The organism is Actimicrobium sp. CCI2.3 (assembly GCF_035019065.1).
GTDB lineage: Bacteria > Pseudomonadota > Gammaproteobacteria > Burkholderiales > Burkholderiaceae_D > Actimicrobium.
This window is the reverse complement of the sequence record NZ_JASJWR010000037.1, coordinates 1-42,560: the sequence shown is the minus strand read 5'-3', so window position 1 is coordinate 42,560 and position 42,560 is coordinate 1. Positions and strand designations below refer to the sequence as shown.

At 57.8% G+C, this 42,560-nt stretch carries 30 protein-coding genes; 11 read left to right on the top strand and 19 right to left on the bottom strand.

Translation table 11 applies throughout. The features are described 5' to 3' along the window. Window positions 1-450 precede the first annotated feature (450 nt). Together QN370_RS17950 and QN370_RS17945 are read left to right on the top strand one after the other, a co-directional pair. The gene (locus QN370_RS17950) at window positions 451-2,166 is read left to right on the top strand and encodes an L-lactate permease (RefSeq protein WP_322125717.1); all 1,716 of its coding nucleotides are present in this window, start codon (window positions 451-453) and stop codon (window positions 2,164-2,166) included. A 41-nt stretch (window positions 2,167-2,207) separates the two neighbouring features. Continuing rightward, the gene (locus QN370_RS17945) at window positions 2,208-3,221 is read left to right on the top strand and encodes an alpha/beta hydrolase (protein ID WP_322125718.1); all 1,014 of its coding nucleotides are present in this window, start codon (window positions 2,208-2,210) and stop codon (window positions 3,219-3,221) included. Window positions 3,222-3,276: 55 nt separating this feature from the next. Here the strand turns inward: QN370_RS17945 and QN370_RS17940 are convergent, their stop codons facing one another. The 7 genes from QN370_RS17940 to QN370_RS17910 form a co-directional block, all read right to left on the bottom strand. After that, window positions 3,277-4,284 (bottom strand): NAD(P)-dependent alcohol dehydrogenase, encoded by a 1,008-nt coding sequence (locus tag QN370_RS17940; protein WP_322125719.1) that lies wholly within the window; start codon window positions 4,282-4,284, stop codon window positions 3,277-3,279. A gap of 189 nt (window positions 4,285-4,473) precedes the next feature. Then, window positions 4,474-5,520, bottom strand: a complete 1,047-nt coding sequence (locus tag QN370_RS17935; protein WP_322125720.1) for an NAD(P)-dependent alcohol dehydrogenase — start codon at window positions 5,518-5,520, stop codon at window positions 4,474-4,476. Between the two features lie 92 nt (window positions 5,521-5,612). Beyond that, window positions 5,613-6,158, bottom strand: coding sequence for a pyridoxamine 5'-phosphate oxidase family protein (locus QN370_RS17930; protein WP_322125721.1), 546 nt, complete (start codon window positions 6,156-6,158; stop codon window positions 5,613-5,615). A 108-nt stretch (window positions 6,159-6,266) separates the two neighbouring features. Further along, window positions 6,267-8,891, bottom strand: coding sequence for a M1 family metallopeptidase (locus QN370_RS17925; RefSeq protein WP_322125722.1), 2,625 nt, complete (start codon window positions 8,889-8,891; stop codon window positions 6,267-6,269). A gap of 237 nt (window positions 8,892-9,128) precedes the next feature. Next, window positions 9,129-11,300: a carboxy terminal-processing peptidase gene (locus QN370_RS17920; protein ID WP_322125723.1), complete on the bottom strand. Its 2,172-nt coding sequence runs from the start codon at window positions 11,298-11,300 to the stop codon at window positions 9,129-9,131. Between the two features lie 121 nt (window positions 11,301-11,421). Next, window positions 11,422-11,784, bottom strand: coding sequence for a translation initiation factor Sui1 (locus QN370_RS17915; RefSeq protein ID WP_322125724.1), 363 nt, complete (start codon window positions 11,782-11,784; stop codon window positions 11,422-11,424). Next, window positions 11,781-12,578 carry a DNA/RNA non-specific endonuclease gene (locus tag QN370_RS17910; protein WP_416172102.1) on the bottom strand — a complete coding sequence of 266 codons (798 nt, stop codon included), beginning with the start codon at window positions 12,576-12,578 and terminating at the stop codon, window positions 11,781-11,783. The genes QN370_RS17915 and QN370_RS17910 overlap by 4 nt, the downstream gene beginning before the upstream one ends. 249 nt (window positions 12,579-12,827) lie before the next feature. Between QN370_RS17910 and QN370_RS17905 the strand changes: the two genes are divergently transcribed. The 9 genes from QN370_RS17905 (at window position 12,828) to QN370_RS17865 (ending at window position 23,402) form a co-directional block, all read left to right on the top strand. Next, window positions 12,828-13,100: a hypothetical protein gene (locus tag QN370_RS17905; protein WP_322125726.1), complete on the top strand. Its 273-nt coding sequence runs from the start codon at window positions 12,828-12,830 to the stop codon at window positions 13,098-13,100. Between the two features lie 402 nt (window positions 13,101-13,502). Then, window positions 13,503-15,239, top strand: coding sequence for a methyl-accepting chemotaxis protein (locus tag QN370_RS17900; RefSeq protein WP_322125727.1), 1,737 nt, complete (start codon window positions 13,503-13,505; stop codon window positions 15,237-15,239). A 101-nt stretch (window positions 15,240-15,340) separates the two neighbouring features. Then, window positions 15,341-15,952, top strand: coding sequence for a histidine phosphatase family protein (locus QN370_RS17895; RefSeq protein ID WP_322125728.1), 612 nt, complete (start codon window positions 15,341-15,343; stop codon window positions 15,950-15,952). Window positions 15,953-16,074: 122 nt separating this feature from the next. Next, window positions 16,075-16,869 carry an SDR family oxidoreductase gene (locus QN370_RS17890; protein ID WP_322125729.1) on the top strand — a complete coding sequence of 265 codons (795 nt, stop codon included), beginning with the start codon at window positions 16,075-16,077 and terminating at the stop codon, window positions 16,867-16,869. 209 nt (window positions 16,870-17,078) lie between these two features. Continuing rightward, a complete protein-coding gene (locus QN370_RS17885; protein ID WP_322125730.1) occupies window positions 17,079-17,726 on the top strand; it encodes a DUF1345 domain-containing protein in 648 nt (215 codons plus the stop codon). Window positions 17,727-17,802: 76 nt separating this feature from the next. After that, window positions 17,803-18,867 (top strand): AI-2E family transporter, encoded by a 1,065-nt coding sequence (locus QN370_RS17880; RefSeq protein ID WP_322125731.1) that lies wholly within the window; start codon window positions 17,803-17,805, stop codon window positions 18,865-18,867. Window positions 18,868-18,948: 81 nt separating this feature from the next. Beyond that, a complete protein-coding gene (locus tag QN370_RS17875) occupies window positions 18,949-19,185 on the top strand; it encodes a thioredoxin family protein (RefSeq protein WP_416172098.1) in 237 nt (78 codons plus the stop codon). Window positions 19,186-19,376: 191 nt separating this feature from the next. Then, complete coding sequence (locus tag QN370_RS17870; RefSeq protein WP_322125732.1) at window positions 19,377-21,134, top strand: alkaline phosphatase D family protein; 1,758 nt, start codon at window positions 19,377-19,379, stop codon at window positions 21,132-21,134. A gap of 798 nt (window positions 21,135-21,932) precedes the next feature. Beyond that, on the top strand, window positions 21,933-23,402 hold the full coding sequence (locus QN370_RS17865) for a DUF3943 domain-containing protein (RefSeq protein ID WP_322125733.1): 1,470 nt from the start codon (window positions 21,933-21,935) through the stop codon (window positions 23,400-23,402). 30 nt (window positions 23,403-23,432) lie between these two features. On the opposite strand, the gene QN370_RS17860 is transcribed toward QN370_RS17865, so the two are convergent. From QN370_RS17860 to QN370_RS17805, 12 genes are all read right to left on the bottom strand, one after another. Next, a complete protein-coding gene (locus QN370_RS17860) occupies window positions 23,433-25,082 on the bottom strand; it encodes a hypothetical protein (RefSeq protein ID WP_322125734.1) in 1,650 nt (549 codons plus the stop codon). Between the two features lie 85 nt (window positions 25,083-25,167). Next, window positions 25,168-32,187 carry a tail fiber domain-containing protein gene (locus QN370_RS17855; RefSeq protein ID WP_322125735.1) on the bottom strand — a complete coding sequence of 2,340 codons (7,020 nt, stop codon included), beginning with the start codon at window positions 32,185-32,187 and terminating at the stop codon, window positions 25,168-25,170. Beyond that, complete coding sequence (locus tag QN370_RS17850) at window positions 32,184-32,714, bottom strand: hypothetical protein (RefSeq protein WP_322125736.1); 531 nt, start codon at window positions 32,712-32,714, stop codon at window positions 32,184-32,186. Before QN370_RS17850 ends, QN370_RS17855 begins: the two co-directional genes overlap by 4 nt. An 11-nt stretch (window positions 32,715-32,725) precedes the next feature. Next, window positions 32,726-33,157: a hemerythrin domain-containing protein gene (locus tag QN370_RS17845; RefSeq protein ID WP_322125737.1), complete on the bottom strand. Its 432-nt coding sequence runs from the start codon at window positions 33,155-33,157 to the stop codon at window positions 32,726-32,728. 6 nt (window positions 33,158-33,163) lie between these two features. Then, window positions 33,164-33,805, bottom strand: a complete 642-nt coding sequence (locus tag QN370_RS17840; RefSeq protein ID WP_322125738.1) for a hypothetical protein — start codon at window positions 33,803-33,805, stop codon at window positions 33,164-33,166. Between the two features lie 41 nt (window positions 33,806-33,846). Further along, entirely contained in the window at window positions 33,847-34,674 is an 828-nt protein-coding gene (locus QN370_RS17835) for a foldase protein PrsA (protein WP_322125739.1), read from the bottom strand. A 34-nt stretch (window positions 34,675-34,708) separates the two neighbouring features. Next, complete coding sequence (locus QN370_RS17830; RefSeq protein WP_322125740.1) at window positions 34,709-35,278, bottom strand: hypothetical protein; 570 nt, start codon at window positions 35,276-35,278, stop codon at window positions 34,709-34,711. 3 nt (window positions 35,279-35,281) lie between these two features. After that, complete coding sequence (locus tag QN370_RS17825) at window positions 35,282-36,205, bottom strand: hypothetical protein (RefSeq protein ID WP_322125741.1); 924 nt, start codon at window positions 36,203-36,205, stop codon at window positions 35,282-35,284. A 13-nt stretch (window positions 36,206-36,218) separates the two neighbouring features. Further along, window positions 36,219-37,469: a type II secretion system F family protein gene (locus QN370_RS17820; protein WP_322125742.1), complete on the bottom strand. Its 1,251-nt coding sequence runs from the start codon at window positions 37,467-37,469 to the stop codon at window positions 36,219-36,221. 1 nt (window position 37,470) lies between these two features. After that, complete coding sequence (locus tag QN370_RS17815) at window positions 37,471-39,186, bottom strand: GspE/PulE family protein (RefSeq protein ID WP_322125743.1); 1,716 nt, start codon at window positions 39,184-39,186, stop codon at window positions 37,471-37,473. A gap of 16 nt (window positions 39,187-39,202) precedes the next feature. Then, a complete protein-coding gene (locus QN370_RS17810) occupies window positions 39,203-40,015 on the bottom strand; it encodes a hypothetical protein (RefSeq protein WP_322125744.1) in 813 nt (270 codons plus the stop codon). A gap of 920 nt (window positions 40,016-40,935) precedes the next feature. After that, on the bottom strand, window positions 40,936-42,447 hold the full coding sequence (locus tag QN370_RS17805; protein ID WP_322125745.1) for a hypothetical protein: 1,512 nt from the start codon (window positions 42,445-42,447) through the stop codon (window positions 40,936-40,938). Window positions 42,448-42,560: the final 113 nt, after the last annotated feature.

The following is a 42,560-nucleotide window of genomic DNA, read 5'->3' as shown; positions in this document are numbered from 1 at the left end:
CATCCCGAACAGGACCGTGAAACGACGTTGCGCCGATGATAGTGCGTCAACACGTGTGAAAGTAGGTCATCGTCAGGTTAAGTTACAAGCAGCAAACAAGAAGGCCCTTCGAAAGAAGGGCCTTTTTGCGTTTGGGAAACGAAAAAGTCATGGCTCATTGAAAAGCAGAACCGTTACTACGGTTAATCCCCGTTGACTTGACGCAGGGTAGCTCCGCCGCGCACTGTGTTTTTGTTTTTCAGGTAATTTTCTTTTGTAGAAATGAAACCTGAAAACTCACCTTCTGGTGAGTTTTTGCGTTGTGGCGATGGCAAGTGAGACACCGGTTCCCGGAAACTTGCGCGTTACAATTTCCTATCACTGGCTGTCCGCAAATCTGGCTCGACCAGATTGTGATCAACATCCTGAATACGGATCTTGATCAACAAGTAAATAAAAAAGGAATCCAGTTTGACTACAACAGCACTCTCCCTCCTAGCTTTCGTTCCTCTTGTCCTGGCAGCAGTCTTGCTCGTCGGGTTGAATTGGCCGGCCAAACGTGCGATGCCAGTCGTATTTTTAGTCGCGGCCCTCATCGGGGTAACCGCGTGGGGTATGTCCTTCAACCGGGTCGTCGCGTCGAGTCTGCAAGGATTAATCCTGACTGGATCAATTCTATGGATTATTTTCGGTGCTATTTTGTTGTTGAACACCCTGAAACATTCCGGCGCCATCACAGCGATACGCGGTGGCTTTGCCAATATCAGCCCTGACCGGCGTGTGCAAGTAATCATCGTCGCCTGGCTATTCGGTTGTTTTATTGAAGGCGCGTCCGGCTTCGGCACGCCTGCTGCCGTCGTGGCACCGTTGTTGATGGCGCTTGGATTTCCTGCGCTCGGTGCGGTGATGCTCGGTATGCTGGTGCAGTCAACACCCGTGTCGTTTGGCGCGGTCGGTACGCCGATTGTGGTTGGGGTTACCGGCGGGCTGGATAAAGCCGGAATCACGGAAAGATTGATTGCAAACGGTTCTGACTGGGATGTATTTTTCCGTCTGATTACCTCTGAAGTCGCGATCACGCACGCCATCATCGGCGTCCTGATGCCGCTCTTCATGTGCATCATGATGACCCGATTTTTTGGACAAAAAAAATCCTGGATGGAAGGCATGTCAATTGCACCGTTCGCGATTTTTGCAGGGTTGGCATTTGTCCTTCCGTATGCTGCAGCCGGAATTTTCCTCGGCCCTGAATTTCCATCGATGGTGGGTGCGTTGGTCGGATTGCTGATTGTGATTCCCGCAGCGAAATCAGGATTCCTGATCCCCAGGGATACATGGGATTTTGCCGAACCCAAGGAGTGGCCGGTAGCATGGATGGGCAATATCGAAATGAAACTCGAGAGCTTGACCAATACGAAGCCAATGTCGATCGGCATGGCCTGGTTGCCCTATGTATTGCTGGCCGGTTTGCTGGTGTTATCTCGCGTAAATGCTGACGTCAAAGAATTCTTTACGACCTTCCTTGCCTTCGGCTGGAACAATATTCTGGGTGAAACCGGTATTTCCGGGGATATTCAATTGCTATTCCTGCCGGGCGGCATCATGGTGCTGGTGGTGCTGGCGACCTTCCTGCTGCAACGTATGAAGGTGGGTGCGATGACCGCCGCGATCTCGGAATCATCAAAGACGTTGCTGGGTGCGGGCTTCGTGTTGATTTTCACTATTCCGATGGTGCGCATCCTGATTAACTCGGATGTCAATCTGGCAAACTTACCGTCGATGCCAAGGGCAATGGCGGAATTGGTATCGAGCAGCGTTGGCAGCATCTACCCGTTTTTTGCACCGTCAGTCGGTGCATTGGGCGCCTTTATTGCCGGCTCCAACACGGTGTCAAACCTGATGATGGCGCAGTTCCAGTTTGACACCGCCCACTTGATCGGTGTGTCCGGTGCCATGCTGGTGGCATCACAAGCAGTCGGTGCCGCAGCGGGCAACATGATTGCCATTCACAATGTCGTAGCGGCGTCGGCGACAGTTGGCATGCTCGGACGTGAAGGTCAGGTTATTCGGATGACGATCATTCCAACGATTTATTATCTGATCATGACGGGGTTGATTACGGTCATTGCCGTCTATGTCACCGGCATCAGCGATCCGATGATGGGCTTGACCGGCGTTGCGCCTTGATTCGGCTAAAAAGGGTTTACTCACAGATCGGAAGACGCTGCATGTTCCATCACACACGACGTTATTGGCCGCTGCTGATACTTGCGCTGGCGACTGCGCAAGCACAGGCCGCCGACTCGGGGCCTGTCTACGGCCCCGAGCTACAAGGATTTACGTATCCGTTTCCGGTCGGTCATTTTCAGTTCAGCTCACAAGGCCAGGAACTGGACATGGCCTATATGGATGTCGCGCCGACAGGCACGCCAAATGGCAAGACGGCCTTGCTGCTGCATGGCAAAAACTTTTGCGGTGCCACGTGGGAGGCGTCAATCAAGGCATTCAATACGGCCGGTTATCGGGTGATCGCGCCTGACCAGGTGGGGTTCTGCGCTTCCACCAAGCCTGCGCATTATCAGTACACCTTTCAGCAACTGGCCTCCAATACCGAGGCCTTGCTCAAGCAACTTGGCGTCACGCGTGCCGTCGTGGTCGGTCACTCCACGGGTGGCATGCTGGCGACGCGTTTTGCCTTGATGTTTCCACAAACAGTGGAGCATCTGGTGATGGTCAATCCGATTGGGCTGGAAGACTGGAAAGCACTCGGGGTGCCCTATCGAAGCGTCGATCAATGGTATGCGCGCGAGCTCAACATCACGGCGACATCGATTGAAAGCTATGAAAAATCGACCTACTACAACCACCGCTGGAAGCCGGAATACAGCCGCTGGGTGGATATGCTGGCAGGCCTTAACCGCGGTCCGGGACAGCAGCGCGTCGCCTGGAATTCGGCGTTAATCTACGACATGATTTACTCGCAGCCGGTGATTTATGAATTCCCATTGCTGACCATGCCCACGTTATTACTGATCGGCGATGCCGACACGACGGCCATCGGCAGCGATATGGCATCGGCGTCACTCAAAGCGCGGCTAGGCAATTACAAGGTACTCGGAAAAAAAGCGGTGCTGCAACTACGTCAGGGACGCTTGATCGAATTTCCGGGTCTCGGGCATGCGCCGCAAATGGAGGACCCGGAAAAATTTCATCAGGTATTGCTCGATGCGCTGCGCGAGTAGACGCGCAGCGTGACGGCGGCCTTGATGGCCGCCGTCCCCGCACAGCAAGGCGTTCTTAAAACTCCAGGCAGATCTTGCCGAAGTGTGCGCCGCTGGCCTGATAGCGAAATGCATCGGCGATCTCGGTCAGCCCGAAAGAGCGGTCGATGACCGGACGGAACCCGGTCGCCTCAATGGCACGAACCATGTCCATCTGCTCTTGACGGCTGCCGACGATCAAGCCTTGCAGGCGCGCCTGCTTGGCCATCATCGCCGCGGTCGGCACATCGCCGGTGTAGCCGGTCAGTACGCCGATGAGCATGATTTTTCCACCGACACGCACCGCATCAATTGACTGCGGCAGCGTGCCCGGTCCACCGACTTCAATGACATGGTCGACGCCCAGGCCGCCGGTCAGTTCGCGGACTTTGGCACCCCAGTTCGCATGCGTCTTGTAGTTGATGGTCTGGTCCGCGCCGAGTGCACGGGCACGTTCCAGTTTTTCATCCGACGACGACGTGATGATGACGGTGGCACCCATCATCTTCGCGAATTGCAAGGCAAAAATCGACACGCCGCCGGTACCCAACGCAAGCACCGTATCGCCCGCCTTGATGTTTCCTTCAACGACTAGCGCGCGCCAGGCAGTCAGGCCTGCAGTCGTCAGCGTGGCGGCTTCAGCGTGTGTAAATCCCTTCGGTGCCAGCGTGAATGCGTGGGCTGACGTGGTCACCATTTCGCGCGCGAAGCCATCGATGCCATCGCCCGGTACCGTGCTGAAACTGCCAATCGTGGCAGTGCCATTTGCCCAGGTCGGGAAAAAGCACGAGACAACATGATCGCCCACCTTGAACTCGTCGACCCCGGCTCCAACGGCGTCCACCACACCAGCGCCATCGGACATCGGAATACGGCCATCGGCTTCCCAGCCTGCACGGGTAACGACACTGTAGTCGTGGTAGTTGAGCGAGCTGGCGTGGATGCGGACACGGATTTGTCTGGCCGCCGGAGCAGCAGGTGACTCGCCATCAACAACATGAAGATTGGCAAGGCCACCGGGAGAGCGCAAGGTAATGGATTTCATGTGGAGTCCTGAAAAAAGGTGAAAAAAAGCGAACGAATGCGGTAGGGAAGGCGGCGAGATACTGTTTGCCCATGACGGGCAGCCACTGCCCCAAAAAAACGGGCCGCACTGATCGACGTCGCAACGTCGGTCAGTGCGGCCCGGATATGTCGGCCAGCCGGACAACGCATCCGGTTTGGCCAACAGCCGTTATGCTGCCAGCGACGCGATGTCGATGACGAAGCGATAGCGTACATCGCTCTTGATGACGCGATCGTAAGCGTCGTTGATGTCCGCAATCTTGATCAGTTCGATGTCGGCAACGATGTCGTGCTTGCCGCAGAAATCGAGCATTTCCTGTGTCTCTTTGATCGAACCGATCATCGAGCCAGCCAGCGTGCGACGCCCGCCAATCAGTACGTGCGCCATCACCGGAATCGGCTTTTCCGGTACGCCGATCAGGACCATCGTGCCATCGACCTTGAGCAGATTGATATAGGCGTTCCAGTCAATATTGGCACCAACGGTATTGATGATCAGGTCGAACTCGCCCTGCAACTTATCGAACGTGGCAGCGTCGCTAGTCGCATAGTAATGCGCCGCGCCAAAGCGCATGCCATCTTCCTGTTTCGACAAACTCTGGCTCAATACCGTCACATCGGCCCCCATCGCACTGGCCAGCTTCACGCCCATGTGGCCGAGACCGCCCATGCCGATGATGGCGACTTTCTTGCCAGGACCGGCTTTCCAGTGGTGCAGTGGCGAATACAGGGTGATGCCGGCGCACAGCAGCGGCGCAGCAGCGTCGAGTGGCAGGTTCTCTGGGATCGACAAGACATAGCCTTCCTTGACGACCATGTGCTCGGAGTAGCCGCCCATCGTCGGTGTGACACCGTCGGCTTCAAAGCTGTTGTAGGTCTGGACCAAGCCCGGCATGTACTGTTCGAGATCGACATTGCGGGTCGCGCACTGGGTGCAGGAATCGACAAAGCAGCCGACGCCGACATGATCGCCGACCTTGAATTTGGTGACCTTGCTGCCGACCGCGCTGACGACACCGGCGACTTCATGACCAGGCACCATGGGAAATTTGGCACCGCCCCATTCGTCACGGACCTGATGGATATCGGAGTGGCAGACGCCACAGAATTTGATATCGATAGAGACGTCGTCTTCGCGCGGGGCGCGGCGTTCGAACGTCGTTGGTGTCAGTGGAGCGTTGGCTGCAGTCGCTGCATATCCTCGGGTAATTGTCATGTGGAAAATCCGTTTCAGAGAAGAAGGAGCTTTTTAATATACGCGCTTAACGCGGTGTACGTACACTACCGGAAAGCCACTTTTCCGGGTTTCTAGGGGTTAAGCCAGTGCATTGTCGCGTGCTCATCTTCCCAGGAAAACAGCGCGCGCCGCTGTCCGTGCGTATGCAAATACAGCCATTCCAGCCGGACAATGTCGACTGACAGCACGGCAAAAAATGGACGGCCGGCGGCCACTGTTTTGCGAGTCGCCTCGCTGCCGTCATGGTCCGATGGCAGCGCACAAGCCGCCGCCGGCAAGGGTCCTGAAAAGCACCGTAACGCATTCGGTGAGGCATCGCGCCACTGCTGATCGGCCAGGGCATCGCTGGTATGGAGCTGTGCGATGCCATTGCACCGCAGCTGGATCTTGCGATGCGCGTCGTAAAAAGTGACGGCCACGCGGTTGTCGTCGCCGAGCTGTTCGGCTTTGCCGCTGCGCGTGTCCGTATGAAAAATAAGCTGCCGCCGATCCGCATCGACAGCGCGCAAGACCAGCACCCGCGCCTGCGGTCCGTCGGCGCAGACCGTCGCCAGAACCGGCGTACGAAACGCCGCCTTGCGGTCTTTGGTGGCCCGTCCGAGCATTTTCCAGGCCATTTGCAATGACCCCTGAAGGTCATTATAAAAGTTGGGAAAAGGCTCCTGGGGATGCGCAATGATAGGCATAGCGGGGTGGTTCTCCTGGTGGTAAAAGTGAATCAGTGCCTAACGTGGCACCGCCAGCCACGCATCGACCGCAGCCAACTGACCCGAACGAATCCTGATCCGGTCCGCGATGCGTGCGCGAGCGGTATTGACATCGCGCCGTGCATCGCTGTTGAGGTGGGCATCGGCATACGCCTGCAGCTTGTCGCGCATCACCGGGTCGGCAGAGTTACTCGCTAGTCCGGGAAAATACCGGCTGCTCGACGAACTGTCGATCAGTGCACTGGTGCGCTCCAGATGGGCAAGCGCGAAGTCAAATGCCAGGTCCGGATGATCGTCAGCGACACGATGAATCATGCCGGCGCTAGTCGTCAGACCCGGTTCATCGGTGAGCGCCAGATCGAGCGCACGTTGTGCCAGCGAGGCGTCCTGGCTGGTAGCCAGCAAGTCGTACAGCTGCTGTTTTACGAGCGACGATCTGGCGTCACGCGCCGATTGCAGCATCGCATTCCAGCTGGCCGCATCGGCATGATCGGCCTGCACCGACAGCGTCAGCTTGCGCAGCGCAGCCGTTGGCATCGCAGCAGTGGGCATTGCAGCATCAGCGACGCGTCGACGCGCTTCGGCGATGGTAACCGGGTCGCCGAGCGCACTGAGTGCATCGACCAGTTTTTCGCGCACGGGCGCGATCGCTTCGGATTCCCCGGCGCGGGCTTCCCAGCCCAGCTGTGCCATGACTGGCGCGAGGCGGGCGATGGCAAAGTCTGCGAAGCGTTGCTGGCCAGCCGGGTTGCCGTCGTAATAGCGATGGAGTGCGACAAACTGACTGGCGATCGCACTCCAGACACGCGGTTCGGCCGACAGTGGCGTCGCGCTGGCCAATCCCAGGAAGTCCGCGATCGGCTGCAATCCGGCTAGTCCGAGTTGGGCACTGTCAGCCAGCATGCCGAGTTGATCGACAGGATTGAGTGTGGCAAAGCTACCGGCCAGTCTTGAAAACTCCCGAGGCGCATACAGCGTGCGGTAATAGCCTGCCTGGCCGGCATTGACCAGCACCGGTTCGCAACCGGGCACGGTCACGCTGGCCTTGCCGCCACTGACCAGCGTGCGCGTGAGCGCACCCGACGGCCCTGATTGCAGCGTCACCGGTACGCGCCACCGGAGTGATTTCTTGTTGGGTTCGCTGCGGCTGAATTCACCTTGCGTCAGCGTGACGGTCGACTCGCCATCCTTGCAGGCGACCTGCTCGACGCGGATCAGCGGAATTCCCGGTTGCAGCGTGAAATCATGGGCGATCGCGGTGACCGGCTGGCCGGCAGATTGCTCGATCTTGCGCCACAGGTCATCGCTGACCGTATTGCGATACGCATGCTGCTTCATATAGGCACGCACGCCGTCGCGCCAGGCTGTTTCGCCGACATGGTTTTCCAGCATGCGGATGACGGCTTCGCCCTTGCTGTACGTGATTGCATCGAAGGCCTGACTGGCCTGCTCGACGGTGGCAATGTGCTGGACCACCGGATGAGTCGTGTCTAGCGAATCGAGATTCATGGCCCGCTCGCGATCATCAATGACGCCCAGCGCGGTATGCCATTCCGGATGCAGGCGCATGGTCGTGCGGCTTTCCATCCACGACGCAAAACCTTCATTGAGCCAGAGATCATCCCACCAGGCCATCGTGACCAGATCGCCAAACCACTGGTGCGCCATCTCGTGAGCGGCGATGCTGAAGACGCGCTGCTTGTCGTTCTGGGTCGAGATCGTCGGATCGAGCAGCATCACATGTTCAAAGGTGAAGATCGCGCCCCAGTTTTCCATTGCGCCAAAAAACTCGCTGCGTCCCGGCGCAGCAATGTTGTCGAGCTTCGGGAGCGGGTAGGGCGTACCGAAATAATCGTTGTACTCGCGCAAGATCACAGCCGATGCATCGAGCGAAAACTGCGCCTGGGCGAGCGCGCCTTTCTTGGTGACGACGCCCAGTTCGGTGCCATCGACCTGGGTCGTGGCGCGTTCAAAATCACCCAGTCCGAAGAACAGCAGGTAAGTCGACATCTTCGGCGAGCGCGCGAACTGCACCACCCGGCGGCCATCAGGACGCAGCGTCGAGGTCTGCACCGGCATGTTGCTGACGGCCATCTGGTCGGCCGGCACGATGGCTTCCAGCGAGAAGGTCGCCTTGTAAGCCGGCTCATCCCAGGACGCAATCATGCGTCGCGCATCGGAGTTTTCGAACTGCGTATAAAGAGCGCGTCGGGGGCCGGTCGCACCGGCATAGTCGAGCGAAAACAGGCCGCTCGACTGGGTTCCGATCACGCCGGAATAAGCCAATACCAGACGGTATTTTCCCGGCATCACCGCTTGCGGAAAACGGAACGAGGCGGTCTGCTTGCTGCTATCGAGCGTCACGCGGGCAGTCGCGAGCACCTTGTCGCTATCCATCGCAAGCAAACGCACGCTACTGAAATCGAGTTCGGCCGCATTGAGCGTCATGCTCGCAGTCGGCTGCAGCACCGTGATACTGATCGCTACCTGCGCACTGAAGCGGGCTTTGGCTGCATCCGGCGTGATCGACACCTGGTAATGCTCGGGACGCACGGTGCGCGGCAACTGGGTCGTCACCAACGGTGCCGTTGCCATGGCCTGACAGGCACACAGCAGCGCAGCAGCAGCTAGCAGGGTGCGCATCAGCGCAGGTGGTCGGGGCAGTGGGCGAGTTGTAGAACAGGCAGCCATATTCCGGATAGGAAGGTGATTCATGGGAGGCTCCGATAGCGTAGAACAGGCATGGCCCGGATAGGGCAACTGGAACCTGAATAAACGGGCGCTCATTAAGACATGATTAGCGATTGTTTTCCACACTTATTGCTTACCGGTAGCCGAACCCGACTCCCGGCATGAATTGCCATCATGGCGACACAGGGATTATCCCGGTGTCATCGCTTCGGCCACGGGTTTTGTCGGCAGCTGTTTGCCCGCAGCCTTGGCCGTCACCGCCTCGGTATTTGTCTTCAGCAGACCGGCCTGGTCGCTGACGATGTGGGCCGCTTCTTGCAGGTAGACGTCCTTCGCTTCCTTTTGTGCCAGTCCGGCTGCCAGTTCGATTCCGAGGTCACGCTCGTTCGAATCAAGGCCATCGTCGAGCATGGCTCTGGCCGATTCGGTACGGGTCATGCCGGGATTAGGTGAAGTCAGCCGTGCTGTCAGTCGCGTCAGCTGGGCTTCGCGTTCCTTGCGCCGGTTCGCTTCGTTGAGCGAGATGACGTTGGCTTTTTTCTTCAGCATGAAGCGCGTCATGTCCCCTTCGATATTAATGAATTCCGGATTGGCCTTGATACGCGTTTCGCTGCGTTTCATCAGTACCGGAATCACCGGTTTCAACGCTCCCGAAGCAGCGTAGGTGGCGGGCTTGATCTGGCTCCACGGCAGTGCGTTGTCAAAGCCGGACTCGCCGCGATCATCGTCATCAATACTGGAGGGAAAGGCGATATCGGGCTGGACGCCGCGCAATTGGGTGGTGCCGCCGTTGATCCGGAAAAACTGTGCCGTCGTCATTTTCAGTTCGCCGAATTCCGGCTTTTGCTGCTTCACGAGCTGGTCGAGATTGATCGTGCTTTGCACGGTGCCCTTGCCAAAGCTGCGCTCGCCGATAACCGTGCCACGGCCGTAATCCTGGACCGCTGCGGCAAAAATTTCCGAGGCCGACGCCGAACCGCGATTGATCAGGACGCCGACCGGACCATCCCACGCTGCGGCGGTCGCCGTATTGCTATCGACGATGATCTTGCCGCGCGCATCGCGCTGCTGCAGTACCGGACCTTTGCCGGTGAACAGGCCGGTCAGCCCGATGGCTTCGGTGAGCGAACCACCGCCATTGTTGCGCAAGTCGATCAGCACGCCATCGGCCTTCGCGGCCTTCAGTTCGGCGAGCAGGACCGCGACATCGCGGGTGACGCTGCGGAAGTCTTTTTCGCCCCGTTGTTCGGCCTCGAAATCACGGTAGAACGTCGGCAGCGTGATCACGCCGATCTGTCGTGTAGCGGCACCATCCGGTACGCTGATCATGGTCTTCTTGGCAGCGGCATCAGCGAGATCGATTTTCTTGCGGACTATTGTTACCCGTCGTCGGCCGGCATTTGGCAGGGCACCGGCCGGCAAGATATCGAGTAACACCGTCGAGTCAGCCGGGCCGCGGATCAGACCGATGGTTTCATTGAGACGCCATCCCTCCACGTCGACCATCACGCCATCCGCACCCTGGCCGACAGCAACGATGCGGTCACCCACACGCAGTTTGCCGGAACGGATTGCCGGCCCGCCGGCCACCATCTCGCGGATCGTGTTGTAGCCGCCTTTTTGCGACATGGTCGCGCCAATGCCTTCGAGCGACAGGCTCATCGCGATATCGAATTCCTGCGTCGCACGCGGGCCCATGTAATTAGTGTGCGGATCAATGGCCATCGTGTAGGCATTCATGAAGGTCTCGAAAGCTTCTTCCGGCGTCACGCGGGCGACTTCCTGCAGCGAATTGTCATAACGTTTGTCGAGCGTCTCGGCAATGGCCGGCGCAGCCATGCCTGCCAGCTTCAGACGTAGCCAGTCGTTCTTGACCTGCTTGCGCCACAGTGTGTGAAGCTCGTCAACCGAACTCGGCCAGGCTTGCTTTTCGCGGTCCACCTGAAAGCTGTCTTCCTTGCTGAAATCGAAGGTTTCTTTGGTCTGGCTACGCGCATAGGTAAAGCGCTCCGAGACGCGCTGCGCATACAGGTTGAAGATGGCAAACGGGGCGGTGAGATTTTCGCCGACGATCGCGCTGGCCAGCTTGCTGCGCTGCTGCGAAATCAGGTCGATATCGGCCTTAGTAAAAAAGAACTTTTCAGGATCAAGCGATTTCAGATAACGCTCGAAAATCTTGTCGGACATCGCCGCATCAAGCGGCTGTGCCCGGTAATGAAAGCGCGCGACGACTTCAGCAGAGAGATGCGCAGCCTGCGACTGTTCTGTCGTAGGAGCCAGTGCATTCGGTAAGGCAAACGCGACGTTGGCGCAAAAAGACAGCGTTGCCGCGATCAGGAAGTGAAGTAGCTGTTTTTTCATTTGAACCTGCTAACAAGTAAGTGGACAGTGCGCGTCGGGGTGAAGCGATATTGCCTGAAGTGTGCCGGCCGGGTGTTGCCCTTGTGTGTCTGTCTGGACGGCCATGTGTCCGGTTGTCTTGTCAGCCGCCTGAGCGCTTGACGGTGTATCCCTGAAGTTTCAATGCCTGCGCGACGCGTTCGCAATGATCGCCCTGGACCTCGATAATGCCATCTTTTACCGTTCCGCCTGCGCCGCAGGCGTTACGTAGTTGCTTTGCCATTGCTGCCAGGGCGGCGGTATCGAGTGCCAGCCCTTTGACCAGCGTCACGCCTTTGCCGGCACGGCCCTTGGTTTCACGCGAGACGCGCACCACACCATCGGTGACCGCAACGACCTTGTTGCGATTGCAGATACAGTTCGCTACCGGCTGGCTGCAGTCCGGACACATGCGTCCGGTTTCAGTGGAGTAGACCAGCGTGCTGCGGGAAGAAGGGTGGGTCATTGTGTTTGCCGGGTTGACGGGATGGGTAATTTTAGCTGTTGTCGCGCCGGAAGCCACTCCACCCCGGTACGGTGTACTAGTTCTTCATAGCTGATCGGTGTCCCCACCCGCGCTGCATTGGTGTTTTCAAGCCAGTGTGCCCACGCGCGTTGCGTGGAAGGATCGTAGACCAGCTTGAACAAATGTTGCGGTACCCAGACCCGGTTCGATCCGATCGTCGGTGGATCTGCATCGAACACCGGACCGGTAATGACATACACATCGCCCTTCGCCCGCAGTGCATAGCTGCGGGTCGCCTGTTCGATACTGGCCCACGGTTTGCGATTGTTGATTGACGCTTGCGGAACCATGTTGGCCAGCGAAAAACTTTGCGCCATCGAGGCGTCGCTCACCATGTCGGCCGCCGGTGCCATGTGGCCACGATCAAAACCGGAACGCTTGTAGTCGGCCAGTTCGGCGCGCTCGGCGCGGGGCAGACGGGCATCGGCATAGAACCGCGAACCACGTTCGATCTTCAGGGCCAGCTGGTCTCTGTTGAGACGTTCGGCAACGTACATCGGCGTGCGGCTTGTCCCCGAATGCAGGACGGCAAAATTGTCAAAGCACAGTGCCCGGGGTTGCATCGCCGGTGCGGACAGAAGCGGAACTTGTTCGCCGGCAAAGAACTGTCGGCAAGAGGAAAAATCATTACTGGCAGCAAACGAGGATGAGAGCGACGCCAGCGATGCCAACGACAGGCAGGCTGCGGCAAAAAGAGTTTTAAACGGAATCAAAGCGGAACAATCAGAAGTGATCAGCAACAAAGGAGGGCGCGACTGGCTGCATTGAAGTTGCCAGTTTTGATGAAGCGCAAGGATAAAGCTTTGAGGTCGATCTGGATGTTTATTTTGTGATTTTTATCAATGCAGAGGACGTTAGAGTAATGCAGATTTATCCGCTCGCACGCATTCTTGAAGAACGTGTTCTCTGCTATCGTTCGGCTCCTTCTGCGCAAGCGATCGGGTTCGCTGCTCGCAGACCGAAGGAATGATTAAAGGAGTGACATGATTGATGAGGTCGATGGTGTGACGCAGGCCTTGCCCCTGCATTCGGATAGTCCGATCCGGCGTCGTTTCGTCTGTGCCGATCGGACCTATTCACTGATGCTAAGTCGGGATCTGTTGGGTGACTGGGTCGTGATGCAGACATGGGGCAGTCGCATCAGCAAACATGGTGGTGGCAAAAGCCGTGCGTTCGCGTCGTTTGAAGCTGGCCTGGCAGCCTTGTCGGCGCTGGCGCGGGTGCGGCAGGAGCGCGGTTACCAGCTAGCCGAATGATCTCTCAGTGACGACCGGCCGATTCATCGAGTTCGGTCTGGCAAGCTGCTTTGCGATGTCGCTAATTGGTTACTTAATCTGTGCGCCTGAAAAGAATTCAATCGCACAAAATTAAATGTTTACTCATCAGATTGGGTGCTATTTAATGACGTACATTTTACTTGAAAAGTAACATTCAATCCGACCGCCCCGAGCTCTGAAACGATCAGCAGCAACATCTTTTGATAACTCATATAATGCCGTCAAGAAATTATTTCTCTGATAAAGCCTGTCGTTTCTTGTGTTGTCATTTCCGTGTTTTCCTGACGTGCTGCCAGCTGCCGACGCAATTTAGCCAAGCACTCCGTGCCCTGTCGGGCAATGCATTTTAGTTATCGTTGGTTATTTCTCGTTAGGGAATTCATGAACTCCTCCTTCTTTGCCGGCCTGACTGTCAAGGCACGTATTGCGCTCGGCTTCGCCGCTATCCTGTCACTGATCGTGATCCTGTCAGTCGTTGGCGTGATGCGCGTCTATAAAATTTCTGACAGCCTGACCACAATCAATGACGTCAACAGCGTCAAGCAGCGCTACGCAATCAATTTGCGCGGCAGCGTGCACGATCGCGCGATTGCCATCCGCGATGTGATTATTGCCAATGTCGACGAACTGCCTGCCACGCTGGCCAAGATCACCCAATTGCGTGCCGACTACCAGAAATCGGCTGCGCTGCTCGACACCATGTTCAGCACACGCACAGACATCACCGAGGAAGAGCGTCAGATCCTGGCCAGCATCAAGGAAATCGAAAGCAGTACGCTGCTGACCATGATGAAGATCATCGAACTTCAGCAAGCCGGCAATATCGCCGAAGCGACTTCCCTGATGCTCAAGGACGGTCGACCTGCTTTCGTCGAATGGCTGGGCCGGATCAACAAGTTCATCGACTACCAGGAGACGTTGAATCAGGCCGAATCGACCAAGGCACGCGGACTCGCCAGCGGATTCGAATTACTGATGCTGCTCACTTGCGTAGGGTCCCTGTTTATTGGTGGGGTGATTGCGTGGCTCATTACCCGTGGCGTCTTGCAAACAATGGGTGGAGAGCCAGCCGAAGCCAGTGTCGTCGCACGGAGCATTGCCGCGGGTGAATTGGGTGTGGCGATTGCCACCCGGCGCGACGATCATTCCAGCCTACTGTTTGCCATGAAAGAAATGCGCGACAGTCTGGTCGACATCGTTTCCCGTGTGCGCGCCAGCACCGTCACGATTGCCACCGGCTCGGCCGAAATTGCATCGGGTAACCAGGATTTGTCATCACGCACCGAGCAGCAAGCCTCGTCGCTGGCAGAGACGGCCGCCTCAATGGAGCAGCTTACCGCCACCGTCAAACAGAATGCCGACAATGCACGGCAAGCCAACCAGCTGGCGCTGTCTGCCTCATCGGTCGCGGTCAAGGGGGGCAGTGTGGTGGCGCAGGTGGTCGACACGATGGAATCGATCAATGCTTCATCGCGCAAGATCTCCGACATCATTGGCGTGATTGACGGTATCGCGTTCCAGACCAATATTCTTGCACTCAATGCGGCGGTCGAAGCGGCGCGTGCGGGTGAACAGGGTCGTGGTTTCGCCGTCGTCGCCACTGAAGTCCGTAACCTGGCCCAGCGCTCAGCTGCCGCCGCGAAGGAAATCAAGACACTGATTGGCGATTCGGTCGATAAAGTCGATATCGGTAGCAAACTGGTCGTGGAAGCAGGTTCGACCATGGGCGAGATCGTCAACAGCGTGCGGCGCGTTACCGACATCATGGCCGACATCATGGCGGCGAGCGTCGAACAGAGCGCCGGTATCGAGCAGGTCAACCTGGCCATCGGCCAGATGGATCAAGTCACGCAGCAAAATGCCGCGCTGGTCGAAGAGGCCGCTGCCGCAGCGGAATCACTGCAAGAGCAGGCCGGTGAACTGGCCCGCACCGTGGCGATCTTCAAGTTTGATGGCTCGGACGCCAGCGCTGTGATGGCCACTCCGGTGCCTGCCCGTCGAGTAGCACGGCCGGTTATCAACAAGCCGCTTGTTGCCCGTTCGGCGTTGCCGTCGCCAGCAAGAAAACCGGCAGTCAAGCTGGCTCCCAAGTCCGACGGCGACTGGGAAGAATTCTGACCGGAGCAGGATGTTCGTTTTATAAAAGGCCGCGCAAGCGGCTTTTTTGCATCCGGCACCCGCTCTGGCTATCATGTGCCACGTTCACCGACCAAGGATTGATGATGCTTGTTTCCCGACTTGCTTTCTTATTGACTTCGCGCTTTGCTCCGTGCGGCACGTTGCTGCTCGCCCTGATGACCCTGTTACCTGCGGCCCGGGCCGACGAAACGGCCGCCTGGGCGGCGCTGCAGCGCGGTGGACAGATCGTGCTGATGCGCCACGCCAGCACCGAGTCCGGCATCGGCGATCCGCCGGGATTTACGCTGGCTGATTGCCGTTCACAACGACAGTTGTCGGCCGCAGGGCGGGCGCAGGCGCAACGGCTGGGCGCGGCATTTCAGAGTCGGCGCATCGCGGTGTCCGATGTCTGGTCCAGTCGGTGGTGTCGTTGTACCGAGACCGCGCAACTGGCATTTGGCCAGGTCACGCCGATGCCGATGATCGATTCGAGTTTCGAGGACAGTGCCACAGTGGCCAGTCAGAAATTGCGCGATGTCGTCACCGCAATCGGCAATCACACGACTGATGGCAACCTGGTGATGGTCACCCATCAAGTCAACATTACCGAACTGACTGGCCTGGGAACGCGGATGGGCGAGGCGCTGGTGCTGTCAGGGCAACGCGATGCCGATGGCAAGTTTGTCGTGATCGGGCGCTTGCAGGTCGATTGAGTGCGGCGACCAGCCCGGTGGCCGGGATGCAGTATTGTTACGGGTCCGGCATGCGCTTGTGATCTGGCGCGCGCGACGTCTTTGATCCGTTTATTTACCTCTTATTTCGGAGAATCTCCTTCATGCATATCAACCTGACCAATAAAACCGCATTGATTTCCGGCTCGACCAGTGGCATCGGTTTTGCCATCGCTGCTGGTCTGGCCGAATCCGGTGCCACCGTGATCCTGACCGGACGAACACAAGCGTCCGTCGATGCTGCCATTGACGCGCTCAGGAGTCGTCTGCCTGCTGTCACGGTGCGAGGAGTCGCCGCCGACCTCGGTACGGCCGAAGGGTGCGCGGCGCTGTTCGCGGCCGAACCGCATGCCGACATCCTCGTGAACAATCTTGGCATCTACGGCGTGAAGGATTTTTTCGAGATCGGGGATGAGGAATGGACCCGGTTTTATGAAGTCAACGTTCTGTCTGGCGTACGCTTGTCGCGGGCCTATGCGCCGGCCATGGTGCAACAGGATTGGGGGCGCATCGTCTTCATTTCGTCGGAGTCAGGCCTCAATATTCCACCCGACATGATTCACTACGGTTTTACCAAAACGGCCAACCTGTCGGTCTCGCGGGGTTTGGCCAAGCGCCTGGCCGGGACCGGCGTCACCGTCAACGCAGTCCTGCCGGGGCCCACCTTGTCGGACGGATTGGTCGATGCCTTTCGCGACGCTGCCGAAAAAGCCGGACAGACGATCGAACAGGTCGCCACCGCGTTCGTCAAGGCCAAGCGACCCAGTTCAATCATTGAGCGTGCAGCGACGGTCGAAGAAGTCGCCAACATGGTCGTCTATGTCTGCTCGCAACAGGCCTCTGCCACCACAGGTGCAGCATTGCGTGTAGACGGCGGCACCGTCGATACGATAGCCTGACGGGTACTGGTATGATCGCGCGCTCGGCCTGTCGGTCACACAAGACGGCGCTGCCCGACCAACAATAAATTGACTCTGACCCTTATTGAGCAAAAATAAATTGACTCTGACCCTTATTGATTCCAATTGATTGATGGATTAAATTGACTCTGACCCTTATTGACCAAAAACAAATTGACTCTGACCCTCATTGATTACCTCATTGATTAATGCGCCATATATTTCATTCTCATCCGCGGTTGGTGGTGGCCGTGGTGCTTGGGTTGGTGGCGGGTGCTGTGGTGCCGCAATCATGGCGGGTCGTCACGCGTGTGCTGGCGGGGTGGAATGTCATGGCCTGGTTGTATCTTGCGCAGATGGCGTGGCTGATGGCGACGGCCAGTCGGACGCGGGTGCGCGAGATTGCCGAGCGCGAGGATAACAATGCCGCTGTGGTGCTGGCGATCCTGTCGATCGCTGCGGCGTTGAGCCTGGTGGCGATTGTGCTGGAGCTGTCGTCGTCGAAGGGACTGTCGGATACACAAAAATTTTTGCATTACGGATTCACGGCAATGACTGTCGTTGGATCGTGGCTGCTGCTGGCAATAACTTACACGGTGCACTACGCACGGCTGTTCTACCTGTCTCCCGTCAAACAGCGTGCCTTGCATTTTCCGGAAGAGGAATTGCACCCGGGCTATGCGGATTTCCTGTATTTTGCCGTGACGATTGCGGTAGCGGCCCAGACGTCGGATGTGATGGTGATGTCACCGTCGATCCGCAAGGCGGTGCTGGCACAGTCGATTCTGAGCTTCGTGTTCAATGCCGCCATCATCGGTTTGTCGATCAATATTGCGGCTAGCCTCGTCGGTAACTGATGTACTGAACAGCCCAGTACGTTTTTCCCTAGCCCTCGGTGACGCGTGCACCTGCTTTGATGAAATGGATAACACCATGTTTGGTTTCGATGTGCGTATCGCCCGGGTTGTCTGGACTGGCTCGCTGGTGGCTTTTCTCCTGTTTGCGACCTATTCGCTACGCTCGACATTGCTGGTCGTGGTGTTCGCGGTCTTCTTCAGTTATCTGTTGTATCCGCTGGTCGAGCTAGTCGAACGCATCAAGCCGGTTCGTGTGCCACGCACGGTGTCCATCGGGATTGTCTTCGTTTTTGCCGTCCTGGTGTTCGGCGCGGCCGGTGCGCTGTTCGGCACGACCATCACGGAAGAGGCGATGCGCCTGAGCCAGCAACTGCCGACTCTGCTGGATCCGGCCAACATTTCGGCACGGGTGCCGCTGCCGGATTTCCTGGAGTCGCAACGCGCCCGCATCCTGGTGTTTGTGACCGAGCAGGTTCAGGCCGGAACCGGCCAGGCGCTGCCGATTGCGCAGCGATTGGGCTTGGGCGTGATGCATGCGGCCACCAATCTCATTTACCTGATCCTGATCCCGGTCTTGAGTTTTTTACTGATCAAGGAAGCGCCGCTGCTGCGCGCCGAATTCCTGTCATCGCTGGGGACCGTCAGCGCGCCATTGTGGCGTGGCATCCTCTTCGATCTCGACGTGCTGCTCTCCAAGTATGTGCGCGCGCTGCTGTTGCTGTCGATGGCGACCTTTACCGTCTACAGCCTGGTGTTTTCGGCGATGGGTGTACCGTATTCGCTGTTGCTGGCCGGAGTCGCCGGACTGCTTGAAGTGATCCCGTTCGTCGGGCCGCTGTCGGCGGTCATCATCATCCTGTGCGTGGCGGCTTTCAGCGGCTTTTCGCACTTGCTCTGGTTGCTGATCTTCATTATTGCGTACCGGATGTTCCAGGACTACGTTCTCAATCCGATGCTAATGAGCGAGGGCGTCGAGGTCTCGCCCTTGCTGATCATCGTCGGTTTGCTGGCTGGTGACGAACTGGCTGGCGTGACCGGCATTTTCTTATCGGTACCGGTACTGGCAGCCATCAAGATTCTTTTTGTCCGGGTGCGCTCGTCCACCCATTTGATCGACAGGACGACCAATGCAAGCAACTGAAAAATTCAATCCTGCCGACTTACTGCGCCACGACATCGACCAGTTGACCGGTGCCTCAGTGATCGAATTCGGCACCGACTGGTGCGGGCACTGCCAGGCGGCCGAGCATTGCTGGCCGCTGCGCTGGTTAATTATCCGCAAGTACAACTGCTCAAGGTCGAGGACGGCAAAGGACGCAAGCTGGGTCGCTCGTTTCGCGTGACGTACTGGCCGACGCTGATTTTTCTAAACGATGGTGTCGAAGTCACGCGACTGGTGCGCCCGACAGAAATCGACGACATCGCACATGCGCTGGCGCTGGTTGCGGCGTTGTGCTGAATGATGGTGTCTGACCGCTGAACTGCAGTGACTTTTCGGCGCGCTATTGACGCTGCTTAAACGCTTGCAGGATTCTGTTTTTCCTCCTCCCGCTCCAACCTACAATTCTTGCCACCGTCCATGCTGCCTGCCCGTCTTGCCGGGTAGTGCCTTGCATCCTGTTCGTTTTTTATTGTGTAGAGGAGTGTCACTTGGTCACACCACGCTTCACGCTCGGTCCCGTCTTGTCCTTTCGCGGCTGCGGCGAGGACGGGCAATGGCGCGTTACTGCCTTGATCGGAATCAGTGCCGGCGACGACATCCCTTTGCTGCAACGCGAGCAGCAACGCTGCCAGCCGCCGGTACTGCTGTACGCAGGCAGCAAACAAAAATTCCTGCGTTATGACCTCAGTTGTTCGCTGCAACAGCAGGAGCGCACGGTGACGTTTGGCCTTGCCGATGGCGGACCAACCTGGCAGTTCACGGTGCCTGCGGCAGGGCAGGTGCCGCACATGGCCTATGTGTCCTGCAATGGATTTTCCGACCCGGACGTCATGCGCAAGCTGATCCGTCCGGCCAATGCGGTATGGACCGATCTGCTCGAGTGCCACGACCCTGCCATGCGTACCAGCGAGACAGTGCTCGACAAGGAGCAGTTGTGGCACGAGACGCGGTTGCAAGAGCATCATGTGCAGCGCTTCCACCTGCTGCTGATGGGTGGCGACCAGCTATATTGCGACACGATCTGGCAGGATATTGCCGCGCTCAGGGCATGGGTCAGTCTGTCGCGTGACGAACAATTGCAGTACCCGGTTGGCAAGGCACTCGCGCGCGACATCGAAAACTATTACTTCAATCTCTACGGCGCACGCTGGTTGCCGCCGTCGCGTCGCGCATGGGAGTCGGTCAGACCGAACCGCGATGGTGCCGACGCGTTGGCGTGCATTCCGACCGTGATGATGTGGGACGACCACGATATTTTCGATGGATGGGGTTCATATAGTCCCGAGATGCAGCAAAGCCCGGTATTTCACACGCTGTTCCGGTGTGCACGGCAAGCATTCTGGGTTTGTCAGTTGCAGCATGCACTGGCTGATTTGCCGTCGCTGCCTGAACCTGTCCATGTCATCGCCGGCAAAGCGCCGACAGCGGCACCGCGCGATCCGCTGCTTGCGCCGGTGGCCTGGAGTACGCAGTTGCAGCACGATGCATTGGCCTTGCCGCTGCTCGATAGTCAGCCGGGGTTTTCATACGCGTTTCGGCTTGGGCCGATCGCGCTGGTGGTGCCGGATTTACGCAGCGAACGATCACGCACGCAAGTCATGGGGCCGGCCACATGGCGTGCGCTGCAGGGTTGGCTGGCTACGCTTGGCAAAGTCACAGATGTCGCATGTCAGCATCTGCTGCTGATGTCGTCGGTGCCGGTGGTGCATCCGAAACTGACGCTGGCAGCGGGGCTGACCAGCTTGCTCGGAAGTGACAATGTCCTCGATAGCAATGCCGATGACCTCAAGGACCAATGGTCCGACGACGACCACGAAGGAGAACGCAAACGCCTGCTGCAAACCCTCACTGATCTGGCCGAACGGGACAAGATGCGGATCGCGATCCTGTCGGGGGATGTCCATGTCGCGGCGTGGGGCGTTGCCTATCGGCGTGACGTCGCACCGACCGAGAACTGGAGCCGCCTCTACCAGTTCACTTCTTCGGCCGTGGTGCATCCGTCGCTGTCAGGTTTGCTCGACAAGCTGTTTCTTGGCTATTTGAATAATGCCGCCGGCCAGGTCCAGCTGATCGATGCCCAGCATCAAATCGAGATGCTGCGTTTTCCCGGTCACAATCAATTCATGATGGCAGCACGCAACTGGCTTGCCATCGAAGTCGATCCGGCGGCGGACAGCAAGCTGTGGTTCACGTGGCGCTGCGAGAATGAGCAGGGGTTTTCAAATCATTTGCAAGCGCTTGGGTGAACGGCGACTTTTCCCAGGCAATGGTCATTTGTGCGCGTGGTGCAATGCCCTTCGGTTATTGCACCCTACGATTGAGCGGGAGTTCGAGGGGTTGATGTTGATGTTGATGTTGATGTTGAAGTGGCAGTTGACGTTGACCTGTTCCGCATTGAAGCAGCTGCCAAAAGTCGGAGCCAGGCAGGGGATCAGAGGGACGCATGTCTGAGCGTAGCGAGTTTGCGGCCCTCCCCCTGACTGGCTCCGGCTTTTGGGAACCCGAAGGGCAGCGGCTTCGCGGTCGCCTTTTTCTTGGTTACTTTCTTTTTGGCGAAGCAAAAAGAAGTGACCGGCTGCCGGGCCGCCCCCGGCTTGGTCGTGGCGGAGTTCACACAGAATTAGCTACCGCAGTCGGTGCAATGCCCTTCGGTTATTGCACCCTACGATTAGCACCGTAGTCAGCGCAGTCAGCGCAGTCGGTGCAGTCAGCGCAGTCAGCGCAGTCGGTGCAGTCAGCGCATTCAATGCAATGCCCTGCGGTTATTGCACCCTACGCGAGGGTCGAATTTTAATCAGCAGAAACGAGGCGGCCTTAATCGCAAAGCCATGAACCACCTACCTTTCAGAAACGGTAGGGTGCAATAACCGAAGGGCATTGCACCGCACGCGAGCCGAGTGCGGCAATACTGCTGTTGTTATTAAGTAACTTTGTGCCTTGATTCAATAGCTATGCGTGCTGGCTCGCATAGCATCCGGTGTGCTTGCGTGATCATGAGCCGCCAGGCGTACTTCGTGCGCCGGCGTTCTCTTTGGTAAGCACACATGATGACCTCTCCATTTTTATCCACCGACCGGCTTGTCCGGCACGGCAGTGCAGCGCTGACCCTGACACTGGCTGGCCTGTCCGGTGCCAGTGCGCAATTCATTGATCGCACCAGCGGGCCGGGCGCAATGGTGCGCTCCGAACTGCCCGATCTCGGTGGACCGGTCGCTGCTGCGGCACCCGCGAAAGATTATGTGTTGCCAGCGCTGGAAATCATCGGTTTCGACATCATCCTCAATCGCCTGAACCATCAGTTCGACAAGACCACCACCGACTACAACGTCACTGTCCCGACCATCAAGCGCAACATCAGCAGCAGTTGGGTTGTCGATAATGATCCGTACAAGACCAATCAGATCCTGCATCCTTACCAGGGAGCGATGTATCACGGCTTTGCCCGCTCGACTGGCATGAATTACTGGGAATCGCTCGGCTATACCTTTGCCGGCAGCGCCTTCTGGGAAATCTTCGGCGAAGCGACCCGGCCATCACGCAACGATCAGATTGCCAGCGGCATCGCCGGCAGCTTCCTCGGCGAGTCGCTGTTCCGCTTGTCTAGCCTGGTGCTGGAAAACGGCAGCGGATTGCCGTCGAACCTGCGCGAAGTGGCGGCAGCGGCCATCTCGCCATCAACCGGGTTCAACCGGCTTGCCTTCGGCAATCGCTTCGATGCAATTTTTGCCAGCAATAATCCAGCCTATTATGGCCGCTTGCAGGTCGGTGCCAGCACGGCAACCCAGGCCGTGCTGGGCCCCTCGGTTCAGGACAAACGCACTGAAGCCGTCGTCAACTTTGCGATTGACTATGGCTTGCCGGGCAAGAACGGCTATCGCTACGAGCGGCCATTTGACTACTTCAATCTCGAGGCCACGGCGTCGAGCGGCAGCGGGGTCGAAAGCATCCATAACCGCGGCTTGCTGATTGGCCAGAAATACGAACTGGGTAATGACTATCGGGGTATCTGGGGCCTGTATGGCAGCTACGATTACATCGCGCCGCAATTGTTCCGGGTGTCCAGCACGGCGCTGTCGCTGGGTTCGACCGCGCAGTGGTGGCTATCCAATAGCGTGGCGCTGCAAGGTACGGCTACTGCCGGTATCGGCTACGCAGCGGCGGGCAGCGTGCGCACAGCCGGCGAGCGTGACTACAACTATGGTGTCGCGCCGCAAGCGCTGGTGTCGGTGCGGATGATTCTGGCCGATGCTGCCGCCGTCTCGTTCACTGCCCGTGAATACTTCGTCAGCAATGTGGCCGCAGCCAGTCGCGGTGGTCATGAAAACATTATTCGTGCCGATACGTCGGTGATCTGGCGGGTCCATCAGCAGCACGCGGTCGCGCTCAAGTACTTGTGGTCGCAGCGCGATGCGGCTTTTCCCGGGTTGAGCAACCAGACCCAGACCCGCGCCACCGTGGGTTTGTATTACACGCTGCTGGCCAAGGATGGCTTTGGTACGGTGGACTGGCGCTGACCGGGCTGTGCACTGCCAACACGGTCGTCATTATCTTCTGGCCAGCGCCGGGATGCCCTGGTCGACAGTCAGCGCATGGGTCAGACGCAACCCGGGCGTCTCGGATCGCACCTCTGCATCGGTCTGGCCTGCGGACTCGTCGCGACTCCGCTCGGGCCTCGCTGGTGCCACGACCGGCACCTTCGGCACCGCCTGCTGATAGCCCTTGCCACGGAAATACACCACCTTCGATTTCAGCGCCAGCACCAGCTCGGAACGCGTCACCGTGTCACTGCTACCGTTTTGCGAAATACCGCGCCGGATATCACTGGCATCGCGGTTGATGGTGATTCCGCCGAGCAGGATCATGTCGCCGGGGCGGGCCCGGATCACGGTATTGATTTCACGGTCCGCTGTGGTCGGCAAGGTCAGGTCGGTGCCGAGCGCGGTGAACTTGTTGAGGCTCACAATCTCCGAGATCGACAGGCCGATGCGGGTGTAGACGGTGTTATCGCTGAAGTCACCGAACAGTGCCAGATCAAGGCCGGTCTTGAGGTCGCGGGTTTCCGTCGTGACCTGATTCACCGAGGTCGAAAAATTGGTGCCGACCTTCGAGACATAGGTGGTCGACTGACCGACACGCAGACTACCCTTGGTACCGGAAATCACCGCCAGCCGTGGCCGGGAAATGGCTTTGACATTGCCCTGGGTCTGCAGAAAATTGATGAGCATGTCGACTGAAAAACGCGATGACGACAGCACCAGTCCCAGCCCCAGTCCGGCGATGCCGCCACTGACGGCATTGCCGATGTTTTGGGCGGCCGTCGTTGCTGTTGTTGCCGTCGTTGCCGTCGTGGCACCGGCCACAGCGGGCGTGACCGTCGTTGCCGTACCCGCCGGATTGGTGGCCAGTCCCGGTGTGCCGGCCCAGGCCAGTTTGTTCCACTGGATGCCCGTGTCCGAGTTATCCTTCAGATCGACCTGAAAGATGTTGACGTCGTAGATGATCAGCGAACGTGTCTCGCGGATTTTTTGCAAGTAGCTTTCGATCTTGGCGAGCGACGGCCGGTTGGTGCGAAACACCAGCGAGCGGTTGAGCCGGTCAATGTACGGATCTTTTGCGCCCAGAAATTGCAGCGTGTTGGTCAGGCCGGCGGCATTGTCTTCCGATAGCGCCGGTGGCAATTCGACGACGAATTGCTGCTCTGGCTGGATGAACAGAGTGTTCTTCCTGAACTGGTAAAAAAAACCGATCGATTCCGACAGGTTATCGAGCACCTCGGTCAGATTGCCCTTCACATCGAAGGCCGAGATGGGCCCGAAGCGTTCGCTGCCTTTGCTGCCGCCTTCGATGTTGAGTGCAATGCCGGTATCTTTCAGTACCAGACGCAGTGCGTCATACACCCCGGATTCAGTCACGCTGAGATTGCGTATTGCAATGTTTGGCAGCCGGGCACTGTCGACAAGGGGCCGCATCAGGAACATGTCTTCACTGCCAAAACCGGCGTCGATATCCAGGCTGGCGTCCGTGCCGGCGTCGTCGACGGTGCGGCTGTCGGGCGCGTTGACGACCGCTTCCTTCGGATGGGCCAGCGGACGCGGAAAACTGGCGCAACCCGTTAATGTCATCAGCACAGCGAGCGCCAGCGCGACGGGTCGAGGTGTGGAACGAACGACGAATTGGCTTGATTCAACTTTCATGATTTTCCTTGTAGCGAACCTGCCGACAAACCTGCAAATGCACCTGCACTAGTGCACTTTCCCAATCCTGCTCAAGCTATCTTGATCAACTCATCCGTATCCAGGTCGCCTTGACTTTCTTGCTTGCAGCAACCAGCCCGACCTGTGATCCCATTGCCGTGACATCGACTCCCTTGCCGCTGATCGGTGTGACGGTGATCTTGCCCGCCATGAAAGCGACCGAGGCAAATGCGCTGCTGCCATCCTCGGCCGTGACATTGACAATGTATTGCGCACCGGCCAGCGGCACGAAGATCGGCTGGAACGCGCCGAGACTGACAAATACCTCGGTCTCACCGGTCTTCATCACATCGGAACGCAGGTATTTGGAGTCAATGCGATCGGCCTCGAGCTTCTTGATACGGGCGATGTCAGCTTCGAGGTTGGCCGTCCTGATCGTGGTTGATTTGATGTTTTCGAATACCGCATCGTTACCCTGGAAGGTCTTGATGTCGACTAGCAGTGTGGCCGGGTCCTTCTTGACCAGGTACTGCAGGGTCAGTTGCTGTTCCTTGATACCTTCGACTAGCAGCGCCACGAGTGGCGAGTACTGGACGGTCTTGTACCCAAAGTTATCCGTTTGCACAATTTCCGGTACGGTGGATTCGATTTGCTGCGCGATGAAACCGAGCTTGCGGCCTTCCTCGAAATTTTTCATTGGAAAGGCGGCCCGATCAAATTCGTAATGCACTCCTTGCAGAGCCGAGATGGTCTTGACCGCATTGATGATCGGCGTGATGTTCTTTTTGTAACGCCTGTCCGAAGACGTGAAATAAGCGGACGCGGTGACGCTACCCTTGGTGTAGAGATTTCCGGTGTCGTTGGTCAGGCTCATCAGAGCTTGTTCGTTGCTGTTTTCCCAGAGAAATCCGTCAGTCGAATTATTGGCGTAAGTGCGAAACCGCACCTGAGAACCAGTTCTGCCATCGATCGACGCAGTTGCAGCCGCTCCGCCCAGTGAATTCGTGCCACCGGAGCTAGCCTTGTAAATACCCCAGTTAGTGTCAGACGTGCCATTGAGTAAAAGGCCTTTTCCACTCGTTAGTTGCAGGGTGCCACTGACAGCAAGGTTGCTGCTGAAGGTGCCGCTTGTTGCGCTCAAGGCACCTCCCGCAGTGACGCTACCCTTGGTATAGAGATTCCCGCTGTCGCTGGTCAGGCTCATCAGGGCTTGTTCACTTGTGTTTTCCCAGATAAATCCTTCAGGTGCACTGGAGAAGGCGCGAAACCGCAACTGGGCACCGGTCCTGCCATCGATCGACGCGGTTGCAGCCGCTCCGGCCAGAGAATTCGACCCGCCGGAGCTTGCCCTGTAGATACCCCAGTTTGTGTCAGTGCCATTGAGTAAAAGGCCTTTTCCACTCGTCAGTTGCAGAGTGCCGCTAACAGCGAGGTTGCTGCTGAAGGTGCCGCTCGTTGCGCTCAAGGCACCGGTCAGGGTGAGTCCTGCAAAGCTCGGGGTGCTGCTGGTGGCGATGCTTTGTGGCAGCGAAAGGGTAATGCTGCCAGAGCCGGAGGTGACGGTGATCTGGCTGGTGGTCCCCGTCAGATTGGCCAGCGCGTACCCGCTGCCATTACCAATCAGGAGTTGTCCATTGGTTGGCGTCGTGCCCAGTCCGGTGCCGCCGCGTGCCACTGCCAGCGTGCCGCTGGCGATATTGCCGGCATTGAGGTTGGTGAGGGAGGAGCCGTCGCCTGTCATTGCGCTATCGAGATAAGCGATGGTTTTACGGGTTGGTCCTGCAACGGTCATGAAGAGATTGGTGCCATTGAATTCCATTGCGCCAACGACGGGTGTAGTGAGATTGGTGCCGCTGGTCCAAGTCAGAGGGGCGACCGTCGTGGTGCCGGTGGTGAGGCCGAGTCCACCAGTCAGCGTGAGTCCGGCAAAGCTCGGGGTGCTGGTGCTGGCGATATTCTGTGGCAGCGACAACCCGATGCTGCCCGAGCCGGAAGTGACGGTGATCTGGCTGGCGGTCCCGGTCAGACTGGCCAGCGTATACCCGCTGCCATTGCCAATCAGCAGTTGTCCATTGGTTGGCGTTGTGCCCAGTCCGGTGCCGCCGCGTGCCACTGCCAGCGTGCCGCTGGCGATATTGCCGGCATTGAGGTTGGTGAGGGAGGAGCCGTCGCCGGTCATTGCGCTATCGAGATAAGCGATGGTTTTACGGGTTGGTCCTGCAACGGTCATGAAGAGATTGGTGCCATTGAATTCCATTGCACCAACGACGGGTGTAGTGAGATTGGTGCCGCTGGTCCATGTCAGAGGTGCGACCGTCGTGGTGCCGGTGGTGAGGCCGAGTCCACCAGTCAGCGTGAGTCCGGCAAAGCTCGGGGTGCTGGTGCTGGCGATATTCTGTGGCAGCGACAACCCGATGCTGCCCGAGCCGGAAGTGACGGTGATCTGGCTGGCGGTCCCGGTCAGACTGGCCAGCGTATACCCGCTGCCATTGCCAATCAGCAGTTGTCCATTGGTTGGCGTTGTGCCCAGTCCGGTGCCGCCGCGTGCCACTGCCAGCGTGCCGCTGGCGATATTGCCGGCATTGAGGTTGGTGAGGGAGGAGCCGTCGCCTGTCATTGCGCTATCGAGATAAGCGATGGTTTTACGGGTTGGTCCGCCAACGGTCATGAAGAGATTGGTGCCATTGAATTCCATTGCACCAACGACGGGTGTAGTGAGATTGGTGCCGCTGGTCCATGTCAGAGGGGCGACCGTCGTGGTGCCGGTGGTGAGGCCGAGTCCACCAGTCAGCGTGAGTCCGGCAAAGCTCGGGGTGCTGGTGCTGGCGATGTTCTGTGGCAGCGACAACCCGATGCTGCCGGAGCCGGAAGTGACGGTGATCTGGCTGGCGGTCCCGGTCAGACTGGCCAGCGTATACCCGCTGCCATTGCCAATCAGGAGTTGTCCATTGGTTGGCGTTGTACCCAGTCCTGTGCCGCCGCGTGCCACGGCCAGCGTTCCGCTGGCGATATTGCCTGCATTGAGGTTGGTGATTAATGCGCCATCGCCTGTCATTGCGCTGTCGAGATAAGCGATGGTCTTGCGGGTTGGTCCGCCAGCGGTGATGAAGAGATTGGTGCCATTGAATTCCATTGCACCAAGGACTGGTGAGGTGAGATTGGTGCCGCTGCTGAATGTCAGGGGAGCGACTGTCGTGGTGCCCGTGACGAGGCTGAGTCTACCGCTCAAGGTCAGCCCGGCAAAGCTTGGGGTGCTGGTGGCGGCGATGTTTTGTGGTAGCGACAAGCCGATGCTGCCGGAGCCGGGCGTGACGGTAATCTGATTGGGGGTTCCCGTCAGACTGGCCAGCGCATACCCGCTGCCATTGCCAATCAGGAGTTGTCCATTGGTTGGCGTTGTACCCAGTCCTGTGCCGCCGCGTGCCACGGCCAGCGTTCCGCTGGCGATATTGCCTGCATTGAGGTTGGTGATTAATGCGCCATCGCCTGTCATTGCGCTGTCGAGATAAGCGATGGTCTTGCGGGTTGGTCCACCAGCGGTGATGAAGAGATTGGTGCCATTGAATTCCATCGCGCCAAGGACAAGTGTGCTGAGATTGGTGCCGGTCTGGAACTTCAATGGCGCAACAGTGGTGGTGCCTGCGGCAAGGGTTGTCGTGTTGCTGAATGTTGCTGTGGTAGCGGCCAGGGCACCTCCCACGGTGACGCTGCCCTTGGTATAGAGATTCCCGCTGTCGTTGGTCAGGCTCATCAGGGCTTGTTCGTTGCTGTTTTCCCAGATGAATCCGTCCGTCGTATTGTTGCCGTAAGCGCGAAAACGCACCTGGGCACCAGTCCTGCCATCGATAGACGCGGTTGCAGCCGCTCCACCCAGAGAATTCGTACCGCCGGCGAGAGCCTTGTAGATACCCCAGTTAGTGTCTGAGGTGCCGTTAAGTAAAAGACCTTTTCCACCTGTTAGCTGCAGAGTGCCACCAACGATGAGATTTCCTCCTAGCGTGAGGCTTGGCCCATCGACGCGCACGCCACCGGTAAAGTCACCTGCATAGTTGATGGCGAGCACGGAACCGATATTTTTGGCTAACGCCCGGGAAATGCCAGAATTTCCGCGGGTGACCTGATCAGTTGCTCCCAGCATGAAATCCCAGCCACCTGCGCTGACGTTACCCTTGGTGTAGAGATTCCCGCTGTCGCTAGTCAGGCTCATCAGGGCTTGTTCGGCACTGTTTTCCCAGATAAATCCTTGATTCAAATCGGAGTAAGCGCGAAATCGCAAATGGGCGTCCGTTCTTCCATCGATCGACGCAGTTGCAGCCGCTCCGCCTAAAGAATTCGCACCGCCGGCGAGAGCCCTGTATATACCCCAGAACGTGTCAGGGTTTCCAGAGATCAAGTTTCCATTGAGGAGTAGGCCTTTCCCATTTTTCAGTTTCAGAGTGCCATCAACATCAAGGTTGCTGCTGAAGGTGCCGCTCGTTGCACTCAAGGCCCCGGTCAGGGTGAGTCCACCAAAGGTTGGGCTGCTGGTAGTGGCGACGTCTTGTGGCAGCGACAGCCCGATGCTGCCAGAGCCGGGGCTGACAATGATCTGGTTGGTAGTCCCGGTCAGACTGGCCAGCGTATACCCGCTGCCATTGCCGATCAGGAGTTGTCCATTGGTTGGCGTTGTACCCAGTCCGGTGCCGCCGCGTGCCACGGCCAGGGTGCCGGCAGTGATGCGGCCTGCGTCGAGCGAGGTCAACGCAGCGCCGTTGCCGATGAACGAAGAAGCGGTTACGGCACCAGTAAACGTCGCCGTCAGATCAGACTGTAATGTCATCACCGTATTGTAGGTTTGGCTCCCGATATCGCCTGCGTTCGTTGAACTCACTTTAAAAATCATGCCGTTATCAGCACCCCCTGCTGCCAAAACCGCATTTGCGCCGTCGTGTTTGATAAAAAAATGATCCCAGACGGCATTATTCGGCGAGTACATTCTTAATTCACGCACGGTAGTCAGGGCGCTCGGGGAACTTACGGTTAAATCGCCGCCAAGGGTAGTCGACCCCGGGACAGTCAGGTTACCGGCAAGCGTCGTATTTCCACTTGCATCCATGAGCGTCAATAGACGGGCCTGATCGATTGTTTGCCACCCGTAATATTGGCCAAAAATAATAGGCTCACTCTGGTTATCACCGGTCATGATGTACAGCGCGCCATTGTCTGAAGTTTGATACGCCGATGTCGGACTTTTTCCGATATACCAATAATCGTTCAAGTTCATTGCGCCGGCAATTGAACCGCCATTCAAATAAACAGAAGCATTTTGAAGTGTTGAATTAATGGAAGGCGCACCAGGCGCTGTTAATCCCAGAGTGCCCGATATGTTCAGTCCCTTGCTGGAAGAAATGGAGCCGGTTACCTGGAGTTTGTTGCCAGAGGAATCGTCACCGGTTGCGCCAATCACCACCGCATCGCTGGTACGGCCCAGGACTACCGTACTGGAAGTAGATACAACCGCGCTGGCACCCAGTGCAGTGGCATAACTCAGGTTATTGCTCGCTACGTCTGCATTCGCACCGATCACGGTATTGTTGGTGCCGGTGGTATTGGTGATCAAGGCCCCATTGCCAAAGGCAGAATTATTCGATCCGTTGGTGACCCACAGGCCGCGCGCGCCGGCCACGCTGGCCGCAATCTGCCCGGTCCCGGGCAAATACAGCCCGGTCGATTGCTCCCCTGCGAAAGCGTAGCCAGGTGCTGCTGCGGCCCCGTTATTGGCGACCAGTTGTGGATTAACGCTGTCGACCCGGAACGCTTCGACTCCGCGCGAGGCGACGCGCAGCGGGATGGCCGTCGAACCGGCCAGCGTGGCGATGCCCACCAGCATTTGGCTGCCACTGCCGCCCGATGAAGCCGCCGTTTCGCCGATCGACAACGCGCTGGTATTGCCGGTCAGTGACCAGTTCCAGCTTTGTGCGTAAGCACCGTTGCCAATGGTGTTGGCGGCAGCCGCACCTGTCAGCGACGACAGCGCCGGTGTGACAAGCACATTGGCTGCAGCGGTCAGGCGACCTTTGGCATCGACCGAGAAGGTCGGTACTGAAACGTTCGAGCCATATACGCCAGCGGCGACGCCACTGTTGGCCAGCGTCAATATGCCGCTGGCGTTGGCCGAACCGTCGAATAGGACTGACCAGGTGGCATCGCCACTGATGTCGAGCGTGCGTGCCGTAATGAGCCGACTGGCAGTGTCGGTGTTACCGGTGACATTGCCGATGACGTTACCGGTCAGATTGCCGGTGACATTGCCCGTGACGTTACCAGTGACATTGCCGGTGAGCGTACCGCTCAGTGTTGTGAAAGCGCCTGATGACGGCGACGTGTTGCCTATCCTGGTGTTGTTGATGGTGCCACCCGTGATGGCGACATTGCTGGCCGCATACGTGTTGGCGACCGGTTGCCAGATGCTGCCGTCCCAGCGCCACAAGGTGTTATCACTTTTGACGAGGCGCATTGCGCCTACCTTCTGGTCCGCACCGATGAGCAAACCCAGCGCCGTCATGTCGGCGACCGGATCACCAAAGTAGACGGTACCGCCGACGCCCTGGCGGATTTGGGCGGTAGAGACGCTCACCACGAAATCATCATCGGTGGTCGTTGCGCCACTGGCAATTTGCGCGCAGGTGCGGTTGAACACACCGTCGAGACCGGCAGAGACGACCGCAAACGTGACCGCGCCGGTATCGGTGGCACTGCCGTTGAGTCGGTTGCCACCGCTCATGACGCTGCCGTTATCCCACGCACAATAGCCAAGCTTGGTCCCATAGCCATCACTGATCGGTGCACCCAGGCCGGTGGGGACGAGACCACCACCGGCGGGGCCTGCGCCGGACAAGTAGGGCGGCGGTTCGGGGAACGAGTCGCCATCCGTATCCGGCGTTGTGGCAATGACGGTGGTGATGATGGCGGCCGCTTGTTTGACGGCCAGTTCCTGTGATGAGCGGCGTGCCAGGTCAGCGGCAACCTTGAACGAGCCGACCAGTTCGTTGGTGCGCACTGCCTGGGCCGGCAGTGCCAGCAGCAGCGCGGTGGTAACGAGCAGGCGTGTCGGTAGTGTGGTCATGGGCTCACCAGCGTGACGGTTAGCGTGTCGCCGCTGCGGGTTGCCTGGGCACTGCCGATTTTGGCGATGACGGCATCGAGCAGATTGCGGTAGAACGTCGAGCCGGCTTCGTTGGCCGTGATCGCAATACGGATGCTGGTCGCATCATTGATATAGCTCCACGGCGTGAATCCGGTCAGCGGTCGCAGCTGCGTGGCACTGGCGTCGCCCGACCAGATCGAGAGCCCCGATTTGGGACAGATTAGTGCGCTCACGGTCGATGGTGAAGAGGGCGTAGCCGGATAGGAAGGATGGAATGCGGTGCCGTTATTCCCATCCGGATAGACCGCCCGACACAGCACGAGCAGGTTGGCGATCAGATCGCGCTGCGCCACCATCTGGTCTTTGGTGGCATGAAACAGTTCTGCCCGGGCACTGTTGCGCGCGTTGCCGGAGGCGACGAAGCCGAGCAACACGAACAGGCCGATCGCAAACAGGGCTGTCGCGGCAGCAAAGCCGGTTGCAGGTCGGGGCGGGCAGCGAATCATGTCGGTTCTTTTCAGGCAGCCCGGTAACGGGCATCGATGTACGGAAAGAACAGTTTGTCGACGTCGATCACATGGCGCATCAGCCAGAACGATAGCGCAGCGCAGCTCTCGCGCGCCAGCACGGCGACCACGTCGGCGCTGTCCGGACGAGCCAGTTGCATGCGGGCGGTGCGGGTGATGCTGCGTGCCTGGTCATGTAATTTACGGTGGAAAACCAGTTCCGGATAGGCGATTTCGGCCAGTTCGGCTTCTTCTTCCATGAGCAGGGTATCGAACTGGGTATAGGTGGTGCGCAGCCAGCGCTTCAGGTCCGCGGCGTCGAGACACGCGACGCGGCTACTGGCGGCGGCGAGTGTCTCGAACACGTCGCGGTTGCGACGGTCGAGGGCGATGCTGCCGACGGCGAGGTCGGGGCTCCAGAGCGATGCAAGTGAGGTTGTCATGGCGGATCAGTTTTCGGCGAGGGTGCTGTAGAAGATGTAGAACGGATCTGATGTGGCGACGCAACCGGTCGCACGCCCACCGGCCGTGATGGTCTTGGTGCCGTTGTTGATCGCGAAATCAGCCAGCGCAATGGTGGCGCTCGGGATCGTCGTGCCGATCGGATCGCCATACATTTGCAAGTTGATTTGCTGGCACGCTGCGAGCGACAGCTTGTTGAGATAGACGATGCTATCTGCGCCGCCGGTGGTATCGATACCGATGCCACTGACGAAGATGGACTTGTTGTATTGCCAGGCAGCATCAGTCGCGCCGGTGGTGATGGCTTGTGCCGGTGCCGACTGGTTGATGCCGTACTGCTTGTTCGGATCGAACAGACCCGTGCCACTCGTGGTATCAAAGGTCATCGTGGAAGCACTGTTGCCGTCGAAGATGAAGCGGTTGTACGCTTCGCGATATTCCCCGCTTTGCTTGAGGATGATCGCACTGTAGACCTTGGCGCTTTCGACACTGAGCGATTTGGAGGATCCGCGGCTGGAATAGGCCAGCGCTGCCCCTACCAGGACGATCAGCGCAATCGTGAACAGGATGACCGTGGCACCCATACCGCGCTGCTTTGAAAGATGATGCTGATGAAAGGTGATATCCATGCTTGAGCTCCGGTGATGAGTTAAAAAACGAGTTTTTACGATTAGCTGCGTAATTCGATTTTTGCCGCAGCCCTGCGGGCCTTCATGTCTTCGTTGAAACGTTCTGCTACCAGCAAGTCCTTGATCTCGCCTTCAACCTTGGCCAGTTCGGGTTTCGGATTGGTCTTGATGTCGTCGACGTACAGCACCAGCGCACCTTCACGCACGGTGACCGGTTGCAGGCGCTGGCCGGTTTTGAGCTTCTTGACCGCGACGCCCAGCCCGTAGGGCACTTCGGCTGCGGTCATGTAATGCTCACCATCCTTGCGGACCCAGGTCAGCTTTGCCATGGCCTCTTTGTCGCCGCGACCGACGCCATCGAAGACGTCCTGTGCTTCCTTGGCATCGACCGAAACAAAGAATTTCAGCTTGAAGGTGGTGAAGTCCTCGTCCTTGACGCGTGTGTCGTAGAACACCTTGATGTCCTTGTCGGTCACGCCATTGCGTACTTCCAGCGAGCGCTGGTTAATAAAGACGCTGGCCAGTACTTCATTGCGTGCGCTTTGCATCGCCGTTTTGGCGGCCTGGCGATAGAGCTTGTCGGCACTGTTGGCGGCGATGACCTTGTTGATCGCGCGATCGACGGCAATCGCCTTGTCGAGCCCGGCATTGAGGAACGGCAGTAGCTCAGCCTCGGCGATTTCGGCACCGTCGACGACGGCAACGATACGGTTGGTGGTTTGCTTGACGCTGCCGATGTCGGACCGTGATTCCTTCGCAGCGGCCGAGCGCAGGATCTCAAGGCCGAAATACGCCGCACTGGCCAGCACCATGGTGGCGACAACAATGCTGGCGACGAGTGTCTTGCGATTACCAGTGGGAGTTGTCATGGTTGCTCCTTGTTTTTGGTAAATGAAAAAGTGGTCATCGCGTGCTGAGACCATCAAATGAAATGCCCTGGGTGTAGCCGCTAATCTCGGCCGTTGCCGCCATGCCACCGTCGCATTTGGCCAGGCAGAGTTCGCGGCCATCCCAGGCCACGCCTTGACGGAACGACTGCAGCGTTGCCAGGGCATACATGAACTCGGGCAACAGTGCCGGATCCTTGATGCTGACCAGCAAGGCGTTGTTGCTGGTGTTGACCGCAACGAGGACGGCCGAATTATTTTTTGCCATGATGTTGGCGGCGCTCTTGTAGTCGGCTGCCTGGAGTGGCTTCTTGTCGAGCAACGGCGCGATCTTGTTGGCTTCGGTGCTTTTGATGTCGCGCGTGATGGCGGTAATGAAGAGTGCACTCTGGTTCGCCGCCATCACGCACAGCACGACTGCGGCAACAAACAGCAACGGCGCGATCAGCGAAAAATTCTGCAATGCCGCGTTCAGGAAGGGGCCGACATGGTTGGCTGGCTTGCCGAACGCATGCGCGCGTGGCAGGTGGCGACGTTCCGATGCGTCGTCCGGATTCACGGGCTGGGAAGAAAATGGATTTTTCATTGGTCAGCGCGGTACGACGACCGGTTTGTTTTTCAGGCCACGCGCCGCGGGAAGCGTGCCAGGCAAGGACACCCCTTGTGCGATGCGGATCAGGTTGTCGTCGCTGGTCTGGTCGGCGACGACGCGCGAGCCAAGTGCATCGATGTAGTCCCTGGTGATCCAGGCCGGCATCATCAGAATAAATTTTTCATCGCCATTCTTGACCTTGTACTCGTCGATCCAGCCGCCGGCACGCACCACCAGCGCCGAGACTTTCTGCATCCGCGCGAGTTGCTGTGATAGCGGCGACACGAAGTCAATCCGGGTGACCGCGTTATTGATGGCTTTCATGTGGGCCTGGCTGGACTTGTCGGCCGAGGCATTGAGTACCGAGACGCCGATGGCTGCGCCCACGTACAGCAGCAGCGCAATGGCGGCGACGACCAATGAATACCGGCTGGCGCTAAGCGAAATCCCGTCGGCGATGCGACGGTAAGCAGCAGGAATAGATTCCATGGCCCAGGCTTCGTCGTCTTCGACCAGATACACGGCCTGCTCGCTTTGTCCGGCCAGCCAGTCGGCCATGACTTCGGGGGTGTTGGCGATCAGGCGAATGTGATCGCGGATTTTTTCGACTGCCACCGACAGGCTGACATCAGGCAAGAAATAAATCCCGTCGCCGCGATGTTGCGGATGGCCCGGCATGGCCGCTGCCAGTGGCGTGCTGAAGGCGGGGATGGACGCGAAGGCGCTCGATGCCGCGGCAAAGTAATAGACCGCGCTGTTGTCGCGATCGACTGCCACCAGAAAATGTAGGCGCGCCGTACCCAGCACATCTTGTGCCACCATGAAAACGCTCTTGTCGATGTCGCCACTGTGCAGCGGGATCACGCCGGCAATCATGCCGGCATACGCGTTTTCGAACTGGACGGGACTGAGTTTGGCCATGGTATCGGCTGTCCTATAACGAAGTCATCGAGGCCAGGCTGCCCTCGCTCTGGATCAGGGCAACAAAAAGTGCAATCAGTACGGCCACCAGCGAAAAGGCGAGCGTGGCAATGAATGAAAACACCTGGAATTTTTTGGCTGCGCGTTGCGCGAAAACCTCTCTGCGTTCGGCGATGACTTCAAAAGCGCGCGCCAGCTGGTGGCGGTCGGTGTGCGAACGGATCAAGGTGCGCTCGGAGTTTTCCAGCGGCGTTTGCGCCAGGGCGTGGGCGATGTCTTCGCCGTCTTCGATGCGCCGGACCGCGCCGCGCCAGTAGCCCAGCACGCGCGGCACCCGCGAGGCTTTTTCGGCAATCGCAAACGAGACGATCAAGTCGACCCCGCCGCGGATCAGCGAGACCGCCACCTTGGTGCTGTTGGCCAGTGCGCCGTGCAGGACGATGTCCTTGACTTGCGGGATGCACAGGATAATGTCGTCGACTTTCTTGCGGAAATCGCTGCTGCCGTTGAGATAGCCCCAGGTACATACGGCGGCAAATACGACCAGTCCCAGCGATACCAGCAGCATCAGGTCATTGGCGAAATAGGCCACCGCAATGCCACGCTTGATGCTGGCGATTTTTTCGGGCGCGGTGTTCTCGCTGATTTCCTTTTCGATGGCGGGCAGTACGGCAACCCGGTTGCCGATCAAAGACAAGACCGAGAACGCCACTTCGATGGCAGTAAAAATGGCCGTGCCCATCAGGATTTTCAGGGTGCCGGCACGGGCCTGGTAATAGTCGATGGCCGTGTTGATGGCGCTCGACAGCGTGCCGGTTTTTTCACCGGCTTCGAGAATGGCCAGCGTAGTCTGGTCAAAGAATCCCAGCGCTTCCATCGCATCAAGGAAGCTGCCGCCGCCATCAAGGATCAGGTTGGCAAAATTGAGGCGCTGGCGCTGCGGACCATTCTCGGCATCGATCACCAGCTTGAGCGCGCGGCCGGCACTCAGACCGGCCTGTGTGTTGAAATAAATCGCCAGCAGGAATTGCTGCTTATAGTCGCGTGATACCGGATTGAGCCAGTTCATGGCCGGCTTGATGATGCGGATATCGATCGGTACGCCACCTGTTTTGCGCACGTCATGCACGATCTGTTCGCGGCTGGTGGCGACCATGATGCGGTTATGCCGGAAGTGCTTGCGCGCACTGCGGTCGCGCACGGCATCGGCATCATCGGCAAATGGCAGCAAGTAAGTCACGCTGAAATTTTTCAGGGTCTCCATGTCAGAAGCCCGCCCGGATCGATTGCGTGACGGTCTCGGCATCAATCACATGGCATTCGAGCAGCTGCGCCATGACCTGATGCTTGTCGATATGCGTGACCTGTTCCATCGCAAACACGGCCTGGAAGTTGTGGATTGACTCGAACAGCAGGCGCGTGATGTCGAGGCGCAGCGTGTCGGTGTTCGGTATCACCACGGTTTCGTGGATCGCGACCCGGCCGCGATAACCGGTCTGGCTGCATGCCGCACAGCCGGCACGGCGCAGAAAGCGCGCATGCCCATGAAAGGTGAGACCCAGCGTGTCGTTGAGTTCGACGGCGGATTCGCTGTCGATCTCGCTGGCGCAACTGCACAGTTTGGGGATCAGTCCCTGGTTGACCACCACTCTGAGCTGGTTAGCCAGAATGTAGAGTGCCTCCTGCTTGTTGGCCGGATCGCAGAAAGACAGCACCCGCTCGAACGTCTGGGCGACATCTTTCGCATGGACGGTCGCCAGCACCAGATGGCCGGATTCGGCAAACTTGAGCGCGGCCCGCATCGTGTCGTTGTCACGGATTTCACCGAGGATCAGTACGTCGGGATCTTGTCGCAACACCGAACGTTCCAGGTCGACCGATTTTTCATTGAGCAACTGGTTCAGCTGGATCTGGCGTGCAAACGGCAGGATGTACTCGACCGGCTCCTCGACGGTGATCACATTGATGCGATCGCGGCCAAAGTTCTGTGCCAGTGCATAGAGCGTGGTGGTCTTGCCGGAACCGGTCGGGCCGGAGATGAGCACCAGCCCACCGGTCTTGCCGCGCACATCAGCGAGCTGGCGAAATAGCTCGTTCATTTGCAACTGATACGGAAACAGCGCATCGAGCCCGATCATCGAGGACGGATCAAGCACCCGGATGGCGATGGTTTCACCGCCGGCGATCGGTTGCGTGGCGACGCGGAATTCGACGCCGGTACCGGCATCGGCGAGGGATAACCGGCCGTCCTGGGCACGCCGGGTATCCGAGGCATCCATGCCCGATTCGTTCTTGATACGCGAAAACAGCGCGGCCATGGTCCGTTCCGGCACCAGATGCGTGGGCCTGAGCGAGCCGTCGACGCGATAGCTGATCCATGCATTCGGGTCGCGTAATTTGTCCAGATGGATGTCCGACGCGCGCAAGAGGATGGCTTCTGACAGCATCGCATCGAGCGCTTGCTTGAGTAGCAAGCCATTAATCTCCTCGCTGCGCAGTCGCAGGGCGATGGATTCAAAGCTGTGGGAGGCGCTGTAAATGCTATCGAGCGAGCGGCGGATATCGCCCATATCGGTGGGCTCGATACGCAGATTCGTTACTTTTACTTCGCAGGCATCCATCAAGGTGCGGCGGGCATTCTCGGACAGAATGCGTGCGGCTTTCAATTGCAGCACACCGCTCTCTACCTGAACCGGAAAAACGCTATGTAACTTGCACAGTCCGAGCGGGAGCAATTGCCGGAACAGGAGCGACTCGCTTTCGCCATCAAGTCGTTTGACTGCAAAGCCAATTTGCGTCTTGCTGGCAAACTTGTTACGCACAATGATTTCGGCGAGCAATGCTTGTTGACCGCTTTCACGGGTTGATTTTTGCTGGCGCAGGCACACGTCGAGTTGTTGCACGGTGATCACGCCCGTCGTCACCAGAAAGGCACCGATCTGGCTTTGCAGGCTGTTGTCAGGAGGCCGGGTGGCGTTCATGGTCGCGTTCCCCGGTTCACTGCAACGGTGCCGGCGAGGCGGCCAGTGATTGCTGATTCGGGTTCTGGTTCTGGTTTTGATTATCCGTAAGCGGAGCCGATGCACTGCGAGCCTTGACCTCGACGGAGATGCTGCGCTTGTAAAGCGGATCGGGACGCTCCAGTACGATGGCAGGCTGGGCCGGATTGCCGGAGGTTTCCAGTTCGCCGACAAACACGATGGGAAAGCGCTTGCCGGATTTCAGTTCTGCGCCGCTGTTATCGGCGACGTGGTAAATCACGACTTGCCGGTTGCTTACCCGGGCAAAGAGGCTGCCCACATTGCCGGTGGCATCGAACGATTCGCCATCCGTAATCATCAGTGCATCATTGCGCGTTGTCATTGCGGCGGCTTGCGTAGCGAGCGGCAGCGGTGCCATGCTCATGCCGACTGCGGGCATGGCCTGCCCGGTCGTGAGCTGACGCTGTGCTGCCGAACGGCGCAATACCGCTTGCTTGCCGACGATGGCCGACACATAGAATCCGGCAAAGCGGTCTTTTTGTTCGTTCAGTTCGCGTGTGAGGGGATTATCAACGGTGGTGCCTGGCGCACCCGGAACAATCGGATAGGGTGCTGACTCGGAAGTGCGTGCGTAGCCTGCGGCAGGGACTGAGGCAGGCAGAGGCGTCATGTCTGCTGCGGCAGGGTTGGTCAGGCCATGCGGACGGATCAGGGGATTGGGAATTTGCAATTGCGCAAAGGCGTTGATGCTGGTGCAGACACCGGTCGCCAGCAACCCCAGCAGCGCCAAATTCCGACAGGCCCGAGCGGTCAATATACCTGGATGCATCGTCACTCCTTTTGCGGGGCCGCTGCCAGCAGAAGAGCGCTGGTAGCGTAATCAAAAGTCACTTAAGTGATTCGATGATAACCATTAGTCCATATCAATGACAGTACTTTCAAGCAATTTTGTTGTTTGGAAACTATAAGTTCCATTGGCAGATGAAATTTTTTATCAATTCATCCTCGGGAAGCCAAGGCCCTGATTGATGCCGTAGCGAGGAGCATTGTGGACGAGCACAGCGTGACAATAAGCGTGCGGCGCATCAATAGGGCATCAAGTCTTGTCGCTACGTGTAGCGGCTTGCAATCGAAAATGGTCCAGCTCGCAGTCAGCGCTGTTTTGAGCTCAGACTAATTGCGACTCACCGGCGGCTCGTGCTCACATTATTTGCAAATCAGCTCATGCACTTTGCGACCAGCTTGCAATTAGCCGCCGCCAGCTCACGCTCTTTGCGGCTGAACGAAATACTAAATGTAGTGGTTCGAAGGTCTCGCATTGACTTTTGATAAAGGCAATAAAACGAAGGCTAGCCGAATACCAGCAGGTTGATGCGCTCTTGCCGCCTGGCTTCATGGTCAGCTACAACATCTCAATTGTTACCACCGTGGATTTGCGCAGTGGCTTTACACGCCACCGGAACGCGCTCTGGCAAGATTTTTAGCGCGACTGGCGGGAAATTCATTTCAACGAGGGTATTGAACCCCCATCCTGGGTCATTGGCGATCAGGTTCTCGCTGCTGGCGCAACGGGAAACCTGTTTAATTCCGCGATCACCGGCGACGCGAATCTAGTCATCTACACTGACGCGTTGAATGGCGCAGATGCCATCAACGCTTATGATCCGAACAACGATCTTCCGAAGAACACGTTGTCTTGGGAGTAGGTCCACTAATAGCGATATATGTCGTTTGTTTAAAAATACCACGTTAGGTGTAGCCCGCTGCATTCGCTTCCGAGTAGTCGATCAGGATGGAAAAATGGCCGTGCTCTGCCACGATCACAGGTTTGTTGGCATGTGAACGTATAAAATTTCGCACTTGGTCCCCCGTTTGAATGCCGGGGTCTTCAAAACGTTTAGGACCTAACGGATTGTTCATCGCATACATGTCCAATATGACAGACTTAAAATCGAGCCAGGGATATCCTGAAGAATTTGGATCTGGCTGTACCCATGGACGGGTATAGATAATCCCTTCCCTTGCACCAAGCTGATTCATCAGTTCAACGACGTGCGCTGTTGTACCCTCTTCGTTGTAGTTCTCATCAAATAGTGCATCGACCGTAGTTGGGCTAAAGCCTGCTTTGAGCAGCATGGCATGTGCAATTTTCTTGAGTGCCGTTTCACCGGGCTGGCCCGGATCATCGTCGTCTTCACCAACCGCCTTTAATCGGCTGACATTGCCTAAAAACATGGGGTCTACTAGCTTCAACTCATTGCCACCCATCCGGGGTTGCAAATCAGTCATGAAGCCACGAATGCCTTTTCCAGAGCTTCCGGCACCGAAAACAGGGTTGATCATCTGCATCATCATCTGCTCCACGATAGTGGCTTCTTCGCTAAAATCTCCCTCCAGCGCACGAATGCGTTCCGCGATTTTTTGGGCCGCTTGCTCAGTGTGATCAAGGCCATTGGGTGATTGGACGGCTTGCTCCATTAGTACGGAAACAAATGCCGCCCGCCACCAGCTTCCACCATCGTCAGTAAACAGTTGCCGTTGTATATTCATCCCCTCACTCGGTCCTAAAAGTAAATGATCCGCTCTCTCCATGTCAATTTGATCATTGGTATATCTGGTTCGCAGAGGCGGGTTAATCGGGCCATCTTGAATCAGGGCACCATCGAATTTGGTGGAACTGCCTGCCTCAACAATTTCACTCGGCGAGATATCTTTCGATTGTTCTGTTTGACTGTGACCTTGCATCGCGGCGGGATGAAAGAAAATATCTTCAGCAACATCTGCTGACTGTTCGAGTAGATTATGTTCCGGCATTTCGATGGGAGCAAAAGAACGGCCGTCAGCACTATGGGGCAACACCGGATCTGCCAAGTCCGTTATTGGCGTGTTGATTTCCACTTTCTCGCTGTTATCTTGTATCGGCAACGCGGTCACGTTGCTTGGGCGGTCGGAGGTTTGACTGTCCTCTTTAAGTCGCGGCGAGCCCAAATCTCTTGCATTACTGATTGTTTGCCCTAGCCAGCCCGGTGCCGAGGCACGGCGCAATGGCTTAGTCACGTTGAGCGGTGTGATTCGTGCATCGGCCGCCATTTTGTCCAGTAAAGCCGTTCGCAACGATGCAAGCTGTTCCATCGAATGGACATAACCAGGCCCACGTCGCATCCTCTGCGCGTCAATTTCCTCTTCAAGCACGACATCCAGCGTATCTTCCGTCACCAGACCGTTCTCAATGAGATGGCATATGTTGTGGTAGCTTATCAACGTTGCATTGCGTCCCGAACCTGCCCGACTCAGGATGAGCGTAAGCGCCTCACGAGCAACGTCTTGACCAATTTTGCTTCGTAGTAAATGCAGGATTTAGCGCGAAGCGGTGC

What these genes read in the sequence shown, in the direction of transcription:
- QN370_RS17890 (WP_322125729.1), top strand. Translation starts at nt 16,075, where the DNA reads ATGCATATCAACCTGACCAATAAAACCGCATTGATTTCCGGCTCGACC.
- QN370_RS17885 (WP_322125730.1), top strand. Translation starts at nt 17,079, where the DNA reads ATGCGCCATATATTTCATTCTCATCCGCGGTTGGTGGTGGCCGTGGTG.
- QN370_RS17945 (WP_322125718.1), top strand. Translation starts at nt 2,208, where the DNA reads ATGTTCCATCACACACGACGTTATTGGCCGCTGCTGATACTTGCGCTG.
- QN370_RS17815 (WP_322125743.1), bottom strand. Translation starts at nt 39,186, where the DNA reads ATGAACGCCACCCGGCCTCCTGACAACAGCCTGCAAAGCCAGATCGGT.
- QN370_RS17920 (WP_322125723.1), bottom strand. Translation starts at nt 11,300, where the DNA reads ATGAAAAAACAGCTACTTCACTTCCTGATCGCGGCAACGCTGTCTTTT.
- QN370_RS17895 (WP_322125728.1), top strand. Translation starts at nt 15,341, where the DNA reads ATGATGCTTGTTTCCCGACTTGCTTTCTTATTGACTTCGCGCTTTGCT.
- QN370_RS17940 (WP_322125719.1), bottom strand. Translation starts at nt 4,284, where the DNA reads ATGAAATCCATTACCTTGCGCTCTCCCGGTGGCCTTGCCAATCTTCAT.
- QN370_RS17925 (WP_322125722.1), bottom strand. Translation starts at nt 8,891, where the DNA reads ATGCGCACCCTGCTAGCTGCTGCTGCGCTGCTGTGTGCCTGTCAGGCC.
- QN370_RS17810 (WP_322125744.1), bottom strand. Translation starts at nt 40,015, where the DNA reads ATGCATCCAGGTATATTGACCGCTCGGGCCTGTCGGAATTTGGCGCTG.
- QN370_RS17865 (WP_322125733.1), top strand. Translation starts at nt 21,933, where the DNA reads ATGATGACCTCTCCATTTTTATCCACCGACCGGCTTGTCCGGCACGGC.
- QN370_RS17900 (WP_322125727.1), top strand. Translation starts at nt 13,503, where the DNA reads ATGAACTCCTCCTTCTTTGCCGGCCTGACTGTCAAGGCACGTATTGCG.
- QN370_RS17915 (WP_322125724.1), bottom strand. Translation starts at nt 11,784, where the DNA reads ATGACCCACCCTTCTTCCCGCAGCACGCTGGTCTACTCCACTGAAACC.
- QN370_RS17830 (WP_322125740.1), bottom strand. Translation starts at nt 35,278, where the DNA reads ATGAAAAATCCATTTTCTTCCCAGCCCGTGAATCCGGACGACGCATCG.
- QN370_RS17880 (WP_322125731.1), top strand. Translation starts at nt 17,803, where the DNA reads ATGTTTGGTTTCGATGTGCGTATCGCCCGGGTTGTCTGGACTGGCTCG.
- QN370_RS17905 (WP_322125726.1), top strand. Translation starts at nt 12,828, where the DNA reads ATGATTGATGAGGTCGATGGTGTGACGCAGGCCTTGCCCCTGCATTCG.
- QN370_RS17850 (WP_322125736.1), bottom strand. Translation starts at nt 32,714, where the DNA reads ATGATTCGCTGCCCGCCCCGACCTGCAACCGGCTTTGCTGCCGCGACA.
- QN370_RS17935 (WP_322125720.1), bottom strand. Translation starts at nt 5,520, where the DNA reads ATGACAATTACCCGAGGATATGCAGCGACTGCAGCCAACGCTCCACTG.
- QN370_RS17835 (WP_322125739.1), bottom strand. Translation starts at nt 34,674, where the DNA reads ATGACAACTCCCACTGGTAATCGCAAGACACTCGTCGCCAGCATTGTT.
- QN370_RS17845 (WP_322125737.1), bottom strand. Translation starts at nt 33,157, where the DNA reads ATGACAACCTCACTTGCATCGCTCTGGAGCCCCGACCTCGCCGTCGGC.
- QN370_RS17820 (WP_322125742.1), bottom strand. Translation starts at nt 37,469, where the DNA reads ATGGAGACCCTGAAAAATTTCAGCGTGACTTACTTGCTGCCATTTGCC.
- QN370_RS17860 (WP_322125734.1), bottom strand. Translation starts at nt 25,082, where the DNA reads ATGAAAGTTGAATCAAGCCAATTCGTCGTTCGTTCCACACCTCGACCC.
- QN370_RS17855 (WP_322125735.1), bottom strand. Translation starts at nt 32,187, where the DNA reads ATGACCACACTACCGACACGCCTGCTCGTTACCACCGCGCTGCTGCTG.
- QN370_RS17825 (WP_322125741.1), bottom strand. Translation starts at nt 36,205, where the DNA reads ATGGCCAAACTCAGTCCCGTCCAGTTCGAAAACGCGTATGCCGGCATG.
- QN370_RS17840 (WP_322125738.1), bottom strand. Translation starts at nt 33,805, where the DNA reads ATGGATATCACCTTTCATCAGCATCATCTTTCAAAGCAGCGCGGTATG.
- QN370_RS17930 (WP_322125721.1), bottom strand. Translation starts at nt 6,158, where the DNA reads ATGGCCTGGAAAATGCTCGGACGGGCCACCAAAGACCGCAAGGCGGCG.